The sequence below is a fragment of the Gemmatimonadaceae bacterium genome (genome assembly GCA_035606695.1).
Lineage (GTDB): Bacteria > Gemmatimonadota > Gemmatimonadetes > Gemmatimonadales > Gemmatimonadaceae > JAQBQB01.
This window is the reverse complement of record DATNEW010000029.1, coordinates 57,672-115,342: the sequence shown is the minus strand read 5'-3', so window position 1 is coordinate 115,342 and position 57,671 is coordinate 57,672. Positions and strand designations below refer to the sequence as shown.

The 57,671-nt window shown below is 65.2% G+C and carries 48 protein-coding genes (2 of these 48 cut by a window edge); 30 read left to right on the top strand and 18 right to left on the bottom strand.

Annotation, left to right across the window (positions count from 1 at the left end):
• Positions 1–63, top strand: the 3' end of a protein-coding gene (locus VN706_15720) for a SemiSWEET family transporter (protein HXT17090.1). 201 nt of this gene lie to the left of the window's left edge; 63 of the gene's 264 nt are visible here — the last part of the coding sequence; its start codon lies beyond the left edge, outside the window; the stop codon is at positions 61–63.
• A gap of 6 nt (positions 64–69) precedes the next feature.
• On the opposite strand, the gene VN706_15715 is transcribed toward VN706_15720, so the two are convergent.
• The gene (locus VN706_15715) at positions 70–1,005 is read right to left on the bottom strand and encodes an SDR family oxidoreductase (protein ID HXT17089.1); all 936 of its coding nucleotides are present in this window, start codon (positions 1,003–1,005) and stop codon (positions 70–72) included.
• 192 nt (positions 1,006–1,197) lie between these two features.
• On the opposite strand from VN706_15715, the gene VN706_15710 reads away from it, so the two are divergent.
• Entirely contained in the window at positions 1,198–1,779 is a 582-nt protein-coding gene (locus VN706_15710) for a hypothetical protein (protein ID HXT17088.1), read from the top strand.
• A gap of 22 nt (positions 1,780–1,801) precedes the next feature.
• On the opposite strand, the gene VN706_15705 is transcribed toward VN706_15710, so the two are convergent.
• A complete protein-coding gene (locus VN706_15705; GenBank protein HXT17087.1) occupies positions 1,802–4,501 on the bottom strand; it encodes a DUF5916 domain-containing protein in 2,700 nt (899 codons plus the stop codon).
• 109 nt (positions 4,502–4,610) lie between these two features.
• On the opposite strand from VN706_15705, the gene VN706_15700 reads away from it, so the two are divergent.
• The gene (locus VN706_15700; GenBank protein ID HXT17086.1) at positions 4,611–5,705 is read left to right on the top strand and encodes a hypothetical protein; all 1,095 of its coding nucleotides are present in this window, start codon (positions 4,611–4,613) and stop codon (positions 5,703–5,705) included.
• Between the two features lie 210 nt (positions 5,706–5,915).
• Complete coding sequence (locus tag VN706_15695; protein ID HXT17085.1) at positions 5,916–8,369, top strand: ABC transporter permease; 2,454 nt, start codon at positions 5,916–5,918, stop codon at positions 8,367–8,369.
• A 37-nt stretch (positions 8,370–8,406) separates the two neighbouring features.
• Here the strand turns inward: VN706_15695 and VN706_15690 are convergent, their stop codons facing one another.
• Positions 8,407–9,045, bottom strand: a complete 639-nt coding sequence (locus VN706_15690) for a hypothetical protein (protein ID HXT17084.1) — start codon at positions 9,043–9,045, stop codon at positions 8,407–8,409.
• Between the two features lie 119 nt (positions 9,046–9,164).
• Here VN706_15690 and VN706_15685 point away from each other — a divergent pair, with 119 nt between their 5' ends.
• The 3 genes from VN706_15685 (at position 9,165) to VN706_15675 (ending at position 11,661) form a co-directional block, all read left to right on the top strand.
• Positions 9,165–9,899: an FMN-binding protein gene (locus VN706_15685; GenBank protein HXT17083.1), complete on the top strand. Its 735-nt coding sequence runs from the start codon at positions 9,165–9,167 to the stop codon at positions 9,897–9,899.
• On the top strand, positions 9,896–10,717 hold the full coding sequence (locus tag VN706_15680) for an FAD:protein FMN transferase (GenBank protein ID HXT17082.1): 822 nt from the start codon (positions 9,896–9,898) through the stop codon (positions 10,715–10,717). The genes VN706_15685 and VN706_15680 overlap by 4 nt, the downstream gene beginning before the upstream one ends.
• A 119-nt stretch (positions 10,718–10,836) precedes the next feature.
• Entirely contained in the window at positions 10,837–11,661 is an 825-nt protein-coding gene (locus tag VN706_15675) for an RnfABCDGE type electron transport complex subunit D (protein HXT17081.1), read from the top strand.
• Here the strand turns inward: VN706_15675 and VN706_15670 are convergent.
• The gene (locus VN706_15670) at positions 11,609–12,754 is read right to left on the bottom strand and encodes an NAD-dependent epimerase/dehydratase family protein (GenBank protein ID HXT17080.1); all 1,146 of its coding nucleotides are present in this window, start codon (positions 12,752–12,754) and stop codon (positions 11,609–11,611) included. The genes VN706_15675 and VN706_15670 overlap by 53 nt on opposite strands.
• A 413-nt stretch (positions 12,755–13,167) precedes the next feature.
• Between VN706_15670 and VN706_15665 the strand changes: the two genes are divergently transcribed.
• From VN706_15665 to VN706_15625, 9 genes are all read left to right on the top strand, one after another.
• On the top strand, positions 13,168–14,079 hold the full coding sequence (locus VN706_15665) for a GntR family transcriptional regulator (protein ID HXT17079.1): 912 nt from the start codon (positions 13,168–13,170) through the stop codon (positions 14,077–14,079).
• A gap of 86 nt (positions 14,080–14,165) precedes the next feature.
• A complete protein-coding gene (locus VN706_15660; protein HXT17078.1) occupies positions 14,166–15,272 on the top strand; it encodes an HD domain-containing phosphohydrolase in 1,107 nt (368 codons plus the stop codon).
• Positions 15,269–17,917 carry an ATP-binding protein gene (locus tag VN706_15655; GenBank protein HXT17077.1) on the top strand — a complete coding sequence of 883 codons (2,649 nt, stop codon included), beginning with the start codon at positions 15,269–15,271 and terminating at the stop codon, positions 17,915–17,917. The genes VN706_15660 and VN706_15655 overlap by 4 nt, the downstream gene beginning before the upstream one ends.
• Before the next feature lie 60 nt (positions 17,918–17,977).
• Positions 17,978–19,522 carry a PilT/PilU family type 4a pilus ATPase gene (locus tag VN706_15650; protein ID HXT17076.1) on the top strand — a complete coding sequence of 515 codons (1,545 nt, stop codon included), beginning with the start codon at positions 17,978–17,980 and terminating at the stop codon, positions 19,520–19,522.
• A 66-nt stretch (positions 19,523–19,588) separates the two neighbouring features.
• Entirely contained in the window at positions 19,589–20,269 is a 681-nt protein-coding gene (locus tag VN706_15645; protein HXT17075.1) for an RraA family protein, read from the top strand.
• A complete protein-coding gene (locus VN706_15640; protein HXT17074.1) occupies positions 20,266–21,381 on the top strand; it encodes an alanine--glyoxylate aminotransferase family protein in 1,116 nt (371 codons plus the stop codon). Before VN706_15645 ends, VN706_15640 begins: the two co-directional genes overlap by 4 nt.
• 7 nt (positions 21,382–21,388) lie before the next feature.
• The gene (locus VN706_15635; protein HXT17073.1) at positions 21,389–22,630 is read left to right on the top strand and encodes a dicarboxylate/amino acid:cation symporter; all 1,242 of its coding nucleotides are present in this window, start codon (positions 21,389–21,391) and stop codon (positions 22,628–22,630) included.
• Positions 22,627–23,892, top strand: coding sequence for an aconitase/3-isopropylmalate dehydratase large subunit family protein (locus tag VN706_15630; protein ID HXT17072.1), 1,266 nt, complete (start codon positions 22,627–22,629; stop codon positions 23,890–23,892). Before VN706_15635 ends, VN706_15630 begins: the two co-directional genes overlap by 4 nt.
• On the top strand, positions 23,889–24,431 hold the full coding sequence (locus VN706_15625; protein HXT17071.1) for a 3-isopropylmalate dehydratase: 543 nt from the start codon (positions 23,889–23,891) through the stop codon (positions 24,429–24,431). Before VN706_15630 ends, VN706_15625 begins: the two co-directional genes overlap by 4 nt.
• Here VN706_15625 and VN706_15620 read toward each other — a convergent pair.
• Together VN706_15620 and VN706_15615 are read right to left on the bottom strand one after the other, a co-directional pair.
• Positions 24,400–24,897: a hypothetical protein gene (locus VN706_15620; GenBank protein HXT17070.1), complete on the bottom strand. Its 498-nt coding sequence runs from the start codon at positions 24,895–24,897 to the stop codon at positions 24,400–24,402. The two genes, VN706_15625 and VN706_15620, sit on opposite strands and share 32 nt — an antisense overlap.
• A 125-nt stretch (positions 24,898–25,022) precedes the next feature.
• The gene (locus VN706_15615; protein ID HXT17069.1) at positions 25,023–28,289 is read right to left on the bottom strand and encodes a hypothetical protein; all 3,267 of its coding nucleotides are present in this window, start codon (positions 28,287–28,289) and stop codon (positions 25,023–25,025) included.
• A 197-nt stretch (positions 28,290–28,486) separates the two neighbouring features.
• Between VN706_15615 and VN706_15610 the strand changes: the two genes are divergently transcribed.
• A complete protein-coding gene (locus VN706_15610) occupies positions 28,487–31,966 on the top strand; it encodes a glycosyltransferase (protein HXT17068.1) in 3,480 nt (1,159 codons plus the stop codon).
• 111 nt (positions 31,967–32,077) lie between these two features.
• On the opposite strand, the gene VN706_15605 is transcribed toward VN706_15610, so the two are convergent.
• Positions 32,078–32,545 (bottom strand): GxxExxY protein, encoded by a 468-nt coding sequence (locus VN706_15605; protein ID HXT17067.1) that lies wholly within the window; start codon positions 32,543–32,545, stop codon positions 32,078–32,080.
• A gap of 118 nt (positions 32,546–32,663) precedes the next feature.
• Here VN706_15605 and VN706_15600 point away from each other — a divergent pair, with 118 nt between their 5' ends.
• The 5 genes from VN706_15600 to VN706_15580 all read left to right on the top strand — a co-directional run bounded on the left by VN706_15600 (position 32,664) and on the right by VN706_15580 (position 39,673).
• Positions 32,664–34,442: a M28 family peptidase gene (locus tag VN706_15600; protein HXT17066.1), complete on the top strand. Its 1,779-nt coding sequence runs from the start codon at positions 32,664–32,666 to the stop codon at positions 34,440–34,442.
• A gap of 202 nt (positions 34,443–34,644) precedes the next feature.
• Positions 34,645–36,114, top strand: a complete 1,470-nt coding sequence (locus VN706_15595; protein ID HXT17065.1) for an MATE family efflux transporter — start codon at positions 34,645–34,647, stop codon at positions 36,112–36,114.
• Positions 36,115–36,152: 38 nt separating this feature from the next.
• The gene (locus VN706_15590) at positions 36,153–37,001 is read left to right on the top strand and encodes an NAD(P)-dependent oxidoreductase (GenBank protein HXT17064.1); all 849 of its coding nucleotides are present in this window, start codon (positions 36,153–36,155) and stop codon (positions 36,999–37,001) included.
• A gap of 3 nt (positions 37,002–37,004) precedes the next feature.
• Positions 37,005–37,682, top strand: a complete 678-nt coding sequence (locus VN706_15585; GenBank protein ID HXT17063.1) for a DUF305 domain-containing protein — start codon at positions 37,005–37,007, stop codon at positions 37,680–37,682.
• Positions 37,679–39,673 (top strand): hypothetical protein, encoded by a 1,995-nt coding sequence (locus tag VN706_15580; GenBank protein ID HXT17062.1) that lies wholly within the window; start codon positions 37,679–37,681, stop codon positions 39,671–39,673. The genes VN706_15585 and VN706_15580 overlap by 4 nt, the downstream gene beginning before the upstream one ends.
• Positions 39,674–39,723: 50 nt before the next feature.
• On the opposite strand, the gene VN706_15575 is transcribed toward VN706_15580, so the two are convergent.
• Complete coding sequence (locus VN706_15575; protein ID HXT17061.1) at positions 39,724–42,165, bottom strand: ABC transporter permease; 2,442 nt, start codon at positions 42,163–42,165, stop codon at positions 39,724–39,726.
• Between the two features lie 185 nt (positions 42,166–42,350).
• Positions 42,351–43,250 (bottom strand): hypothetical protein, encoded by a 900-nt coding sequence (locus VN706_15570; GenBank protein ID HXT17060.1) that lies wholly within the window; start codon positions 43,248–43,250, stop codon positions 42,351–42,353.
• Positions 43,251–43,305: 55 nt separating this feature from the next.
• Between VN706_15570 and VN706_15565 the strand changes: the two genes are divergently transcribed.
• The 3 genes from VN706_15565 (at position 43,306) to VN706_15555 (ending at position 44,601) form a co-directional block, all read left to right on the top strand.
• Positions 43,306–43,839, top strand: coding sequence for a PadR family transcriptional regulator (locus VN706_15565; protein ID HXT17059.1), 534 nt, complete (start codon positions 43,306–43,308; stop codon positions 43,837–43,839).
• A gap of 24 nt (positions 43,840–43,863) precedes the next feature.
• Entirely contained in the window at positions 43,864–44,286 is a 423-nt protein-coding gene (locus VN706_15560) for a hypothetical protein (GenBank protein HXT17058.1), read from the top strand.
• Between the two features lie 108 nt (positions 44,287–44,394).
• Positions 44,395–44,601 (top strand): hypothetical protein, encoded by a 207-nt coding sequence (locus tag VN706_15555; protein HXT17057.1) that lies wholly within the window; start codon positions 44,395–44,397, stop codon positions 44,599–44,601.
• Between the two features lie 19 nt (positions 44,602–44,620).
• Here VN706_15555 and VN706_15550 read toward each other — a convergent pair whose 3' ends face one another.
• From VN706_15550 to VN706_15525, 6 genes are all read right to left on the bottom strand, one after another.
• Positions 44,621–45,505: a patatin-like phospholipase family protein gene (locus VN706_15550; GenBank protein HXT17056.1), complete on the bottom strand. Its 885-nt coding sequence runs from the start codon at positions 45,503–45,505 to the stop codon at positions 44,621–44,623.
• Positions 45,506–45,539: 34 nt separating this feature from the next.
• Positions 45,540–46,199 carry a hypothetical protein gene (locus VN706_15545; protein ID HXT17055.1) on the bottom strand — a complete coding sequence of 220 codons (660 nt, stop codon included), beginning with the start codon at positions 46,197–46,199 and terminating at the stop codon, positions 45,540–45,542.
• A gap of 78 nt (positions 46,200–46,277) precedes the next feature.
• Complete coding sequence (locus VN706_15540; protein ID HXT17054.1) at positions 46,278–47,807, bottom strand: FtsX-like permease family protein; 1,530 nt, start codon at positions 47,805–47,807, stop codon at positions 46,278–46,280.
• On the bottom strand, positions 47,690–48,748 hold the full coding sequence (locus VN706_15535; protein HXT17053.1) for an ABC transporter permease: 1,059 nt from the start codon (positions 48,746–48,748) through the stop codon (positions 47,690–47,692). The genes VN706_15540 and VN706_15535 overlap by 118 nt, the downstream gene beginning before the upstream one ends.
• Positions 48,749–48,851: 103 nt before the next feature.
• Positions 48,852–49,196: a type II toxin-antitoxin system PemK/MazF family toxin gene (locus tag VN706_15530; protein HXT17052.1), complete on the bottom strand. Its 345-nt coding sequence runs from the start codon at positions 49,194–49,196 to the stop codon at positions 48,852–48,854.
• 1 nt (position 49,197) lies between these two features.
• Positions 49,198–49,461 carry a hypothetical protein gene (locus VN706_15525; protein HXT17051.1) on the bottom strand — a complete coding sequence of 88 codons (264 nt, stop codon included), beginning with the start codon at positions 49,459–49,461 and terminating at the stop codon, positions 49,198–49,200.
• Positions 49,462–49,760: 299 nt separating this feature from the next.
• Here VN706_15525 and VN706_15520 point away from each other — a divergent pair, with 299 nt between their 5' ends.
• The gene (locus VN706_15520; protein ID HXT17050.1) at positions 49,761–50,336 is read left to right on the top strand and encodes an alpha-ketoglutarate-dependent dioxygenase AlkB; all 576 of its coding nucleotides are present in this window, start codon (positions 49,761–49,763) and stop codon (positions 50,334–50,336) included.
• A 16-nt stretch (positions 50,337–50,352) separates the two neighbouring features.
• Here VN706_15520 and VN706_15515 read toward each other — a convergent pair whose 3' ends face one another.
• Positions 50,353–51,396 (bottom strand): YihY/virulence factor BrkB family protein, encoded by a 1,044-nt coding sequence (locus tag VN706_15515; GenBank protein ID HXT17049.1) that lies wholly within the window; start codon positions 51,394–51,396, stop codon positions 50,353–50,355.
• Positions 51,397–51,471: 75 nt separating this feature from the next.
• Here VN706_15515 and VN706_15510 point away from each other — a divergent pair, with 75 nt between their 5' ends.
• Both VN706_15510 and VN706_15505 read left to right on the top strand, forming a co-directional pair.
• Complete coding sequence (locus VN706_15510) at positions 51,472–52,536, top strand: tartrate dehydrogenase (GenBank protein HXT17048.1); 1,065 nt, start codon at positions 51,472–51,474, stop codon at positions 52,534–52,536.
• Positions 52,537–52,605: 69 nt separating this feature from the next.
• Positions 52,606–52,842: a hypothetical protein gene (locus VN706_15505; protein ID HXT17047.1), complete on the top strand. Its 237-nt coding sequence runs from the start codon at positions 52,606–52,608 to the stop codon at positions 52,840–52,842.
• A 241-nt stretch (positions 52,843–53,083) separates the two neighbouring features.
• On the opposite strand, the gene VN706_15500 is transcribed toward VN706_15505, so the two are convergent.
• Together VN706_15500 and VN706_15495 are read right to left on the bottom strand one after the other, a co-directional pair.
• A complete protein-coding gene (locus tag VN706_15500; protein ID HXT17046.1) occupies positions 53,084–53,680 on the bottom strand; it encodes a peptidylprolyl isomerase in 597 nt (198 codons plus the stop codon).
• A 26-nt stretch (positions 53,681–53,706) separates the two neighbouring features.
• Positions 53,707–54,939 carry an amidohydrolase family protein gene (locus VN706_15495; GenBank protein ID HXT17045.1) on the bottom strand — a complete coding sequence of 411 codons (1,233 nt, stop codon included), beginning with the start codon at positions 54,937–54,939 and terminating at the stop codon, positions 53,707–53,709.
• 273 nt (positions 54,940–55,212) lie between these two features.
• On the opposite strand from VN706_15495, the gene VN706_15490 reads away from it, so the two are divergent.
• Together VN706_15490 and VN706_15485 are read left to right on the top strand one after the other, a co-directional pair.
• The gene (locus VN706_15490; GenBank protein HXT17044.1) at positions 55,213–55,806 is read left to right on the top strand and encodes a YceI family protein; all 594 of its coding nucleotides are present in this window, start codon (positions 55,213–55,215) and stop codon (positions 55,804–55,806) included.
• Between the two features lie 153 nt (positions 55,807–55,959).
• Positions 55,960–57,671, top strand: partial view of a ShlB/FhaC/HecB family hemolysin secretion/activation protein gene (locus tag VN706_15485; GenBank protein HXT17043.1) — the 5' portion only. 661 nt of this gene lie beyond the right edge of the window; 1,712 of the gene's 2,373 nt are visible here — the first part of the coding sequence; it begins with the start codon at positions 55,960–55,962; its stop codon lies off the right edge, out of view.

The window sequence follows — 57,671 nt, the reverse complement described above, 5'->3', positions numbered from 1 at the left end:
ACGAACACCTGCGTGCTGCTGTTGACGCTCATCATCCTCGGCGCCAAGGTGCGGCACGGGTGACCCTGGCTACCGGCGCCCCGCCGCGAGCGCCGCGTCGAGCAGCTTCACCAGCGAGTCGCGCTCGATGCGAAAGCGCTGGCTGTCGTTGAGCTGCACGAGCTCCGTCAACAGCCGGCGGATGACGAGCTCCGATTGTCCAGCCGAGGGAACCACCAGGTAACGCGGGCGCGGCGCGTCCGAGTTCAAGGATTCGAGCACTGTTTGCGCGACGTCGTCGGGCGGCGGATCGCGATCGAATGAGCGCAAGCCGTTGATGGTGCCGCGCATCTGCGCCGCGAACGGAGAGGTCGCGAAGTTCGACGTGTCGACGCGGCTCGCCGCGCTGTGGCCGATATTCGTGCGATAGTTTCCCGGCTCGATCACACTCACACGAACGCCGAGTCGCGAGAGCTCGCCGGCGAGCGCGTCGCTGTACGCTTCGATGCCGTGCTTCGTCATGCTGTACAAGCCAATGGTGGGCTGCGCGACGATGCCGTTCAACGAGCCGATGTTGATCACGCGCCCCTTCGACTCGATCAAGAGCGGCGCGAACGCTTTCGTGATGCGGAAGGGCCCGAGGAGATTCACGTTCATGATGTCGCCGGCTTCCTTCTCGGTCGCTTCGACGAGCGGCGAGATCACGAGAATGCCGGCGTTGTTGACGACGCCATAGAGGCCCTTGCCCGATTGCCGAACCGTTTGCACGGCGGCGGCGATGTCGCTGGCGGACGTCACGTCGAGGCGCACCGCCTTGACGTTCGCGATCGCATCGAGGTCCGCGAGCTCCTGCGGCGTGCGGCCGCCGGCGAAGACGAAGAAACCGTTGGAGGCGAGGCGCTCGGTGATCGCGCGGCCGATGCCGCTGCTCGCGCCGGTGACCAGCACCGCCTTTGGCGCCGGTGCCTGCGCACCAGCGGTCGCACCCGCGAGACCAGCGAAAAGCACCAGTGAGTCAATGCGCATGATGATCGACAGCCTCGATGTGTAAGCGATGTAAGCGCCGTGCAAGGTCAGACGGGACGAACCGCGATCAATGAAGTAAGAGGCAGTGTAATCGACGCGCAACGGTTCGTGCCGCGTCAACCATTCCTCGCGACCGTGTGTCCAATTCGAGAACACTCATGACTCGTTCTCCACTCACCCGCGAGGATCCCGATGACGCGCGTTTCATCCCTGAGCATCGCGATCGGAATGTTGATCGCGCTCGGCTGCGGTGCCGACAACAGCGCCACCGGCGTGTCGAATGAGCGCTCGTCGTTCTCGGTGAGCACCACCGGTGACCGCCGCGACTCGATCGGCGGATTCACGTTCACTCAGTTCATGCCCGCCGGCTGGAGCGAAGTGTCGAACGGCGGCGCGACGCGATATGTCAGCGACGTGACGCTGCTCTCGCTCGCGTCCCTGGACTTGACCAAACCGACCGTTGGTCTCGGACTACTCGGCAGCGCGCGCGCGGAAACGTATCAGGTGCGTGTCGTCGGCACGTCCGTCGACGCGCGGCCACAGTTCTACGCGAGCTATTCCGTGCCCAACGCTGACGGGTCGAGGGTGGTGTACGCCGCGACCAGTGGAATCGTCGTCGTGACGAGCGTATCGAACGGCGTGATCAAGGGAACGTTCACGTTCCACGCCGGACAGTCGACGACGTGGCCGGCGAACATCGCGCCCGGGACGACCGTCTCGTCGGTGCCCGCAAGTCTCGACGCCAGCGGATCGTTCGTCGCGCGGGCGCCGTAGCCGACGCTCGCCTTGCACGCAACTACATGCCGAGCCAGTAGCTGATCTTCAACACGAAGATGTTGTCGGCGGGCGCGGCGAACAGCGCGCTGCGGTCGCGGCCGAATTCCAGGTCGCCGACCGGCGCCGTGCCGCTGCGCGTTTGCGTCCACACGAGATACGCCGTCGATCCCGGACGCCACTCCCAGCGTAGCACACCGGTGCCGCGCAACGAGCGGAAGTTGAAGTCGGGATTGTCCACGGTGAACGGCGCGGCCGGCCCTGCGCCGTCGGGATCGATGCGATAGCCCGTCACGTTGCCCGTATTGTCAAGCACCGGCGTGCTCGTGCCGGCATCGCGTCCGTAGACGATGCGCTGCTGCGCTCTTGGGCGCGCGAACTCCTCGAAGTTGGAATAGTGTCCGCTCGCGATGAGCGGCTGCGCGAACAGGTCGAGCGACAGCGACGGTGTGAAGGTCACACCCGCGCGGAGCGTCATCGAGAGCTGGCGCTGATCGAGCCGGGAGAACACGTAACGATTCCCAAAGAACGCGTGCGCCGTGGTGTCGGCAATCGACGTTACGAATTGCGTGGTCGTCACGGCCGTGTTGTATCCCGGGCCGGCTGTTATCTGCACGTTCGACGCAGGATTGAACGTGAAGCTCGGGCTCCAGTTGGTGCTGAACGCCCCGTCGTCGTCGCGCGTCACCGTCGTGTTGAAGTTGAGCACGACCGCGCGGCGCGTGTCGCTGCCGACTTCCAGCAGCGCAATGTTCGTCCCCGGAGTGACCACCGCCGGACCGCCGCGGAGCAACTTGTCGGCGATCGCCGCCGCATTGCGCTCGACGAGCGCGAGCACGTTCCAATAGCTGCTGAGCGTCGTCGAAAGGAGCGTGGTGAAGTCGCGCTGCGTGACGTCGCCCTCGTAATTCCAATACTGTTCTCCGCCGACCATCGCCGTGAGGTTCTGATACCAACGCGTCGGTGTCGTGTACTGCCGGCCAATCGTTCCGTTCAACCAGCGAAAGTCCGTGCGCTGCATGAAGCCGAGATCGTTGGTCTCATACCCGGGACTCATGGCCGCGGCGTTGAGATCGCCGGTCCAGTTGCCGCCATCCTTCGCGAATCGCGCGATGCTGCCGTAGCCGCCGAGCGAGGTCGCGAGCGGATCGTATGAGTCGGTGAACAACCCGTCGTGAACGACGCCGCGATCGGGCCGCTGGAGATATCGTGCCGACGAACGCTCGACTCGTGAGATGGCGTTCGAATCGCCGGCCACGCGCGACGCCGACACCGCGGCGTAAAAGTGAAAGGCGTGCTGCGCCCAGTACGCATCGACGTCGGCGCCGGCGGTCTGCGCGGACCGCGGAAGCAGTTGCGCGAGCCCGGTATTCTCGATGCGACGATCCACCGACGTCGCGATGCCGCCAACCACGAGATTGCCGCCGCGGAAGTCGCGCTTCACACGCCCGACAAAATCGTTCGTCGCTGGCTCGACGGGCAGCGAGGTCGTGCTGCCGTCGGCCAGCTGAACGTCGGCCGTGGCGCGCTGCGTCACGGCGTCGATCGCGGCCATCGTGAACCCACTCTTCGTGCGGCCCGTCAACTTCGCGGCGCCAAGAATGGTGGTGTTCTCGGGAACGTTGTCGAATTGGCCCGCGTCATCGGCGAGACTCGCACCCTCGGGCGCGCGGCCGATCCGGCGGCTGTAATACGGAAACAGGCCGAATCCGCAATTGATGTGACACCCGGGCTGGCCGAATGCGAAAATGTCGTTGCCTTCGACGAAGAACGGACGCTTCTCCTGAAAAAACGTCTCGACCGCCGACAGGTTGACGACCGCGGGATCGACTTCGACCTGGCCGAAGTCGGGATTCACGGTTGCCGCGAGCGTGAAGCTGCTGGTGAGCAGCAGCTTGAGATCGCCGCCGAAGCGCATGTCGTTCTGACGCGGATGAAAGAACGGACTGTGTGGATCGCCCGACGACAACCGTTCCGCGCGCGTCACCGCATACGGCAGAAACTCGGCGCGCTCCGGCGCGCGCCGAATGCGCAGCCCGGTGAGATCACCAAAGTATGATGCGCCGCCGGCTTCCTTCTGGCTCCAGTACGCCCAGAGATCGCGCTCCTGCGTGCGCTGCTCGATGCGCGTGACGTTCAAGCCCCAGGTCTGAATCGAGTCATGCGAGAAATGGAGCTGGCTGAATGGAATGCGCAGCTCGGCCGTCCACCCGAGTGAGTCGATCGTGGTCGCGGCTTCCCATACCGGATCCCAGGACCGGTCGACGTCGGTGGCATCGCCGCGCCAGCCAGCGGGGTTGATGTCGAACTCCACGGAATGCAGCCGATCGTGATACGTGTCGAAATCCACGCGCAGGATGTCGCTCTGCACGTCGTCGTCGCGGCGGGCGAGACGGCTGCTCACGCCGGCGCGGCCGCGCGAGTCGTACATGCGCGCGCCGACGTAGATGGCGTCGTCGTCGTACACGAAGCGCACTTCGGTGCGTTCGGTGGCGCGTTCGCCGTCGTTCGGCCTTTGTTGCGTGAAGACCCTCGCCACGGGAGCCGCGGCCCACGCCTCGTCATTGAGCTTGCCATCGAGGACGATGGGAGCCGCGGCGCGCACGGCGACCGCGGTGGGTCGCTGCCGGACCGCCGGCGCTCCTTGCGCGAGCGCCGTTGCGCCCACACCCACGATGAGCGCGCCGGTCGCGAGCGGGATCGGTGCGAAAAGTCTAATCACGTCGAGTAGTTAAGAAGTCTGAGCGCCGACGCCCGAGCGACGGGGAGCGCCGCTTGCGACGTGTCGTTCAACGAAGCCAACCGAACCGATCCTTCCGACCGAGTGAACGATGCCATCGCGCTTTATTTACGGCCGTAGTCTAACTCTTGTTTCCGCGCTCGTGTTCGCCGGCGCGTGCTCGCACAACGGCGGTCCGGCTGCCAACACGATGGCGGCGCCCGTCGATGTACCCGCCGACCTTCGGATGGTGGCAGGCGATTCAACCTGGGTACACCGCGGCCCCGGATACGAGCTCATCGCGCGCACACGCCGTGAGCTCGGCTACGTACAACCCACGATCGAACGCGAGGTCGCGAATTTCAGAAGCGTGTTTCCGGGTGACACGACAACGTTGATCGCGACGGTCCGCCCTGCTCCGGTGACCGGCCAGCCGTTCGTGTCGGCGCCGCCAACGCCGTCGACCTATCCGACCGCGGTCGATCTCGTTCTGCCGAATCCGTCAGCGAAACGCGACGAACGCGCCGGTCTCGGACCAATGCCTCCGACCGACATTCATCTCGCCGTCGCACGTGCATGGCTTGGGCTTCACGCCGCGCGCGTCACCGGCGTGCCAACTGGCGGCGCACCACGCAGCGGCGACGCCGACGATGCGCGCGTGCCTGCTTGGGCCGAGTCGATGATTCCCACGTTGGGTGTGGATTCGACATATGCGCGTTCGCTCGCGCTCGTGACGACGCACACCGAGGAGCTCATTCCGCTCACGCGCTACTTCGGCATGTCGTATCCGTACTTCCTGCCGAACGTCGCGAGCCGTGGAAATTCTCAAGGCGGTGACACGCGGGGCGGCGGCGGCGGACGTGGTGGCATGGGAGGCATGGGAGGCATGGGCGGCCGCGGTGGAATGGGTGGCCGCGGCGGGATGCGCGGTGGCGAGCGTGGTGGTGAGCGCGGAAGTGGTTCGGATTCACGCGGCGCCGGCATCTCACCGCGCGCACTGTTCGACGCGCAGTCGGCGGTGCTCGGGAAGTATCTGTTCCAGTCGCGCAACGGCGACGCGCTCATCGCATCGCTCGTCGATGCGCAGATCGCGGCGAAGCCGCTCGACGACGTGCTCGCCGCGCATGGAATGAAGAGCGTGTCCGATCTCGAGTCCGCGTGGCGCTTGTGGATTGCGCAACAGGCGGGGCCGGCGACAGGACGCTGACGCTCGAATGAACGACACGGGTCTTTCATCGCCCATCGCCCATCACCCATCGCGTGTCCGAATTCGGACGCATCGTCCCATGTCAGGACATCTCACGTCATCGCCGGGCCGGTGCAGATCAGCGTAAGTCCTTGAATCGATGAGCCTTCGCGCGAGACGCCAAGGGCACGCTTGTTCCTAAGCAGCGCCGCACTCCAACTCGGCCCGGCCATGCTCACGTTGATCGCGGACATCCGATACGCCGCGCGCAAGCTCCTCAGCGCTCCCGGCTTCACGACCATCGCCGTCCTCACGCTCACACTCGCGATCGGCGCATCGACCGCGCTGTTCAGCATCGTGAACAGCGTCGTCCTCAATGCTCTGCCCTACGCGCATCCCGAACGTTTGGTCGTTCTTGCCTCGACGTCGCCCACGGGCGCGCACATGCCCGCGTCGCCGCGAGACCTGATCGACTATCGCGACCAAAGCGGAATGTTCAGCGACGTCGCGGGGATCGACGCGGGAGAGAACGCAACGCTCACACGTCCCGGCTCACCGGCGATTCGCCTTGGCGAAGCGCGCGTTGGCGCGACGCTGTTCCGCGTACTCGGCGTGCAGCCCGCGTTCGGCCGATTCTTCGCCGCCGGCGAGGATTCCGCGAACGCCGCCAAAGTCGTCGTGCTCTCGAATCTCGCGTGGCATCGCTACTTCGGCGGCGACACGAGCATCGTCGGACAATCGGTGACGCTCGACGGCGAGCAGTATCGCGTCGTCGGCATCGCGAAGCACGGCTTGGACTATCCGCAGAGTCCCGACATCTGGGTTCCGCTCGTATGGCGCTCATTCGAGGTTGGCGACGCCGCCCGCGGGTATCATGCGACCGTCGGTGCCGCGCGACTCAGGGATGGTGTGACGATCGAGGCGGCGCAGGGCCGGCTCACGCAAATCGCGGCGCGCCTGGCCGAGGAGTTTCCATCGACGAATGCGAAGATCGGCGCGCTCGTGTCGCCGCTGCAACATCAGATCGTCGGCGACGTGAGCCGTGCGCTCTGGCCCATGCTCGGTGCGGTGCTCGTGGTGCTGCTGATTGCGTGCACCAACATCGCGAATCTCCTGCTGGTGCGCGCCACCGCGCGCGAGCCGGAAATCGCCGTGCGAACCGCGCTCGGCGCGGAGCGCACGCGCATCGTTCGGCAGCTCATCACGGAGAGCATGCTGCTGTGGATCGCCGGCGCCCTGTTCGGAACGCTGGTCGCGACGTGGCTGCTGAGCGCCGTGTCGGCGCTCGGACCTCGCGACCTGCCGAGGCTCGACGAGATCGCGATCGACGGCCGGGTGCTCGCGTTCGCGTTTGTAATTACCGTAATAACAGGCCTCGCATTCGGCCTCGTGCCCGCGATTCAGGCCGCGCGCACCGACGTCGCGCAGCTGATTCGCGCCTCGGGTCGCGTGCGTGGACGTCGCGGCGCCAACCGCGCACGCTCGGCATTCGTGCTCGCGGAAGTCGCGCTCGCGACGGTTCTGCTCGTCGGCGCCGCGCTCCTGATTCGCAGCTTCGAGCGCCTCGTGCACGTCGACCCGGGTTTCCGTTCGTCTCATCTCGTGGTTGCGGACGTTGCGCTCACGGGCGGCCGATATCGACACGACGCCGGCAACATCGCGTACGCGAACGACGTTCTGGCACGGCTAGCCGCCATCCCGGGCGTGCAACACGTTGCGGTTGCCGCCGACCGCCCGCTCGATCCCGATGGGCCGTTTGGTGCATCGACATCGTTCACCGTCGACGATGCACCCAAGCCCAAGCCCGGCACGGAGCCGGACTCGCGTCTGTTACCGGTGTCGCCGAGCTATTTCACGACGGTGGGCATGACGCTCGTGCGCGGACGGTTCTTCACCGATGCCGAGAATCGGCTCGACGCACCGCCGGTGGTCGTGATCGACGACGAGTTGGCGCGCCGCTACTTCCCGAATGAGAATCCCATCGGCAAGCATCTCACGTACGGCTTGTCGCACAGCACCACCGGTGAGCCTGGCGATACGATACGCATGCGCGGCGAGATCGTCGGCATCGTCAAGCACGCAGTCCATGAGAAGTTGGGCGAGAAAGCGCAGCCCTCGACGTATTTCCCGTATGTCACGGCGCCGTTCGGCGCCACGTTCGTGGTGCGCACCGAGCGTGATCCCGCGACCGTCGAAGCGGACATCGGCACCGCGCTGCGCGCGCAGGACCCGAACGTTTCTATCTATGAGCTGGGGACAATGGACGACGCGGTCTCGGTCTCGGTCGCGCAGCCGCGGTTCTATACGTTGCTGCTGGGCGCGTTCGCCGGTCTCGCGCTGTTGCTCGCCGCGCTCGGGGTGTTCGGCGTGATGTCGTTCATCGTCGGCCAGCGTACGCGCGAGTTCGGCATTCGCATCGCGCTCGGCGCCACCGTGGGCGACCTGGTTCACTCGGTTGTGCGCGAGGGATTGGGGCTGGCGCTGAGCGGCATCGCGGTCGGTGCCGTGATCTCGGCCGGGTTGACGCGCGTTATTAGAGACCTCTTATACGGCACCGGCGCGCTCGATCTCACGGCGTTCGTCGCGGCGTCGGCGGTTCTGGCCGCGGCGGCGGCGCTGGCGGCGTGGCTGCCGGCCAGACGCGCGGCGCGTGTCGACCCCATGCAGGCGATGCGCGCCGAGTGAGCCGGCGCGCATCGTAGGAGCGGTGCTGTGCCGGCGGCTATCGCACCTGGACCGGCTGCGTCGCCTTGACCGTCGCGGTGGAACCGGCCGGGATCGTCGCGGGTGTAGTACCGCTGCTCGTTCCCATGGAAATCACGGTGCCCGCCGCGGCGCCGAGCAGTCCGCCCGTAATGATCTTGCTCAATTCACCGCCGCTGAGCACGGCACCGAGGACTGCGCCCGCTGCCGCGCCCGTCACCGCGTTGCGCGTCGTGCTCGACGCGATGCTCCGCGGGTTGCTCACGGTGACGTCCGAGATCGCGCCCGTGAACGGATACGTGCGGCCGTTCAGGCTGATTCTGTCGAAGTTCAAGCGGATGACGTTCTGCTCGGTCGGCATCGACGCGACGTGCACGCCAGTCACGTGACCGTAGAGCGTCGCGCCGGCGGGCACGGCGATCGTGTTGTCGCTGGCATACACGGCGTTGACCACGGTCCCGCTGAAGCTGTCGCCTTCGTGACTCGCGGTCGAGATGGCTTGATCGAAGCGCACGGTCATCGTCGTGCCGACCGGCAAATAGTTGCGATTATCGGGCGTCACCGACGCGACGTCGCCGCCGGCGGTGGCTCGAGTTCCACTCGCGCACGCGCCGACGGCACAGAGCGTCGCGATGGCGAGAATCGTAGTGCGGATCATCGGGCCTCCTGAATTGACGATGATACTGACAACGCTCAGAGGAATCGCAAACCGTGCGCCCCCAATGGTCTCGATCGCGTGTTTTCCGGAACGCTTGCCTCACTTGACGCGTATCACGGATGGCCGTTCTTTCCCCGCCGATGACCAAGCCGAACAGACCCAGCAACGACAATTGGCTCAAGAGCAATCTCGCCGCGCTCGGATCCGCGGCGGTGATTGGCGTGTACGCGGCGGGATACGTGAAAACCGAGGCCGCCGCGGCGCGCGTTTCCGATGACGTTACGCCACGGCGGCCCGTCGCCCGCGCGCCGATCTCGCCGGTGCCGATCGCGAGCACGCCGACGCCAATTTCGACGCCAACGTCAACACCGCATTCTGATTCACCTCGTCATTTACCGCGCGCGAACGCTGCCGCAACGACGACGAAGCCCGCGAAACGCGATTCGATTGTTGTAGTGCCGGCAGCCGCTGCGGCAGCTTCGGTCGACACCGCCGCGCCGACAACGCCGCCGCCAATACAGCAACAACAGCAACAACAGCAACAGCAACAAGCACAACAACCTCAGCCAGCCGCCGATACCACCCACGTCGCCGGCTACAAGGACGGCGTCTTCTCCGGCTGGGGCACCTCGCGGCACGGCGACATCGAAGCAACCGTCGAGATCAAAGGCGGCAAAATCGTCCAGGCCATGATCACGCAGTGTCTCACGCGCTACTCGTGCTCGTGGATCTCGGCGCTGCCGCCGCAAGTGATCGAGCGCCAGAGCGCCGAAGTCGACTATGTCTCAGGGGCCACGCAGAGCACCAACGCGTTCTACGGTGCCGTGGTGCAGGCGCTCACCAAGGCGAAGTGACGAGCCTCGCGCAGACGACGACGGCGATGGGCACCGTCGTCACCATTCAGATCGTCGGACATGATGCATCACCCGCGGAAGAGCGCGAGCGCGCCGAGTATGTGCGCCGGGCGTTCGAGTGGTTCACGCGCGTGGAGCAGCGCTGCTCGCGATTCGATCCGACCTCCGAGCTCCGGCGCCTCTGCGACGGCGTCGGCCAGGTCGTCGAAGTCAGCGATATTCTGTTCGAGACGACCCGCTTCGCGCTTGCTCTCGCGAAAGAGACCGGCGGCGCGTTCGATCCCACGCTCGGCGCGTACGATTCCGTGATCCTCGACGCCGACGCGCGCACGCTCACCCTCGAGCGCCCCGTCACCATCGACCTCGGCGCGGTCGCGAAGGGATTCGCCGTCGACATGGCCGCGCGCGAGCTCGCGCCACTCGGTAATTTCGCGATCGACGCCGGCGGCGATCTGTATCTCGCCGGCACCAACATGGACGGCGCGCCATGGTCGGTGGGCATTCGGCATCCGCGCACGGAAGGCGAGCTGTTGACGACGATCGCCGTGACCGATACCGCCGTCTGCACCTCGGGCGACTACGAGCGCGGCCAGCACATTCTCGATGCGCGTCGCAACGCGCCCGCGCAAGGCATAGCAAGCGTCACCACCATCGCGCCGCTCGCCATGGTCGCCGATGCACTCGGCACCGCCGCCTTCGTCCTCGGCGTCGAGCGTGGCATCGAGCTGCTCGAGCGCCACGGCGTCGAAGGGTTGATCGTGACGACTGAGCTCGAGGAATTCCGCACGCGCGGGGGCCGGTATCTCACGGCGGCTTAGCGTGCGTTTCAAGACCTGTCGTCATCCCGAGCGAAGCGAGGGATCTACCCTGCTTGGTAGAGGGACGTCACTCTTCCGAGATGAAAGATTCCTCGCCGTCGGCTCGGAATGACAGGCGTTTGAATCGCGCACTCAGGCGATTCTTTCGCGCGCCCAAGGGACAGCTCATCATCCTGCTCGCGGTGCTCACGATCGTCGCGGCGATCGGTGAAGGCGTCCGACAAGTGACTCCCGTTCTCGTCGCGTCGGTTGCCGCCGCGATGATCGTCGACGCGCCGATCCTTCGGGTTCGCAGCGGCAAGTGGAAGTTTCCCGACGGCGCGCTGCTGACCGGTCTCTTCGTCGCCGGCATACTCAGCCCGCATGAGCCGTGGTACGTCGCCGCGATCACCGCCGTCGCCGCCGTGCTGAGCAAATGGGTCGCGCGCGTCGGACACGCGAACGTGTTCAATCCCGCGGCGCTCGGCCTCGTGGCGACGTTCTACATCTTTGATACCGGCCAGAGTTGGTGGGGCGCGCTGCCCGATCTCCCGATGATCGCCATCGTGCTGCTCTTCGCCACCGGCGTTTACGTCGCGCGACACGTCGGCAAGATACCGGCGGCGCTCACCTTCCTCGGCGTCTACTATGCGTTGTTCACACTCAGCGCGTTCGCCGGCGATCCGGCGCATGTGGCCGAGGTCTATCGTGCGCCCGAGCTGCACGCGGCGTTGTTCTTTGCGTTCTTCATGGTGACGGATCCGCCGACGTCGCCGCCGAAGGCGCGCGACCAAATCGTCTTCGGCGTCATCACGGCTGTCGTCGCGTACGGCGCGTTCGAGCTGATCGGCGCGGCCTACTATCTCCTTGCGGGATTGCTCGCCGCAAACGTGTGGGAGGCGTCGCGCAAAGTCAGCGTGAGGCGTGCCAGGCAGCGAGCACCGCACGCTCACGCTCCGGCGTGATACCGGCCACTTTGCGCATGCGCGCTTGTGCGTCGGCCGGCGCCGCGTTGAACCACGCAAGCGAATCCACCGCCGACGAGGCGAGCGGACGGAACGTGAGACCGGCCGCGATCGCGCGGCGATTGTCGGCGTTCGCCTGCGCGTAGTCGGGATCGCTGCGCGGAATCCACGTCGGCATGTCGCCCCACGCGCTCACTTTCTGCGCCGCGAGGAAGTCCGCCGGCACCCACGTGAAGCGCACGTCACGGTTGCCGTCGAAGGCACCGCGAATACCGTACAACTGCTCGGCCATCGTGAGCGGCGACGCGGGGCCGGCGGCGTTGAACGTGCCCGTGGTTCCATTCTCCGCCATGCGAATCGTCCACTCGGCGAGATCGCGCGCGTCGATGAACTGGATGTGATCCTGTCCGTCGCCCGGCGCGAGAATCTCGCCGCCCTGCGCGATGCGATACGGCCAGTAGGTGAAGCGAAACGAATCGTCGCCCGGTCCGACGATGAGCGTCGGCCGGATGATCGTCGTGCGATCGCCGTACCACTTCTTCGCCTCACGTTCGGATGCCGTCTTCATGCGGCCGTACATCGTCTCCATGTCCTTCATCATTTCCTGCTGTGTCACCGCGAGCGGATCGCCTTTGGTGTATTCTACGAGCGGTGATGATTCGTCGATCGCTTGTTGATTCGCGGTGTCGTAGACGGAGATCGTCGAGATGAAGATGTATTGCTTCGTGTGATCCTTCAGCACTTCGGCCGCGTCTTTCACCCAGAATGGCATCGTCGTCGGATTGTCGATGACGACGTCCCAGTCTTTCCCTTTGAGTGCGTCGGTCTGATGCAGGTTGCGATCGCCGATCAGCTCAGTCACGCCGCTCGGCAATCGGTCGTTGCGGCGGCCGCGATTGAACACCGTCACCTTGTGTCCGCGCGCGAGTGCGTAGCGCACTTGATTCGGGCCCGTGAGACCGGTGCCGCCGAGGATGAGAATGTTGAGCGACTTCGCGGCGGGCGTGATGGGCTGTGAAATGCGCTCCACCCGAAGCGCGAAGGCGCTGCCGGCAAGGGCGGCATGACGAAGGAAGTCGCGGCGATCGGTCATGGGCGGGAAGTTTGCGATGAGGTTGCGTCAAATTGTGCGCGGTGAGTGCGAGGCTGCCATGCCAACGGGGTCAATCAAGTGTAAGAATTCTCGGTAACGTGTCGTCCCGAGCGAGCCTCAGCTTTTCATGTCGTCCCGAGCGAGCGTCAGCCGGGTGCCCTCTGGGCGCATGAGAGATCCCCTTCATTACGGAGAGCGGCTTCGCGGAGAGCCGAGGACCTGCTTGTGGTACGGCGTTCGTAAGTGGGGATCCTGGTTTCGCTTCGCTCGCGACGATGACAGTCGGTCGGCTGATGCACCATTAGCCCACCCTTCGGTCACAGCCACATCCAGGTACGCTTGCACCGTATGTAACCCTGTATGTCGCGGCAGCGCGGCAGTTTTCACCCTTTACCACAGGAGTCACGGAGTACGTGCCGGAACGGGCCGCGAAGATCGCCGGAATTCTGAAAGAGCGGTTGCTGTGGGGCCTGCACCTTGGCATGGTGCGCCCGGGTGACCGCTTCGCGAGCGTGCGCGAGATCGCGGCGGAGTTTCAAGTCGACGTTCGCACGGCGCTTCGCGCCAGTCGCGTGCTCGAAGCTGATGAACTGATCGTGGCGCGCCGCCGCTCCGGCACGTATGTGGCCGGCGGACAAGCGCCGGTCGCCGTCGCAGTCGAGCGAAACGCCGTCGTGGACATCTTTGCCCTAGGACTGGAATGCGGCATTCCAGTCACCGAGCTACCGCGGCGGTTGGCGGAGAGTCTGCGGCGGCGGCGGCTTCGCCTGTTGTGCGTCGGCAACCATGAGTCGCAGACGCAGGCCCTGGCGGACATGGCGAGCCGTGATTTCGGCGTCGACGCCGTGCGCGTTGCGTGCGACGCGTGTGAGGAGAGCCGCCTCGAGGAGGCCGCGCGACATGCCGACGCGGCGATCACGACGGTGTTCGCCGCGACGCGCCTTGGGCGTCTCTTTCGCGCGCTTGGTCGGCCGGCGTTCGTCGCGACGACTGCACCCGTCGCGCACGACGTGCTCACCTATCGGGATGGGCCCGTCGTCGTGATCGTCGCCGATCGCACATGGGCCGAGCGCGCGAAGCTGGCCTTCCAGGGGACGGTGTTGAGCGGAGCGCGTGTGCTCGTCGCCGGCGAGGACGATCTGAGCGTCATTCCGCCGGAGGCACAGGTGGTCGTGGCGCCGGCCGCCGCCCCGCTCCTGGCGTCACAGTCCGTTGCAGGCCATGTCCGCGCGGTTCGCTACGCGCTGGCGGACGCCGACGCCCGCGAGCTCATCCGCATGATCGTGACCGCGAATGGTGACGTGAATCACAGCGCGGGGCAATGATGAATTTTGAATACCCACAGTCGAATACAAAGTTAATCGACTGTTGTATGGCGCGGCGCCGGATGGGCTGAGACACTCTATTCGCGATGACGCCGTCGCTCATTCACCCAGACCGATTGACGCCGCCGGACGGCCGACTCGCGGCCCACCGCGATCCGTGGCTCGCGCGGGAGCCGCGCATCCTCATCGCCGATGACGTCGCGGCAAATGTGCGACTGCTCCGCTCAATTCTCGTGCGCGCGGGCTACCGCGAATTTCACACGACGACCACCGGCAGCGATGTCGTTCCCGCATTCCTCGAATATCGGCCGGACATCGCGCTCCTCGACTTGCACATGCCGGGCGTCGACGGCATCGGCAACGTGCGGGACCTGCGTCGGCTTGCCGCGGCGGATCCGTACATGCCGATCATCGTCGTCACCGGTGACGCGTCGATGGACGCCCGGCATGCGAGTCTCGATGCCGGCGCATCGGATTTCGTCACGAAACCGTACGATTCGGCCGAAGTGGTGCTGCGCGTCCGTAACCATCTCGAGACACGGCGATTGCATCTCGTTCTTGCCGAGGAGAACCGAGTACTCGAGCAACGAGTCGAGGAACGCACCGCCGCACTGCTTGCCGCGCGCCTCGAGGTGTTGGAACGGCTCGCGATCGCAACCGAGATCCGCGACGATGACACCGGAGAACACACGCGGCGCGTGGGGCGCCTCGCCGCCGACCTGTCCAGGCATCTTGGCGAAGGCGAGGAGGCTGTCGATCTCATCGCGCGCGTCGCGCCGCTCCACGACATCGGCAAGATCGCCATTCCGGACCAGATTCTGAGGAAGCCAGGACCTCTCACGGCGGCCGAATTCGACGTGATGAAGACACACACGACGACAGGCGCGAGCATCCTGGGCGGTGGCGGACACGCGCTCATTCGGACAGCGGAGCAAATCGCTCTGACGCATCACGAGCGATGGGACGGCAGCGGGTATCCGCATGGGCTGCGCGAGCGCGAGATTCCCATGGAAGGACGCATCGTGGCCGTCGCCGACTTTTACGACGCGCTGACACACGACCGCGTGTATCGCCCCGCCGTCGAGCGAGACGCGGTGATCGACATGATTATCGAACGAGCGAAAACTCAGTTCGATCCCGACGTCGTCCGAGCGATCATCGAGCTGGCGGAACGCGCGCCCTTGGCGTCATGAACGAAGTCAGACCGTGGCAGAGGCTGACGCGGCGACTTCCGCTGATCGCCTTCGCGATGCTCTGTGCCGTCATCGCCGGCATGTCGTGGGCAGCCTACATCCAGATCCGCCGCGCGACGCTCGACGCCAACTACTCGCATCTCGAAAACGGCGCAAGCCAAATCGCGTCGATGCTGGACGCGCAATTGCGCCGCCTCCGGAATGATCTCGCGGGCTCCGCGAGGGACTCGAGCCTTCGCCCGCTCGTAATGGGGCGTAGTGCACAGCCTCGGGTCTCTCGCGTCTCTAGTACCTTGGCGGCGATCGGTGCTCGCGGGCCGCAAATCGCGGCGGTCAGTGTCTTGGACCGTACGGGGAAATTGCTGGCGACGACCGGCGTCGGGACGATGGAGCGCGTGGTGGCGGCCGGCGCATTTTCGGCACTTCGCGACAACGGTGTTTCGCCGCTCGCGGCCGTTCACGACACGTTGACCTATTCGATCGCGGCGCCCGTGATGAACGGTCGAGACACGCTCGGATTCCTCGTCGCCACGCGGCGGCTCAGCGACGGCTCGAGCAGCGAGGCGATCGGCAAGCTGCTGGGACCGGGAACGCGGTTGCTGGTTGGAAACGCGCGAGGCGACCTGTGGACCGACCTTGTGGCGACCACCGATGGACCTCCGCGCACAACGGTATCGGCGGGCCGCGGCGTCTTCATCGGACGCGACGCCCGTACGCGAATCGGTTCGGCGACTCGGCTAGCCGCCGCGCCCTGGGTGGTGTGGGTCGAGCGGTCGCGCGACGAGGCGCTGGCGCCAGCGCGTGGCTTCATCATCCAACTCGGATTGATCGCCTTGATCTCCGTGCTGGCCGGCAGTGTCGGCGTATGGCTCGTCGTGTACCGGACGATCCGGCCGCTGAGCGAGTTGCGGATGGCGGCCGGTGCGTTGGCCGCCGGCGGCATGGCAGCACCGGTGCGCGTTCGGCGCTCCGACGAAATCGGCGGTCTCGCGCGAACTTTCAATCGCATGGCGGAGGGCGTGCACGAAGCCGAACGGGCGCTTAAGGAACGCGCCGACGCCTTGGAGCGGCGCAACCAGGAATTACATGAGAGCGAGAGCCGGTATCGCCAGCTCGTCGAACAGGCACCAGACGCGGTGCTCGTCCATCGCGACGGCGAGATCGTATTCGCAAACGCGAGAGCGCTGCGCGTGCTCGGTGCAGCGGAGTCGGATGCCCTGGTTGGAAGGTCGGTATTCGATCTCGTCGATGACGCGGATCGCGCCGAAGCCGTCGCGCGCACGCAAGCGATTCGGGAGTCCGGCCAGCCGTCCAAGCCGACGGAGCTCCGTTTGCGCCGACTCGATGGAACGCCGATCGTAGCCGAGGTGAACGGCTCACCGGTGTTGTTCGACGGCATGCCGTGCGTGCAAACGCTGGCACGCGATATCTCGGAGCGCAAAGCGCTGGAAGCGCAGCTCCTCCAGTCGCAGAAGATGGACGCCGTGGGCCGGCTCGCCGGTGGCATCGCTCACGACTTCAACAATCTGTTAACCGTCATCAACACGTACGCTGAGTTCCTCCTGAACGAGATGCCCGCCGACAGCCCTCAACGCGAGGATGCAGAAGAGATCAAGCGCGCGGGCGCAAGCGCCGCACGTCTGACGCGCCAGATGCTGGCCTTCAGCCGGAAGCAGGTGCTCGCGCGCACGGTCCTCGATCTCAATGACGCGATCGGCGGAATGGCGGGAATGCTCGAGCGCGTCCTGGGCGATCAGATCGAAGTAGTGGCGGACCTGCGTCCGAACCTCGACACGATCCTCGCCGACGCGGGACAGCTCGAACAGGTGCTGCTCAACCTCGCAGTCAACGCGCGAGACGCGATGCCGAAGGGCGGCACGCTCAGGATTCAAACAGGTCAAGTCGTTCTCGACGACGGATTCGAGGCTCAAGGCCATCAGCGCCTGATACCCGCCGGCAACTACGTCATGCTGGCGGTGTCAGACACCGGAAGCGGAATGACCGACGAGGTCAAGAGCCACATCTTCGAGCCCTTTTACACGACGAAAGACGCGGGCAAGGGTACGGGACTCGGACTGGCGATGGTGTACGGCATCGTGAAGCAGTCGGACGGCTTCATCTGGGTGTACAGCGAGCCGGGGCGCGGCTCGAGCTTCAAGATCTACCTGCCGGCGTACGCCGCGGGAGGCCCGGCGTCGTTGCAGGGCACGGGGGAATTCCTGATTCCGTCGCAGGACTCTGCGACGATTCTCCTCGTCGAAGACGATGCCATGGTGCGCGCGGCGGTGCGGCGAATTCTCGAGCGTTCACCACACGTCATCGTGGAGGCTGAGGGCGCCTCGCAGGCGATCGCGCGTTTCCAGTCGGAGCGCGGGCGCGTGGATCTGCTGATTACGGACATGATGATGCCCGACATGACGGGCGCGGAACTGATTCGCGAGCTCCGTGAACGGAATCCGATCTTGCGGGCGATCATCATGTCCGGCTACTCGGAGGAGATCACGGCTCGGGAATGGCGCTTACCGCCGAACGCGTTGTTCATCGAAAAGCCGGTGTCGCCAAACCGCTTGTTGCGCGCAGTGGCGGACGTGCTTGCCGGCGATTTTACGGCAAATGGCGCGGCATTCGATTCGCCCGCCGCTTGACCGGCTGCGTCTGCGACCCACGAGGCCACTGCGTAGTAATTGACGCGCGTGGAGCGACGCGTGGCTGAGCAGCCGGCGGCGGTAGCGAAATACATACTGGTCGTTGATGATGAGCCGATGGTCTTGCGCGCCCATATGCGCGTGCTCGAGTCGGCCGCCTATATCTGTTTCGGCGCGCGCAACGCCGCGGACGCGATGTCCGTGCTCCGCCGCGAGTCGATCGATCTGGTCTTGAGTGACGTCCGAATGCCGGGTGATGACGGTATCATGCTGGCACGCGCGATCCGACGACACTTTCCCGATTTGCCGCTGGTGATGGTCACAGGAGTGGCAGACTTCTCGTCCGTGGCTGCAGCTCGCGATGCGGGAGCGCACGACTACCTCGTCAAACCGGTACCGCCGTCGGAGCTGATCTCGGCGGTGGCGAAGGCTCTTCGTCGCGAATCGCCATCCAGCCTCGTTGATCCAGCAGCGGTTACTGCGACGCCGCGCGCGCCGGCGATGCAAAGCGATGAGGCGGGAGCGCGCGCTGAACCGCACGTCGATCGTTTGTTGCGCGCCATGGTGCAAGCGGGTGCCTCCGATCTTCACCTATCGACGAGCGTTGCGCCACTCATCCGGAAGGACGGCGAGATGATGCGCCTGGACGCCGGGGGAGATCTACTCAGCGCTGAAGATGTCATTCAACTGCTCGCGCCGATTCTTCCGGGCAAAACACGACAGGAGTTCGAGGACGAGCGCGACGCGGATTTCGCGTATGAAATTCCCGGACTCTCGCGTTTCCGCGGCAACATCTTCATGGATCGGAAAGGGGTCGGCGCCGTCTTTCGGACCGTGCCGACGCGGATTATGACCGTAGAGGAACTCGGACTGTCCGATCAGATACTCGAGTTGTGCGCGTTGCGGAAAGGTTTGGTGCTGGTGACAGGAACGACCGGCTCAGGCAAGTCAACGACGCTCGCGGCGCTGATCAATTACATCAACATGACGCGGTCCGACCATATCGTCACCATCGAGGACCCGATCGAGTTCGTCCATGAGAATAAGCGCTGCCTTGTCAACCAGCGTGAGGTATACACGCATACCCGCTCGTTCCGCACTGCCCTTCGTTCGGCGCTCCGCGAAGATCCCGATATCGTTCTGATCGGTGAAATGCGAGATCTCGAGACGATCTCGATCGCCCTCGAAACCGCGGAAACGGGTCATCTCGTCTTTGGCACACTGCACACGACGACGGCCGCGTCGACGATCGATCGGATCATCGATCAATTCCCGGCCGAGCGACAACAACAAGTGCGGGTCATGCTCTCGGAGTCGCTGAAGGGCGTGATCGCCCAGACGCTTTGCCGCCGGCGTGTCGGTGGCCGGGTCTCCGCGCTCGAGATCATGCTCGTCAACACGGCGATATCAAATCTCATCCGTGAAGGAAAGACCTTTCAGATCGGATCATTGATCCAGGTAGGGAAGGCGGCCGGCAACATCTCGCTCAATGACGCGCTCCTTGCTCTGGTTCGCGACAACGTCGTGACGGCTGACGAGGCGCTGAGCAAGGCAGTGGATAAGGCGGCGTTTACAGCGCTGCTGGCGCGCGGGGTCAACCACTAGCAGGGGTGTTGCGAGCACGAGGTCCGAGGTGCTTCTTAAATGCCTCACCACGCCTCACTCCCCCCAATGCCACGCACCGGCAAGCTCGGCTTTCGCGTCCTCCCCGCCCCACCGCGCATCGACACTCGCGTCGTCGAGCGCTTTCGCGGCATGGCCAGCTCCAATCTCGCCGACGCGATGGGCCGCTTCAACTTCATGGATCCCGCCATTCGCTCTCGCAGCGGATTCGCGCTGTGCGGTCTCGCCGTCACCGTCAACGCGCGGCCAGCCGACAATCTCATGATTCACAAAGCGCTCGACGTGGCCGAGCCGGGCGACGTCGTCGTCGTGAACACGTGCGGCAACACGACGAGCGCAGTGTTCGGTGAGTTGATGTGCAACTCCGCCGCCGCGAAGAAACTCGGCGGCATCGTCGTCGACGGTGCCATCCGCGACGTGGACGGCATCACGAGCCTCGGCTTCCCCGCATTCAGTCGCACCGTGTGCGCGGGCGGTTGCGACAAGGACGGCCCTGGCGAAGTGAACGTTCCGATCTCGTGCGGCGGAACGGTCGTGATGCCGGGCGACATCATCGTCGGCGACGACGACGGCATCGCGGTCGTACCTCGTGACCATGCGGACGACGTGTTGGCGCAGGTCGCGACGCTGATGGATCGCGAGCGCAAGCGCATCGCCGAGATTCGCGCGGGCACGTGGTTCCGGCCCGACGTGGATGAGCTGTTGCGCGCGAAGGGTGTGATCGAGTGAGCGAGCTGCTGTTGATGACACCGGGCCCCACGCGCGTCCCCGACCGCGTGCTGCGCGCCGGCGCGCGGCCGATGATTCATCACCGCACACCGGAGTTCTCACGCGAGCTGCGCACCGTCGTCGAGCTGCTCCAGCCCATCTTCGGCACCACGACGCCTGTGCTGCCCGTGCACACCACCGGCCGCGGCGCGCTCGAAGCCGCGATCTGCAATCTCTTCTCGGCGGGCGACGAGATCGCGGTGTGCTGCAACGGCAAGTTCGGCGAGATGTGGGCCGGGTTCGCCGAATCGTATGGCGTGGTCGTGCATCGCATCGCGACCGAGTGGGAGCGAAGCGTAAATCCGTCGGACGTGAACGAGGTTCTCTCGGAGCATCCGCGCGTGCGCGCCGTTGCACTGGCATATGCCGACACCTCGACCGGCGTCGCGAACGATGTTGCCGGCGTCGCGCGAGTCGCCAACGCGCGCGGCGTCATGACGATGATCGACGGCGTGGCTTCGATCGGCGGCATGCCTTTCTCGTTCGATGAGTGGCACGTCGACGTCGCGGTCACCGCCTCGCAGAAGTGCCTGATGTCGAGCCCCGGTCTCTCGTTCGTCGCCATGAGCGACCGCGCCTGGCGCGCCAACGAATCCGCGCGCCTGCCCCGCAACTACTGGAGCTTTTCGGCCATTCGATCAGAGATCTCTAAAGCGAAGCCCGAGACGCCGGGGACGACGCCGGTGCATCTCGTGCTGCAGGTGGCCGAGTCGCTGAGAATGATTGACGAGGAAGGGTTCGAGAATGTGGTGCGGCGTCATCGTGAGATGGCGGAACGCACCCGGCACGGCATCGAGGAGCTTGGGCTGTCCCTGCAATGTCCAACGTTGACCGACCGCGCGACGACGATGACGGCGATCTCGCTCGCCAACGGGCCGGCGCCCGCCGACGTGCGCAATGGGCTCAAGGCGCGCGGGATTCTGACCGCCGCGGGACTTGGACCGTATCAGCCGGCGGGATTTCGCATCGGCCACATGGGCGACATTCGGCTGAACGACGTCGAGCGGACGCTGTCGGCGCTGAGCGAGGTGCTCGCCGAGTTGTCGGCCACGCAACCGGTCCCCGCGGAGTGAGCGTCGGATGAAACTTCAAACGCGTATCTTCATCGGCATGATAGGCGGGGCCGCACTCGGCGCCATCGCGAGGTTGTCTCCGGTCTTGCTCGATGGCGTCATGGCGCTCGAGCCCATCGGCACCGCGTTCATTCGGCTGATCACGATGGTCGTCGTGCCGCTCGTCATCGGCAGCTTGTTCACGGGCGTCGCGTCGCTCGGCGACTTGCGGCGCCTCGGACGCATCGGCGGCCGAACGCTCGCGTACTTCGTCGGAACGACCGTGCTCGCGGCGACGGTCGGTATCCTCATCGCGCACGCGGCACCGTTCGGTGCGCTCGCGGCGAAGAACGAGGGTATCGCGACCAACGCGTCGGTTCCGGGGGTCGGCGAGGTGCTGCTCGCGATGATTCCGCAGAATCCATTCGCCGCCGCCGTGCAAGGCGATCTGCTGCCGTTGATCGTCGCGGTGTGCATCTTCGCCGCGGCAGCAACGACCCTCGAGGATGAAAAGCGCCGTTCCGTGCTCGCGCTGTTCGAGCGCTTGAACGAGCTGTCGATGATCGTCATCGGGTGGATCATGAAGCTCGCGCCGCTCGCGGTGCTGGTGCTGATCGCGGTTACCGTTGCGACATCGGGCGCGGCCATGCTCGAGAATCTCGGACTGTTCGTGGTGACCGTGCTCATCGCGCTTGCGGTTCACACGGTACTCGTGCTCATGCCGCTGGTGCGCTTCGCCGCCAACATGAGCGAGTCGCGATTCATCCGCGGTGTTTCCGACGCGTTGATGCTCGCGTTCGCCACTGCGTCGTCGAGCGTGACGCTGCCGGTGAGCATGGCGGCGGCGACGAATCGGCTCGGCATCTCGAACGATGCGGTGGCGTTCGTGCTCCCCGCCGGCGCCACGCTCAACAAGAACGGCTCGGCGGTTTACAAGGCGGTGACGGCCGTGTTTCTGGCGTCGGTGTATGGATTGGCGCTCGGTCCGTCGCAGTGGTTCGCGATCGTCGCGGCGTCGACCGTCGCCGCGTTCGCCGGAGCCGGCGTGCCCGGCAGCTCGCTCGTGACGACGCTCATCGTGCTCAATGCCGTCGGATTGCGGGATCAGGCGGCGGCCGGTATCGCGCTCGTCGCGGCGGTGGATCGGCCGCTCGACATGTGCCGCACCGCGGTGAACACGCTGAGCAATCTCGTCGGCGCGGCGTGGGTTGGCCGCGCGGAGCACGCGACGGCGGAGGTGCCGTCGCCGGTGACGGAGACCGCGGGATGAGTGGCAAGACGATGGCCGAAAAAGTTCTGTCCGACAAATCCGGCCACGACGTTCGGGCGGGCGAGATGGTGGTGTGCGATGCGGATCGCGTGATCGGCACCGACGCCTCGGCGCCGATGGCCATTGCCTACTTCGAGAAGATGGGCGGCTCGTCGGTGCGGTATCCGGAGCGCGTCGTGTTCGCGCTCGATCACTACGATCCCACGACGAGCCCCGGCACGGCCAAGTATCACGATCTCGTGCACGCCTTCGCCGCGACGCACGGTCTCGACGTCTCGGAACGCGGCGAGGGGATCAGCCACCAACTCGCCGTCGAACGCGCCGTCGTCCGCCCGGGACAGCTCGTGCTCGGCGCCGACAGTCATACGGTGACGTGCGGCGCGTTGAATCTGTTCGCGACGGGCATCGGCTCATCCGATCTCGCGGCCGCGATGATCACCGGCCAGATCTGGCTCCGCGTTCCCGAGACGATTCGCATCGTCCTCAGCGGCGCGCGACGCGACGACGTCACCGTGAAGGACGTCGCGCTCGCCATCGTCGCGACGCTCGGCGCCGAAGGCGCGAACTATCAGGCGATCGAATATTCAGGCGACGCCGTCGCGTCGTTCGCGATCGAGGAGCGGCTCGTGTTGAGCAACCTGCTCGTCGAAAGCGGCGCCAAGGCGGCGATGTTCCCCGCTGACGACGTGCTCGCGAGCTATCTCGCCGAGCGTGGCGTGACGTCGTACGACGCGGTGAGCGCCGACGAGGATGCGACCTATTCGAGAACGCTCGAGATCGATCTTGCGTCGCTGGCGCCGGTCGTTGCGCTGCCGCATTCGCCCGCGAACGTCGCGACGTTGGCGGCCGCTGCCGGCACGCCGATCCAGATGGTCTTTCTTGGCACCTGCACGGGCGGTCGCGTGCGCGACTATCACGAAGCGTTGGAGGTGCTCGAGCGCGGCGGCGGGCGACTCGCCGACGGCGTCGAGCTGGTCGTGACGCCGGCGTCGCGCGACGTGGAGCGGCGGTTGACCGCCGATGGCACGCTGGCGCGGCTCACAGAGATCGGCGCGATCGTCACGGCGCCGGGGTGCGGGGCGTGCTGTGGCACGAGCGGCGTGATTCCGCGCGACGGCGTGAACGTGCTCTCGACCGCCAACCGGAACTTCAAGGCACGAATGGGCAACGCGACGGCGCAGATCTATCTCGCGTCGCCGGCGGCGTGCGCGGCGGCCGCGATCACCGGCGCGATCACCGATCCGCGGACGATCGGCACGTGACGCCGCTGCTCGAGGGCCGCGCCCGCCGGTTCGGCGACGACGTCAATACGGACTACATCATCTCGTCGGCGCGGAAGAAGGAGACGCTCGATGAGAGTTTGCTAAAAAAGTATCTGCTCGAGACGGTCGATCCGTCGTTTGCCGCGACGGTACAGCCGGGCGATTTGATCGTTGCCGGCCGCAACTTCGGCTGCGGGTCGGCCATGGAGGTCGCGGCGACGGTGATTCTCGCCGCGGGTATTCGCGCGGTGATCGCGGAAAGCTATTCGCGGACGTTCTATCGCAACGCGGTGAACAATGGGTTGATGCCGATCGAGTGCGACACGTCGAAGATCGCCGAGGGCGATGCGATCGTCGTCACGGCGTTCGGGCGGGGGGTGCGGGTGCTCGATCGCACGAGCGGTGACGCGGAGGCGGGGGCGATTCCGTCGGGGATCGCCGCGAAGATTCTCGAAGCGGGGGGGTTGGTGGGGTACCTCAGGAAGAACGGCTCTCTGTCATCGGGCGCTACGGCTCGAGCCCCTTCACGAATTTCATGAACGTCTCCCGCTCCGCCACCACCCGCCCTTCCGGCCCAAAGATCTGAATGAACAACGCGCCCTTCGACGTCTCGACGATCGACGCGATGAGCGCCTGACCGGCCCGCACCGAATCCGCTGACCCGGCGCCGATTCCGCGACGATACGTTCCGTGAAACTCGGCGTACGTGATCGGAAATGCGCCGGTCGAATCGCGCGAGATCTTCTCGAACGTCGGACCTACACCGCCATTGGTGAACGCATCGCGCCATCGCGCCACGTTCGCGTCGACGTTGCCGCCCATGCGCGCGCCGAAGAAGTAGACCACGACTTCCGCGCTCGGTCCCGCGCTCGACGCGGGCACGACATACTCGCCCAATCGACTGGACGACGACGGCGCACGCGTCGTCCAGGTCGAAGGGACTGTCGTGTGGTAGTCGAGGAACGTCGCGGATTGCGCATTCACACGCGCAGCAAGGACTGTCATCCCGAGCAACGCGAGGGATCTAACATCACGATCGAGGGGCAAGCCACTCTTACGCAGATGCCAGATTCCTCGCTTCGCTCGGAATGACAACGTCGCTCGGAATGACAACGTCGCTCGGAATGACGTCACTTGCCCGCCCGACTCTTCACGGCGTTCCAGCGCTTCATGACGGCCGCCGCATCCGCGCGCGCCTTCGCGACCGCCGCAATCTCACCCGCGGTCGGCGTGACGTCGGCGCCTTGCATCGCCATCGCGGCGTTGATCATCTCGCCGCTCACCGTCTCGAGCGACGGCAGCGAATCGACACCGCCCCGCCCACCGCGCCCCCCGCCGCCAAACCCGCCGCGGCCGCGACGACCCCCGTTCGCCGGCGCCGGCGCGAGTCGATCGATCTCCGCCTTGAGGGCCGGATCCGCACTCGACTGTTCGACCGACGACGCCAATGCGCGCGCCTGATTGAACGCCGCGTGCAGCGCGATCGCACCATCGTACATCTCTTTCGTGAGTGACGCGAGCTGCGCGAGACCGGCCGCCGGGGTCTTCACGCGCGGATCGAGCTTGAGCGTGAGCGGCTGCGTGTACGTCTTGCCGTCGACCGTCAGTCGAACGGTGTAATTGCCCGGCGGCGCCCACGGCGCGTACGGAACCGCGTACGTGCGATGAGGCACCGCGCCCGTCGCGGCGTCGTCTTCGCCGGCGTTCGGATCGGACGCGTTGGTCTGATCGTAGCGCAGATCCCACGCGAACCGATGGAAACCGGCGCGGGTGCCGAGGCGAATCGGAGGAGCGGGCCAGTAAAGTGGCAGCCCGCAGTCGGCGGCGTTCGGCTGCCGCTTGCACAACTCGTTGTACGCTTCGGGATCGAGCGCGGGATGCGGATCGCGAATCGGATCGGCGCTCGTGTAGTGGCGCACACGCTTTCCCTGCGCGTCGAGAATCTCGAGCGTCACCGGACCCGTGGCCGCCTTCGCGAGATGATAATCGATGATGCCGCCGGGCAGCGGGTTCTCGCCCGCCAGCAGCTCGGGCGGCCACGGTGTCGGATCGTTCGTCGCGAAGCGCACACGAACGGCCGTCGGCGGCTTGAACAGAAACGCGTTGGCCGCCGGCTCCGACTGCATCACGTCCGTGATCTGCCGGAACGACGAGATGTTGTCGAGCACCCAGAACCCGCGCCCGTGCGTGCCGGCCACGAGCACCGAGCACAGACAGATGCTGTCGTCCTTGATCTGAATGTCGCGCACGGAGATCGCGGGCATGTCGTACTTGATGGAATTCCAATGATCGCCATCATCGTTCGAGACATAGACCTGCGTTTCCGTCGCGGCAAACAAGAGTCCTTTCTTCTTAGGATCCTCGCGGATCGAATTCGCCACCGCGCCGGGCTCGAGGCCGGTGTCGATCTCCGTCCACGTCTTGCCGCCGTCGTGCGTGCGGAAGAAGTGCGGATTCATGTCGTCCAGGCGCATGGTGTTCACCGCGGCGTACGCGGTGGTGTTGTCGAAATGTCCCGCCTCGATGTTGAACACGCGCGCCCACGGCTTCACACTCGGCGGCGTGACATTGGCCCAATGAGCGCCGCCGTCCATCGTCACTTCGATCGTGCCGTCGTCACTGCCGGTCCAGATGATGTTCAGGCTGCGCGGCGAGGGCGACATCGCCGTGATCGAGCCCTGCGGGCCCGGCGTCACGGTGCTCGCGTACTTGCCCGCGGTCGGCGGAACGTCCCACGTCTGCCGCGTGAGATCGGGACTGATGCGCGTCCAACTGTGCGCGTGATCGGTGGACTTCCAGATGACGTTCGACGCGTAGAAGAGCGTCGTGTTGTCGACCGGCGACCACTGAATCGGCATCGTGCGCACGTTACGACCGTATGTGTTACCCTGCCGCTGCTCGGCGGTCGGACCGACCTGCGTCGTCTGCCCGGTGCGCCGATTGTAGAGCGATACGCCCTGGCGCGCGCTGCCGTACACCATGTCGGGATCGCGCGGATCGGGCGCGGCGATACCGTATTCCTGAATGTTGACCGGATGCCAGTCGTGGAACGTGATCTCGCCGTCCATCGACGTGCTGGCGACGCATGCCGAGCCGGAATCCTGCTGCCCGCCGCACACGTTGAACGGGAACGAGTTGTCGATCGTCACGTGATACATCGCCGCCGTTGGCTGCGTGTACCAGTTGCTCCACGACAGTCCGCGATTGGCCGAGACGACGCCGCCTTGATCGGAGACGATGAGAATGATGTTCGGGTTGGTTGGGCTCACCCAGATCTTCTGATAGTCGTCGCCGCCCGGTGCGCCGCGGAGCGCGCTCCACGTCTGACCGCCGTCCTCCGTGTGCCACGACACGGTGGACGCGCTGTACACCACGTTGTCGTTCGTCGGATCGACCGCGATCGTCGGCAGGTCGCCGCCGCCGATGCGCGCGAGCGGACGCGGATCGTTGCCGACTTTCGTCCAATGCGCGCCGCCGTCGGTCGACTTGTAGAAACCGACGACACCGGTCGTGTTGTTCGCGCCGCCGCCGCCTCTCCCGCCGCGGCCGCCGTTGTCCGGGACCGTGCCCGCCGCGGTTGCGTACAGCGTGTTGGGATGCGTCGCCGAGATCCCGAGGTTCGCCTGGATGATGTTCGGCAGGCCGTCGGTCAGCTGCGTCCAGTGATCGCCGCCATCCGTCGACTTGTAGATGCCGTTCCCCGCGCCGCCGAAGCCGCCGCCCTCGATGAAGCTCTGCTGCTGCTGCCACAGCGTCGCGTACACCGTGTTGGGATTCAACGGGTCGATGCGAACGTCGTTGCCGCTGGTATACTCGTCCTTATATAATACTTTCGTAAACGTCTGCCCGCCGTCGGTCGAGCGGAAAATGCCGCGCTCGGCATTCGGCCCGTACGGGTGGCCGAGCGCCGCGACGAAGATCCGGTCCGGATTCTTGGGATCGACGTCGATCATCGCGATCATCTGGCTCTCGCGCAGGCCGAGGTGCGTCCAGGTCTTGCCGCCGTCGGTGGACTTGTAGACGCCGTTGCCCGTCGCGAGGTCGGGCCGAATGATGCCCGCGCCCGTGCCGACATAAATGATGTTCGGATCGGACGGCGACACCGCGATGGCGCCGATCGAGCCGATGGACTGGCTGTCGAACAGCGGCACCCACGTCGACCCGTAGTCGGTCGACCGCCACACGCCGCCGTTGTCGAAGCCGATGTAGAACACGTTCGGCTGCGACGGCACACCCGCGAGCGCGCGAGCGCGACCGGCGCGCGTGGGTCCGATCTCGCGCCAATGCCACGTCAGCGACTCGTTGGGCCGCGACTGTTGTTGCTGTTGCGCGCTAAGATTGAATGTCCCGGCCGTGGCGGCCGCGACGAGGAACGAGCAGACGGCGAGAGTGCGCACGGAGAATGCCCAATGCTGAAGGTGAGGAGCTAAACTTCCGTGCAGCGGGCGCCAATCTCAAGAGCTAAATCGGTCATTCCGAGCGCCGGCTAAATCGGTCATTCCGAGCGCAGCGAGGAATCTGCTGTCATGGTAAGAGGGGCCAGTCACTCGATCGGGATGCCAGATTCCTCGCCTTCGCTGCGCTTCGGCTCGGAATGACTAGAAGCCCCGTCTTTCACGACCCGCACGGGCGGCGCGAGCGCATTCTTCGAACGGCCGCCCGCACCGGCGCGATCGTCAGCACCATCCTGGGCGTCGCCCTGGCGGCGAGCCTCATCATTCCGCCCCTCCTGCCGCGCCTGGCACTCGGCAGCGACGAACATCCGTCAGGCCTGACGCGCTTCGCGGGAAGCAAAGCGGCGCGCGAACGCATCGCCGCGCGTCGCCGACTGTTCGCCGCCCTCACGCACTCTCCCGCACCGCCGGCCATTCGCCGCAACCAATTGCCCGTGCGTGCGTCCGCCCCGCCGAAGCGCACGACACCCCCGGCGCAACGGATCACCGCCGGCTTCTATGTGAACTGGGACGACAACTCGTTCTCGTCGCTTCGGCTGCACGCGGCGCAGCTCGACTGGGTGATTTGCGAGTGGGGGTTCCTCTCACCGCACGGCGACTCGCTGCGCGCGCGAATCGACAAGCGCGTACTCTTTCTCATCGATAGCACGCTGCCGCGCAACCAGCGGCCCAGCGTGCACTTGATGCTCACGAACTTCGACTCGGCGCGCTCGAGCTTCGATCCGCGCATGCTCGAACGCTTCGTGACGTCGCCGGTGCATCGCGCCGCGGTCATCGCGCAGCTCATGGACAACGTCACACGATACGGACTCGGCGGCGTGACGGTGGATCTCGAGGACATTCCCGATCCGCTGCAGCCGTACGTGCTGCAATTCGTTCGCGATCTCGCCGCTCAGCTGCACGCGAAGGGGTTGGTGATCAGCCAGGCGCTGCCGCCGGAGACGACGCCTGCGGTTTTGCGACAATATGCCGCGATCGACGACCGCATCATCATGATGCTCTACGACGAACATTCCGGGCGTCAGGACAGCGGCCCCGTCGCGAGCCAGTCGTGGTACGACACGCAGGCGCGCCACATCGCGAGCATCATTCCGGCGAACAAGCTGATTCTCGCGGTCGGTGCGTACGGATATGACTGGAACGATGCGCAGCCCAATGCGGTCGGCGAAGAGCAGACGTTCCAGGACGTGATGCGAAACGTGCATCAGCACAACGCGACGATCGCGTTCGATTCGCTCGCGATGAACCCGTACGTGACGTGGACCGACGCCGATTCGACGGATCATGTCGTGTGGTTTCTGGACGGCGTCACGGCGTACAACGAGCTCATCGTCGGCCGAACGATCGGCGCTGCCGGTGCGGCCGTCTGGCGACTCGGCTCCGAGGATCCTTCGCTGTGGTCCGTACTGCGCCACGGCGGCGCGACGCCGGTCGCGGATTCGCTCGACAGCGTCCAGCCCGGATACGACGTGGATTTTCGCGGCACCGGTGAGCTGCTGCGCATCGAGACGTTTCCAACGCTTGGCCGGCGCACGTTGCGCATTCAGCAGAGCACGGGCCTCATCACGCGCGAGCGCATCGACGCGGTGCCGCTCCCCTACACCGTGCAGCGTTCGGGCGGCGTCGCGCATCGCATCGCGCTCACGTTCGACGATGGGCCGGATAGTCGCTGGACGCCGCAAATTCTCGACACGCTGCGGTCGCGTCACGCGCCAGCGACGTTCTTTCTCATCGGCAAGAACATCGAGACGAACATCGCGCTCACGCGGCGCATCGCGGCCGAAGGGCATGAGGTGGGGAATCATACCTTCACGCATCCGAATCTCGCGCTGACGTCGCCGCTCGTGACGCGACTCCAGCTCGATGCGACGGAGCGGATCATCGAAGCGGTGCTCGACCGACGGAGCGCATTCTTTCGTCCACCGTATTTCGGCGATGCCGAGCCGACGACCGCCGACGAATTGATTCCTGTCGGCATCGCGACGGAGCTCGGCTACGTCACCGCGGGTTTGCACGTCGATTCCGAAGACTGGACGCAGCCGCCGGCGCAGCAGATCATCGCCAACGTGCTCGACGGCAGACGGGCCGCGCTCGAATGCAGCGACTCGTTGCATCAGCACGCGACGATCACGCTCGAGCGCGGCTGCAGCGGCAGCGTCATTCTCATGCACGACGGCGGCGGCGATCGCGCGCAAACCGTCGCGGCATTGGGGTCGCTGATCGATTCACTTCGCGCCGAGGGCGACACGTTGGTGCTGCTGTCGTCGCTGGCGGGCATGTCGCACGAAGCGGCGATGCCGCCGCTTCCCAAGTCGAGCGCCGCCGCACGACTGAGCGAGCTCCTCGCATTCGGCACGTTCGGCGTCATCGAGTGGATTCTCTATTGGCTGTTCCTGATCGCCGTGGTGCTGGGCACGGCCCGACTGGTGATCATCGTTTTCCTCGCCGCGGTGCAGCGGATGCTCTCGCATCTCGCGCGTGATAACGAGGCGACCTATGCGCCGAGCGTGAGTGTGGTGGTACCGGCGTACAACGAAGAGAAAGTGATCGTGAAGACGATCGAGAGTTTGCTGCAGCAGGAGTACGCGGGGTCGCTCGAGGTCGTGGTGGTGGACGACGGATCGCCGGATTCGACGTACGATCAGGCGATGGAGGCGTACGGCAAGGAGCCGCGCGTCACCATTCATCGCAAGGCGAACGGCGGGAAAGCATCGGCGTTGAACTATGGAATCGCGCGCGCGCACGGCGAGATCATCGTCGGGCTCGACGCGGACACGGTGTTCTATCCCAACACGGTCGCGCGGTTGGTGCAGCCGCTGCGCGACGAGCGTGTCGGCGCCGTCGCCGGCAACGCGAAGGTGGGCAACCGCCTCAACATCGTGACGCGCTGGCAGGCATTGGAGTACGTGACGAGCCAGAATCTCGACCGGCGCGCGTTCTCCCTGCTCGATTGCATCACGGTGGTCCCGGGCGCCGTCGGTGCATGGCGGCGCGAGCTCGTCGACACGCTCGGCGGATTCAGCGACGACACGCTCGCGGAAGATCAGGACCTCACGTTGAACGTGCGGCGCGCGGGCTATAGCGTGGCATACGCCGACGATGCCATCGCGCTCACCGAGGCGCCGGACACACTTCGGGGATTAGCGAATCAACGATTTCGTTGGTCGTTCGGCACGCTGCAGTGCATGTGGAAGCATCGTCGCGTGTTCATGCGCCGGGAGCACGGAACGCTGGGCTGGGTGGCGATGCCGAACGTGTGGCTGTTTCAGTTGTTCTTTCCCGCCGTGTCGCCGATCGCGGATTTGATGTTCGTGTACAGTCTGTTCAGCGTGTGGCTCGTCCGGCAGCAGCACGGATCGACGTACGCGCTCGTCAATCTTCGACACGTGCTGATGTACTACGGTGTGTTTCTGCTGGTGGATTGGGTGGCGGCGGTGATTGCGTTCTGGATGGAACCCGACGAAGATCGGAAGCTGACGTGGCTGATTTTTCTGCAGCGGTTCGCGTATCGGCAGGTCATGTATATGGTGGTGGTGCGGTCGTTCAGGGCCGCGATCCGCGGGCATGTCGTGGGGTGGGGGAAGTTGGAGAGGAAGGCTACCGTTGAGCTAACTGCCTGACCACGGACAGCGGCGGACGACCGCGGAACGGCGCGGAGACGGCGTTAACTGGTAACTGCAGTACCACGGGAATGCGTGATTATTTTTTTGACGGCGCCGCGTAGAGTGTTGTCAGCCTACGACGCGCACAAAGCCCGAGTCGGAGCCGAAGTTCAAGATCATTCCGACGTGTAGCTTCGACGCGCGGAGATAGCCGATGGTTTGTGTTCGGGTGCGATCGTCGATCTTGGGAAGAACTTTGATCTCGACGATGACTTTGTTTTCGACTAGGACGTCGATACGCCCTTTCCCGACGACGACACCCCAAAAAATCATTTCGACGTAGGCTTCACGTTTCGCTTCGAGCCCGGCACGTCGTAGCACGACCGCCATCGCATTCGCGTAGACCGTTTCAGGCAGTCCGATCCCGAGCTCTCTCCGGACGACATAAAAGGCAGCAATGACCTGCCGAGTGATGTCGTGATGCTCGAGCCTGGTCTCGTCTCGCGCAGTTTCACGGTTTTCTGTGGCGTCGCAGTTGACGGCAGTTCCGCCGTCTCCGTGCCTGTCCGTGGCCGTTCCGCTTTTGTCCGTGGTCATGGCCCTGACGGTACACCCTTTCCACTACGCCCTCGGACCATTCCCACCCGCCCGCCATCCTTTCTCGCGCGTACCTCGGCTCGTACCTTCTCTCGCACCCCGAGCCTCCACACAGCACATGACAACGCTCCGCATCCTGACGATCGCAGGAACACTCGTCGCCAGTTCCGTGGTTCACGCGCAACAAGCGCCGCGCTTCCCCACGAACGATCCCGTCCTCGAGCGCATCTGGCGGCTCGGCATGGACAGCTCACACGTCGAATCGCTCTCCCAAGCGCTGTTCGACTCGATCGGCCCGAGGCTGACCGGCGGTCCCTCGATCCGCGCCGCGAGCGACTGGGCTATTAGAACTTACAAATCGTGGGGCATCGACGCGCAGCGTGAGCAATACGGAACGTGGCGTGGCTGGAGGCGCGGTCCCTCGCACATCGACCTCGTCTCGCCGCGCGTGCGCTCGCTCGAGGGAATGATGCTCGCGTGGAGTCCCGTCACCGCGGCGCCCGTGACGGCGGAGGCGATCGTGCTGCCGAAATTCCGTGACAGCACCGAATTCGTGAAGTGGCTCCCGCAAGCGAAAGGCAAGATCGTGCTGCTTTCGCCCGCGTGGCCAACGTGTCGGCCGAGCGAAGATTGGTATCGCTGGGCAACGCCGGCGTCGATGGCGCACATGGACACCCTCGTCGCGCAGATGCAGCGCGACTGGTCCGTGATGCAGGACGCGAGCGGACGCCCCGACAGCACCAAGCTCTATCGCGGCACGGGCTATTCGCTCGCGCTCGGCACCGGAACGCTGGGCATGCGCCTCGAGAAAGCCGGCGTCGCCGGAATGATCTCGTCGCGCACGAAGCTCAGCGCCTTCCCCGATCCATTCAACCCGAATGCGAACGTTGGCGGCCGAGGCGGTCGCGGGAATCAGACGCCTGGCCCAGCGAGCGCGCGCGGCGGCGGCGGCCCAGGTGCCGCGATGCGTCCCGGCCGCGGCACGACCCCGGAAGGCACCGGCGGCTGGGGCGTGATCGAAGTATTCGAGACCTATAACACCAGGGCGCCGGCCGTCACGCTCACCTGTGAAGATTATGGTCTGCTGTTCCGTCTGGCCGAGCATGGCCAGACGCCCAAGGTTCGGCTCGATCTCGACGCGACGCTCCTTGGCGAGCAGCCGGCGTTCAACACCGTCGCGCGGATCACGGGGTCCGAGAAGCCGAACGAGTACGTGATGCTCTCGGCGCACTTCGATTCGTGGGACGGCGCGAGCGGCGCGACGGACAACGGCACCGGGACGATGATGGCGATGGAGGCAATGAGGATTTTGTCATTAGCATATCCTCATCCAAGACGAACGATTCTCGCCGGTCACTGGGCGAGCGAAGAACAGGGCCTCAATGGCTCGACGGCGTTCGCGCAGGATCATCCCGAAGTGCTCAAGGGTCTCCAGGCGTTGTTCAATCAGGACAACGGCACGGGCCGCGTGCAGTCCATCACATCGTCCGGCTTGAGCGACATCGGCGCGCATCTCGAGTCGTGGTATGAGAAGCTGCCGAGCTTCTTCACCGATAGCATGAGCCCGAACGTGGTGTCGTGGGCGTTCAACGACGTGCCGACGGGCAATCCCGGCGGCACCGACGGCGCGGTGTTCGCCTGCTTCGGCACACCGTCGTTCGGCATGGGCGCGGTGGCGTGGAACTATGGCTCGTATACGTGGCACACGAATCGGGACAGCTACGACAAAATTGTCTTCGACGATCTGAAGCACAACGCGACGCTCGCGGCGATGATGGCGTATCTCGCGAGTGAGGATCCGAACTTCATCTCGCGGCAGAAGTCACCCGGGACGTGGCCGGCGAATTGGCCGGCGAACTGTGGGAATGCGCCAAGGAAGACGCGGCCGAGGTATTAGCGATGGGCGATGGGCGCTGGGCGAATGCAGGACTTCGCTTCTGCGCCGTTCGGGCTTGCGCCGTGCGGGCTTGCGCCGTTCGGGTTAGCGCTGTACGGGTTAGCGCCGTTCGGGTTAGCGCCGTTTGATTTAGCTGTAAGGTTTCTGCAGCCCCACCCGAGTCGATGGCGTATGTACGCGTCACCGCGTCATATTCCCCGGTGTGACGAGCGTCCCCGCCTCAACCGTTCCACCGGCCGTTGCGCCGGTTCCCGACAGCGCCGCCCCGGCCGCACCAGCCGCACCGCGCACCTCGTCGGCACGCCGCTACGATCGCACCATCATCGAAGGCCCGCTGACCTCGGCCGTCTGGAAGCTCGCCTGGCCGACGATGCTCGCCAACGTCATCGGCGGCATCCAGGGGATGATCGATCACATTCTCGTCGGCAACCTCGTCGGCTACACGGGCAATGCGGCGATCGGCGTGAGCTGGCAGATCTTCCTCGTCGTCATCGTCTTCATGTCGTCGCTGTTCACCGGCATGAGCGTGCTCGTTGCGCGCTATGTCGGCGCGGGCAACGAGGAGATGGCGGACAAAGCCGTCTATCAGGCGTTCATCACGGCCGCGTTCCTGTCGTTCGGTGTGCTCGCGCCGCTCGGCTACCTGTCCGCGCCGGTGCTGCTGCGGTTGATCAACGCCGCCCCCATCGTGCAGGCCGAGGCGTTGCCGTTCCTGCGGATCATGTTCGTGTGCTCCGGCGGGATGATGGTGTTCTTCCTGCTCGGCGGCGCGCTCCGCTCGGCGGGCGACGCCCGCACGCCGATGATCCTCGGCGTGACGATGACGCTGCTCAACATCGGCCTCAACATCATCTTCATTCGCGGTCTTGGACCCATTCACGCGTTCGGCACCACGGGCGCGGCGATCGGCACGTCCATCGCGTCCGGCACGATCGGCATTTTCTCGCTATTCAAGTTGTGGCATGGCGGCTGGGTCGTGCGTTTTCCGCGCGGCCAAGGCTGGGGACCGGACTGGGAAATCATCAAGTCGCTGTTTCGGTTCGGCCTTCCCACCGGATTCCAGGGGATCGCCATGAACGTCGGCGGCATGCTGCTCCTGGCGTTCATCGGTTCGCTCGAGCATGGTGCGGCGGCGCAGGCGGCGTACGCCATCGCGTACACGCAGCTCTTCTCGCTGATCACGTGGACGTCGCAAGGCTTGCTCGGTGCCACCGCGGCGGTAGCCGGACAGAATCTCGGCGCTCGCCAGGCGGATCGGGCGAACGCGGCGGTGCATACCGCGGCACGGTTCGGCCTCCTGGCGGCGGTCATCGTCGGCGCGGCGTTCTTGTTCATTCCGCGTGCACTGCTGGCCGTGTTCGGCATGCACGACCCAACGGTCGTCTCGATCGGCGTGCAGTTGCTGCGCGTGTTGAGCGTGTCCGGTCTGTTGATCAGCGTCGCGCTGACCTACACCGGCGGCCTGCAAGGCACCGGCGACACGAAAGCGCCGATGTACATCTCGATCGTCTCGCAGATCGTCGTGCCCCTCGGCATCTGCTTCGTCGTCAAATCGGTCAGCACCCTGCACCCGATCGACGTCTGGTCGGCCATTCTCGTCGGTCACGCGACGCGATGCGGGCTGAGCGTCTGGCGATTCCGTCAAGGGAAGTGGCGCACGATCAGGATCTGAGGGCTCGAGCGGTTTTGCAGCGCCCTTAGTTTTTCGTCATGGCTACCATCGCTTTCCTCGGAACGGGCCTGCTCGGCAGCGCCCTTGCTGAAGCGGCCGCGAAGCGCGGCGACAGCGTGACGGTTTGGAATCGCACCATCGAGAAGGCGCGCGCGCTCGAGCAATTCGGTATTCGCGTCGCGGAAACTCCCGCCGACGCCGTGCGCGGCGCGGAACGCGTCCACCTCGTCCTCAAGGACGATCCCGTCGTCGAAGACGTCGTCGGACAATTGCGATCCGGTCTGAGCCCCAACGCCATCATCGTCGATCACACGACGACCCAGCCGAAGGCGACCGCCGAGCGAGCAACGCGGTTGAACGGACAAGGCGTGAAGTATCTGCACTGTCCCGTCTTCATCGGACCGGCCGCGGCACGCCAGACGAAAGGGACGATTCTCGCCGCGGGCCCCAAGGCGCTGTTCGACGCCGTCGAAGCACCGCTCTCGAAGATGGCGGAGCGCGTGGAGTATTTTGGCGACCGACCAGATCTCGCCGCGGTATTCAAGCTGTGCGGCAACGCATTCATCGTCGGCATCAACTCGGTCGTTGCCGATGCCTTCGCCGTCGCGAAAGGCGCCGACGTCGACCCGGCGCGCGTGCTCGACATGGTCGAGTTCTTCAATCCCGCCGCGATCATCTCGGGTCGCGGCAGGAACATGATCGCCCGCAACTTCACGCCGACGTTCGAGCTGACGATGGCGCGCAAGGACGTGCGCCTCATGATCGAGACTGCCGGGAGCCAGCCACTGTCCGCGCTCCCCTGCATCGCCCAGCGAATGGATACGATGATCTGGGCTGGGCACGGTGCGGACGATCTTGCGGTTCTGGGGAAAGATTCCGTAAGCTAGGGGATGCACCGCCTCCTGCTCGCTACGCTCGTCGGCGTCGCGGCGTGCCGCACGGGTCTACCGGCTGCGGCGTCGACGCGTGAGGTAACCGCGCGGCCGGCGTCGAGCGTGATCACGACGCCCGACGCCGTCCTCAAAGCGCGCGCCGACAGTGCGCGGCTTCCCTACACCGCCGCCGACGTCCACTTCATGTCGTCGATGATCGGCCACCACGCGCAAGCGATCGTGATGTCGCGTCTGGCGCCGACCCACGGCGCAAGCTCCTCCGTGCTGACGCTCGCCTCGCGCATCATCAACGCGCAGCAGGATGAAATCCTGACGATGCAGCAGTGGCTGCGCGATCGAAATCAGCCGGTGCCGGCGGCGACCGGCGCGCCGATGACGATGATGATGGACGGCGTCGATCAGGAAATGCTCATGCCGGGCATGCTCACCGCCGCGCAGATGACGCAGCTGCGCGCCGCCGAGGGCCGGGACTTCGACAAGCTCTTTCTCACCGACATGATTCAACATCATCGCGGTGCGATTCAAATGGTCAAGGAGTTGTTCGCTGCGCCCGGTGCCGGGCAGGACGAGCTGGTATTCAAGTTCGCGTCCGACGTGAATGTCGATCAAACCACCGAGGTCTCGCGCATGCAGCAAATGCTCGCGGCCGTCACCCTTGGGTCGAGCCCTCTATGAGCATGGTCACCACCGCATTGAGATCATCGTACCGGCTGTCCCTGGCCGCCGTCGTCGCCATCGGGGCAGGCTGCACGCATGGCATGCCCGGCTCCTCGAGCGCGTCGATGCCGGGGCCGGTCCAGGCAGGCGCGCCCAGCGACAATCGCTCGCCCGGGGCACCAAATCCCGATCCGCGCGTGGGCCTCAAGTCCGGTTTGTGGAATGCAGGCCAGGCCGAGTGGAACATGCGGCTGCTCTCGAACACGCATCCGTCGGCGCAATTCAACAATACGAATTCCGATCTCGCGTTCGTCGGCCCGTACGCCATTCAGGGCAATTACAACGGCTTTCAGATCTGGGACATCTCGACGCCGACCGCCCCGCGGCTCGCCGAGGCGTACTTCTGTCCCGCGTCGCAGAGCGACGTGTCGGTGTATCGCAACTTGCTGTTCGTCTCGAGCGAAGCGACGTCGGGACGCCTCGACTGCCGGGGCGGCGGCCTCAGCGAACCGGTGAGCAATGAGCGCATTCGCGGCCTTCGCATCTTCGACATCACGGACTTGAGCCATCCGAAGTACGTCGGCAACGTGCAAACGTGCCGCGGCTCGCACACGCACACGCTGCTCGTCGATCCGCGCGATCGCGACAACGTCTACGTCTACATCTCGGGCTCCTCGGGTGTTCGCCCCGCGGCGGAATTGGCCGGCTGCTCCGCGGCCGCGCCCGCGTCCGATCCGAACTCCGCGCTCTTCCGGATCGAGGTCATTCAAGTTCCGCTGGCACATCCAGAGCAGGCGCACATCGTGAGCTCGCCACGGATCTTCAATAATCTCACGCCGCCCGCGCATCACGGTTTGTCCGAGCCCGACAGCGTCGAGGTTGCGGCCTCCCGCGCCCGCGGCCAGTACGACGTGGACGTCTTCGGCATGCGCTACATCCTTCCGCCGGCGATGACGAAGCCGCTCATCGACAGCATCGCCAGGTCGAATGGACATCGCGCGGCGACGCAGTCCGACAGCGCGGCATTGCGCGGCTCGATTCAGGAAATCGCGAACAAGCAGTTCGGGATCGACCCGAAGTCGGGGCCGACGCAGTGCCACGACATCACGGTGTATCCGGCGATCGGACTCGCCGGCGGGGCGTGCGAGGGCTACGGCATGCTCCTCGACATCCGCGACCCGGCGCACCCGTCGCGCATCGCCGCCGTCTCCGATTCAAACTTCTCATACTGGCACTCGGCGACGTTCAATAATGACGGCACGAAGGTCCTGTTCAGCGACGAGTGGGGCGGCGGCGGCCAGCCCAAGTGCCGCGCCGGCGATCCGCGCCAGTGGGGCGCGGACGCCCTGTTCACGATCGATGGCAATCGCCGCCTTCAGTTTCAGGGCTACTACAAGCTCCCGGCGATTCAGACCGCGGAGGAAAACTGTGTCGCCCATAACGGTTCTTTGATACCAATTCCCGGACGCGACGTCATGGTGCAGGCGTGGTATCAAGGCGGCGTCTCGGTGTTCGACTGGACCGATCCGCGCAATGCCCGCGAGATCGCGTTCTTCGATCGCGGCCCCATCGACTCGACGCGCATGATCGGCGGCGGAGAGTGGTCCGTCTATTGGTACAATGGCGTGCTGGTCGGCTCCGAGATCGCGCGCGGCCTGGACGTGTTCGAGTTGACGCCCAGCCCCTATCTGTCGCAAAACGAGATCGACGCGGCCAAGAGCGTGCATTTAGACTATTTGAATACCCAGGGCCAGCCGAAGTTCACCTGGCCGGCGACGTTCTCGCTCGCCCGCGCGTATCTCGATCAACTCGGTCGGTCGAACGGCTTGGCCGCGGCGCGTCTCGCGGCCGTGCGGCAGTCGCTGGCGGGCGCTGAAGGCGTGAGCGGCGCGGCGCGATCGACCGCCCTCTCCACGCTGGCGTCGCAGCTCGACGGCGACGCGGGTCACTCGTCCGACGCGCCGAAGGTGCGGCTCCTCGCGCAGGCGGTGAGGGACCTGGCGCGGTAGCACACGCAAAGCCGACGAGATCCTGACGGCGGACGCGGCGCGGCTCGCCTCTACTGCGACTGCAACGCGTTCGCCGGATTGAGCCGAGCCGCGCGCGCCGCCGGAACCGTCGTCGCGACAAACGTAATCGCGACGATGAGCAGCGTAGCGATCGTGAGAATCAATGGATCCGACGCCCGGATCGCGTACAGGCGGCTGGAAATGAGCTGGCCGGAGAAATACGCCAGCCCCACGCCGATCGCCGCGCCCGCGAGACCGAGCGTCACGCCCTGTTTCATGACCAGCACGAACACCGATCGCGGCGATGCGCCGAGCGCGAGGCGTGTCGCCATTTCCTCGCGGCGCAGCGAACCAGCATACGACACCACGCCGTAGATCCCGACCGCCGAGAGCACGACCGCGATGCCGCCGAAGACGAGCATCAGCGTCATGCCAAGCTCCTGCCGGCGAAGCGTGCCGCCGACGACGTCCGACGCAAGCTGAAAATCGAGCGCCATCGTCGGGTTGATCTTCCGCACCTCGGCGCGAATGGCGCGTTCCACTCCGCCGACGTCGGACTGCGACATGTTCACGACCGCGGTCGCGCGCTGAAACGGAAATTGAGCCAGCGCGAGATAGAATGCCGGCTCGGCCGGGTCGGCGAGTGACTTCTGCCTCACGTCGTCGATGACACCGACGATCGTCGCCTCGGCTTTCGGATCGGGCACCGGATAGCCGGCCGCGAATTGAACGCCGATCGGATCGCGCCCCTTCAGATACTTGTCGACGAACACCCGATTCACGATCGCGACGCGCTGCGTCGTCAGTATGTCGGCGTTCGTGAAATCACGGCCCTTGATGAGCGGAGTGCCCATCGCGGCAAAGAGCCCTGGGCTGGCCGCGCGGCCGCGCGCACCCGCCGGATTGGCCGGGTCGAATGGCTCCCCGTGAAACTGCAGGAGCAGCGAGCTCTCGAGCGCGCCACGCAACGGATACGCCGAGACGATCCCGACGCCCGCGACGCCGCCAACGCGCTGCACGGCGCTCTGAACATCGGCGTGCGCCTGGCTCACCGATTGAGGGGTTCGGTACTGCGGCCCGAGGAAAGAGACGTCGAAGAGCAGCCGGTGCTCCGGTACGAAGCCGGCCGCGGTATTCCGGAGATTAGAGAATCCTCGCACGAGCCAGCCGGCACCGGCGACGAGCATGATCGCCAACGCGACTTCCGCCACCGTCATCGCGGTGAGCCACCGTGTGGTGCCGCGCCCCGCGCTCGCCGAACGACTGCTGTCGTTCATGAGCGTTTTCATATCGCTGCGCATCAGCCGAATGGCCGGCGCCAGACCGATGATCCCCCCCGTGACGATGAGCGTCGCGAACGAGAAGAACAGGGCTCGCCCGTCGAACGACACGGCGTCGAGGCGCGGCAGCTTCGCGGCGCCGAGCGCGAGGAGCGCGCGAAGACCGAGTGCGCCGACCGCGACGCCGACGATCGTGCCCGCCGCGGCGAGGACGAGCGATTCAGTGAGCAGCTGGCGAACCAGCCGACTCCACCCCGCGCCGAGCGCGGCACGCACCGCCATCTCGCGCGCCCGCGCGGCACCGCGCGCCAGCAGCAGGTTGGCGACGTTCACGCAGGCGAGCAGCAACAGCAGTCCGGTCGCCGACATGACGATGACGAGGATCGGGCCAAGGTCGCCGACGATCGAGTCGACCAGCGGACGAGTGACATAGACGCGGTTGCGGTCCGACGCGGGAAAGTCGCGCGCGAGCCCGCCGATGATCGTCGCCATCTCGCCCTTCGCGCGCGCGATCGTCGTTCCGCGACGCAGCCGAATGAAACCTTCCTGGCCGTGGTTGGCGTCATTCGCCGGCGTCCGCTGCGCGATCCAGATGTCGGCGGCATGCGGCATGTCGAAGTCACGCGGCGCGACGCCGGAGATCGTCGAGCTGAATTCGGCGAAGTGAATCGGTTTGCCAACCACCGCGGGATCGCCCTTGTAGAGTTGCTTCCACAGCCGCGTAGAGATCACGATCGCGGGCGGCGGGCCCGGTTGCGGCGGCGCATTCTGCTGAACCTGAAATGCCGTGAAGTCGTCGTGCGTGAACCCCCCGACAGTCATCGGAAGTCCGAACAGCTCGAAGAACCCTTCGCTCACACCATAGACTGTCACGTGAGACGGCGTTCCATCGTCCGCCATCAGCGTGAGATCCCCCGACTGAAATCCTGCCGCGCGTTCGATCGAGAGCTTCGGATCGTTCAGCCGAAAGAGCTCCGCGCCGGAGAGCAGGCCTGTGGTGACCCGGCCGTCCGTGAGTGCGGTCCGCAGACTGTAGAGATCCTGCGGATTCGGATACGGCAGCGGCTTGAGGAGCACGGCGCTGAGCGTCGTGAAGACGGCCGTCGTGGCGCCGATGCCGAGGGCGAGCGTGACGATCGCGGCAAGCGGGAATCCAGGCGACCGGCGGAAGGAGCGGAGCGTAACGCGGATGTCCTGCAGAAGGGCTTCCATTCCGGGACTCCTGACTGCGGCACTGAGAGTGACTGAGAGTGACTGAGAGTGACTGAGAGTGATGGTCCGGCGTCAGCCTGTGCGGGAATGTTGATAGTACAACCGCGTGGCGCGCGCGCAACTGAATGGGGACGAACCTTCACTCTCCGAAGCGCGTGTTTCCGCGTCCGGGCTCAGCGCCACCCTCATCGCGCGTCGATCGCGATCGTTCGGAGAATGCGATACCGGATTGGCTCACCGCAGTCCGTGAGCGCTGCGCTCGAGCACTCGCGCTCGAGTACGTCCACCGGATTGTCGAGCGTCGCGCCGAGGATGCGTCCGTCTTCGAGGTCCACGCGCATCCGCACCTCGAACGTTTCCTTGCCGACCCGGCCGGCCACGCGGCCGTTGGGAAGCTTGGCGACTTCGATCCAGTTGTTCGGCGTGTCGACGACCGGCGCGTCCATCCACGGCGCCGGCATCTTGATGCGCGCGGATACCGGCGGCACGTGCCGAACGACGAGCGTCGCGACGCGCGATGCACTGTCGACGCGCTCGAGCGTGAAATCGAAGTCGACCGCGTCTTCGCCGCGAAGGATTTGCCGGCCGTCGCCCCACGATGGGTTGACCGGAATCACGACACGCGCGTGGTCGCCGGCCCGCGCGAGACTCGGCATGCGCCCCGCGAGCTGCAGATCGACGTAGAACGTGAGGAGATCGAGCATGGGCCCGACCAGGCGCGGATCGATGGTGCGCATGTCGGGAATGGATGGCGTGCCCGGCGCGAGCGTCACCACCTGTCTCGCGTTGCGCGCGCCTGGGGCGATCGGCGCCGCCTTGCCGTTGACGACGAGCGACGACCACGCGAGCTGCTCGACGAGATGCCCCGCTGAATCCCGGGCGACGCGGCCGCCGACGTCGGCGCCGTACCGCACCGAGTCCCGATGGCCGAAGTTCGACGCCTCCATGTGGTAGGCAATGGAGTCGCCGATCGTGTATGCGCGGGCGAGGAGCCCGCGGGGCGCGGGCTGCGCGGCTGCCGAGCTGGTGATGGCGAGTACCGCGGCGGTAACTGCAGCGGCGATGCGAATGATGCGACGGTGCATCGAAGGTTCAGTATGATGGTTGCAATAATACGCGTCGTATCATACGCTTCGTTCTATGGCTGTCAACACGACGCTCGACTTCGCCCTGTTGGGATTGCTGGCCGACGGACAGGCCTCCGGATACGCCTTGCGCCGCGTTTTTCAGACGACGCCGTTGGGACGCTACAGCGACAGCCCGGGGTCCATCTATCCGGCACTGCACCGCCTGGAGCGGCAGGGACTCGTCGCGGGCCGCACCGCGCGGGGCGGGCGCCGCCAGCGTGTGCTGCATCTGACCGCCGCCGGCCGGCGCGCGCTCACACAATGGGCGACCGCTCCGCTCACGCTCGCCGACTCCGAAGGCAAGGACAGCGAGCTTGCGCTTCGTCTCGCGTTGATGAGCAGCATCGCCCCGCGCCACCTCCGGCGTTTTCTCCGCGAATACGCCGAGGTGCTGGAGGAACGCGCGCGACTGTTTGGCGCCGCGGTGCGGGAGATGGCGCCAAAGCTGTCGGCGTCGAATCGACTGGCGGTGGACCTCGGCCTGTTCGAAATGAAATCACGCGCGCGGTGGTGTCGGGCGCGTCTTGCAAAGGCGGGTCGGAGATGATACCCGTGTCATAGTGGAGGCATCATGCGGAATGGGCTGCGACGTGTTCGCGGTGCGCTCGGAATCGGCTTCATCTGGGGAGCCGTATGGTCCGTCGTGGGCGGCGTTCCGCGTTGGGTCTTCGGCTTCAACGCCGACGTGCCGTTCCCCGTCGTCTTCGGTGTACTCGGCTTCATTGCCGGGGTCACGTTCTCCGGGCTCCTCGTGCTGACGGAGCGGCGGCGCAGATTTGATGAAATGTCGATTCGGCGTTTTGCGGTCTGGGGTATCGTGGGTGGCCTGTTGCTGTCGGCCGTGTTCGCCAGGGCCGCGTCGCTTGGCTGGGGAGACGTGCTCGCGCTGGCGCCGACGCTCGCCATTGCCTCCGCGCTGTGCGCAACTGGTTCGCTCGCCGTGGCCAGGCGTGCCGCTGGTGAGAGGCAGACATTGCCTGAAAGTGGCGAGTAAGTAGGCGCGCGGCGTGCGAACCTTGCGAGGTCACGACCCCGGCGTGACCTTAGCGCCGTGTTCCTCTCGGACACCTCGATGCCGATCCACCCATCAGGAGCAGCGTGAATGAATCAGCGAACTCGCAACATCATAGCCAACCTCTTGCTCGGCGTGGCCATTTTCATTCTCGGGGCGTTCCTGGCTCGACAGTTCATGGCGCCGCCGCGTCCGGCGTGGACGAAGGAGTACACGGGCCTCGCTCTGATCTCCGCGATCGCGTCGGGGCTCGTGCGCGGCCGGCGCTGGGTTCGCCCGTTTCAAAGAGCCGACTGACCGTCGTTTGGCTGCTTCGTTATTGCCAGAACGACGCGAGACGCTCGTTCACCACGCGTCGACCTTGGACGCGGCCGGCCCGTGCCGCCGGCGCCGAAATTTCCGGATTCATGACACCGCCGGCGGCGGCGAAGTCCGCCAGCGCGGCTTCATCGGGCCGTAAGAGTTCTATCAAGGCACCGTTGTCTCGCAGGATGTTCATCGTGTCCTCGAGTGCGACGGCGCTCATCGACGGGATTTCCGGCGGTCGCTCGAGCGCGAGGATCATCACTCGGTCGAACCCGGTCGCGAGATCCGCGTTGTCCGTCGAATAGAATCCGCCGTCGATATAATGATCGCCTTGAAACACCACGGGCGGCCAACCGAAGGACGCGGTGCTGGCGATTACCGCGTCCACCAGATCGATCCCGCTGTCGCGATCGAAAGCGCGCCGCTCTCCGGTTTCCGCGTTGACGGCGGCGATCAGCACTCGCTCGGGCCATGTCTCCATCGGAAGTTGCGCCGCGATGAGATCCCGCCGGCTCGCGCTGCTCTTGCCCGACGCTGCCGCTAACGCCAACGATCCGATTTTCCGCAGGAATTCAGTCGGGCTGTCTCCGGCCTGCTTCGCGCGCGCCACGGCGGCGCGGAGCTCTGCCCAGTCGAGCACGGGCGGCCGCTCGGCAGACGGCGGCCCAGGTTGAAGGCGTCGTTGAAACGCGTCTTCGTGCGCGACGCCGCTCGCAAGATGGAGCGCGACCCTCGAGCCGGATGATGTTCCCACGAACAGGTCGGCGTTTCTGACGTCGAGACCCGCGTCAGCCATCCCAGCGATGAGACCAATCTCCCACGCGCTCGCGGCGGGGCCACCACCGGCCAAGACGACGGCACGTCGCGTACGAATTAGTTGATCGGCAGCGGGCACATGATCTCGTGCGTCGCGAACAGAATGGGGCGATTCATCGCCGCGGTCTCCGAACGGGCGCGGTCCGCCAGAACTCTGGATCGGTGTGCACCCACTCCGCGGCGGGCATACTCCAGTTGGGCCGCAGCGCGAAGACGCGACCACCGTCGGCTCGAGCTGCCGCCGCCGCTTCGGCGCGCGTGCGAAACGCGCGAAGAATGTATCGCGTCGAATCGAGCGTGACCCAAACCGACCCGACGATGGGGCGACCGCCGCGCGTGACGCTTGCGACGATGAAGCGTGTGCCCGCGATCGACCACGCGGGCCCGCGACTGAGATCGGGCCGATAGACAGCAAAGCTTTGCACCGGCGTTCCGATCAGCGCGGCCTTTCGTTGCGCGATGCCGCCGAGCGCACGAGACAGCGCGCCGTCGGTCGCGTACACCTTGGCGACGCGCGCGGTATCCGCCTCGGAGGCGAACGTGTTGATCCACCACGCTTCGTGAACGCCATCCACACTCTCGAGGCCGATGTATGGATTCGGGCATCGAAGATCGGCGCAGATCTGCGCGCCGTCGTTCTCGATCGAGCGGTACGCGGAGTCGACGCCGCTCCGAATGGAGTCGCGGTAGACATACATGAAGCGAGGCGCCGAGTGCTGAGCGAGCAAGACCGGCGATAGGAGCGCGAGCAGGCCGAAGACAGTGCGGATCATGAGTGGGAAGAGAGAGTCAATTGCGTGTAGAACGTGCCTGCGAAATTTTCTGGGGTCACAAGAGGCTATGAAACCCGGCTATTCGGGTCGCATCGCGATAAGCGGATCTACGCGCGCTGCACGTCCGGCCGGTATCCACGCTGCGGCAACGCCGATTGCGATGAGCACCAAGCAGCTCGCGGCATACGTCGTCGCATCCGTCGGCGCAATCTGATAGAGGAGGCCCTGCAGAACTCGATTGCCCGCCACTGCGGCGATGAGTCCGACGATCATCCCGCCGCCAACCAGCACCATGGCATCGCGCACCACCAGCCGCACGATCTGGCCGCGCTGGGCGCCGAGCGCGAGACGAATTCCGAGCTCGCGCTGTCGCTCGCGCACCGCGTACGCGACGACGCCGTATATGCCGATCATCGCCAGTAGAAGCGCGCAACCGGCGAACCCCGCGACGACCCGCGCGGCGAGTCGAGCCGGTGCGGCGGATGCTTCGACGGCGTCCTGCATCGGGCGAAGGTTGAAGATCGGCAGCGACTTGTCGATGGCGGTGATCTGTGCACGGGCCGCCCTCATGACGGCGACGGGATCTCCGGCGGATTTGATCAGCACCGTCATATAAAAGATCGGTGATTGTTCAAACGCGAGATATACAGCGGGCTCGGGTTCACCGACGAGCCCCTCCGTCTTGGTGTCACCCACTACGCCGACGATCTCTCCCATGTTCTTCAGCCGCTTTCCGATGGGGTTCTCGCCGCGGAAGTATGCCTTCGCCGCACCGGCGCTGATCACCGCCACGAATCGGCCGTCGGCCTCGACGGCGGGATTGCACCAAACCTCTCCCGGTTTCGGAACGCATCGATCATCGTCCGTGAAATCCCGTCCGCGGAGGACGGGGATGCCGAGCAGCGCGAAATAGCCGGGCGTTGCATACTTCACTTCGACGACGTTTGGCCGGTCGCGCGGCGGCGGCGCTTGCCCTTCGATTGTGAGGGTTCCCCCATTGATTGCCCACGGGGTGAACGGCACACCGTGCCCAAGCGCGACACTCCGGACGCCGGGTAGTGACCGCAATCGCTGTACGACCTCGTCGCCGAACGCCTTCACGTCGGCCGGCATCATGTAGCGCGGGCCTTCCACGCCGGCGCACGTACTATCTGGACTCCACGCCGTCCCGCACTTCGGCAGTGCGATGTCGAACATGACGACATGGTCCGTTCGAAAGCCCGGATCGACGTGAACGAGGCGCGTGAAGCTGCGCGTCAGCAGGAGCGCACCGATGAGCAGGGGCACGACCAGCGCGAGCTGGAAGGCAACCATCGCGCGTCGCGCATGGGTCGACGCCTTGCGCGCGCTGGATGAGCGTCCGCTCGACTTGAGCGCCTCCACGATGTCCGTGCCCGCCGACTGCAACACCGGCGCGAGACCGAACGCCAAACCTGCCGCCAACGTGGTCGCGATCGCGAACGCGAGCACCGTCCAGCCGATCCTGACGTTCACGAGCAGCGGCACCGCCGCGCTCTGTTGCGCGACGATGATCCGCACGACACCCTCGGCGAGTGCCACCCCGAGTGCCGCGCCAAGCGATGCGAGCGTGAGACTCTCAATGAGCACCTGCGTCGCGATGTGTCGCGCGCCCGCCCCAACGCGAGACGGATTCCAATTTCGCCGGTGCGGCTGCTCGCGCGCACGAGCATGAGCGTTCCGATATTTGCGCATGCGATCAACATCAGCGCGGCGACCGCGCCGAAGAGCACGAGGATGAGCTGGCGAGAGTCGCCGATTTGATGATCGCGCAGCGGTTGAATGTCGAAGTCGAGCCCGGTCTCGGCCTCGGGATACGCCGCACGCAGCTGCGCGGCGACCACACGCGCTTTCCGTCGCGCCTCGTCGAAGCTCACGCCACGCTTCAGCAGCGCGACGGGTCCGCGAAACACGCGGTTGCCTCGGAGATTGGACCAGCGCGCATCCTCGAGTGCCGGTCGCCAGATGTCAGCATCGCTGGGAAAGTTGAACGACGGCGATGCAACGCCAACGATCGTGTAGCGCGTTCCATCGATCGACACAGCGCGCCCAACAATTCCCGGATCGCCACCGAACTCCCGCCGCCATACACCGCTACTCAACACCGTAACTTTCGGCGCGCCGCGCTCCGCATCCTCGCGCAGCAAGCCGCGACCGAGCGCCATACGCGTCCCGAACATCGCGAACCAGTTACCCGTGACCTCGGCCGCAGTGAGATGGACGGGACCGCCGTCGGCGACCAGTCCGACCTGACTGGTCATCCACGCGCCGACTTCCTCGAATGAGTCGTTGAGCGTTTTCCAATCGGCGAGATCCGGCGGCGACATCGCGTCGTATGGTCGCGTTCCGCGGTTCAGCGTCCACACGAGCCGATCGGCATTGGCGAACGGAAGTGGCGCGAGCAAGACACCGTCGACGATGCTGAACATCGCGGTCGTCGCGCCGATGCTGAGCGCGAGGGTGATTACGATAGCGGTCGCGAACGCGGGGCTGCGACGCAGTGAGCGGAGGGCGAGGGCTATCGGGCGCATGACGGTTGGGACACTCGATCAGGCGATGACCCTGAGCCTCCCTCTTTTCGAAGACGCGCAACTCCGCAGATTGCCTGTCAGTTCATCGTTCGTCATACGGCCGTTACGAGAACTCGAACATCTCCGCCAGCGTTCCGAACACCGCGGCCAGGGTCGCGCTCGTGAGGGTCCCGAGCCGTTTCCGCAGCCGCTCGCGATCTACCGTCCGCAACTGGTCGAGCGCAACCCGTCCCTCCTTGCCGCCGAATCTGCACGCCGGACGAAATGGATAGGCGTGCCCGCCGGTCGCCATCGGCGCCACCATGACGGTCCGCAGATGATGATTGAGCTCGTCCGGCGACACAATCAGACACGGCCGCGTCTTTCGGATTTCGCGTCCGCGCGTGGGATCCAACTCGACGAGATAGACCTCCCCGCGACTCGGGACCCGCGCAGGACGTGCTACCACGTCACCACTCCCACTCCTCTTGATCGAACGCGGGACTGGGTGTCGTCAGGAGCCCGTCCTCACCCCGGGCGTGGAGTTGCGCCGCGGCCTCTGCCCAGCCGGCTCGCACGCCCTTCGTCGCCGCAATGACGATGCGACCGTGTTCGGCGTGCAACTCGACTTCCCCGGCGAGACCCGCCTGTTCGAGGAGGGGCTTGGGGATTCGCACGCCATGGGAGTTGCCGATGGCGACAATGCGGGCGCGGATGGCAGCAGACCGGGGCATGGTACCTACAATGTAATTACTGCGGGCACCCCGGGCAAGAAGCCGGTTGGCCCTCTAGCGACAATTAGACTGCGGAGTTGACCAGCCTGAGTACGCAGCGGGCTGGTTTGGGCGACAGGCTTCAGCCAAGCTATTGCCGCTCGATAATCTCACACGTATAACGTCGCACCGCACCTCGTCGCCCACGCGTCAGACGGGACGATGCATCTCGGTGCAGCCGCGGCCTTCCACCCTGCGTCAACGCCATCCTCCTCACCCGCCCCATCCTCCGTGGCACACCGCATGAATGCCCTCCCTGCGTGTCCGAACAATTCACTTTCTTCTCCGAAGACCTCCGCTATCCCGAAGGCTTCCGCTACCAGCCGGAACTGATCTCGCGCGCGGACGAGGACATCCTCCTCGAGCAGCTGCACACCCTGCCCTTCCGCGACTTCGAGTTCCACGGCTTCACCGGCAAACGCCGCGTCGTGTCATTCGGCTGGAAGTACGACTACACCGAGCGGCAGCTCAACAAGGTCGAGGACATCGCGCCATTCCTCATCCCGCTCCGCGAACAAGCCGCCGCATTCGCCGGCGTGCAGCCCTCCGCGTTGCAGCACGCGCTCGTCACCGAGTATTCACCCGGCGCCGGCATCGGGTGGCATCGCGACAAAGCCGAATTCGGCATCGTCATCGGCGTCTCGCTCGTTTCCGCGTGCGCCTTCCGGCTGCGCCGCAAGCTCGCCGACGGCAAATGGGAGCGTTTCACCCTCACCGCCCAGCCACGCTCGGCATACCTCATGAGCGGGCCGTCGCGCACCGAGTGGGAACACAGCATTCCCGGCGTCGACGCGCTCCGCTACTCGATCACCTTCCGCAACCTGCGCGAGGATTGAGGAAACTCTAAATACTTCAGGGACGCGGGTTCTTGTCGCGGCGGCGCATCATCCAATACAGCGCCGGCAGCCCGATGATCCAGTCGCCGATCCCGCCACTGCCTTTGCTCGGCGCATCGGCTGCCTTCGCATTGCCGGACGTCGCGACCGCGCGCTCCTTCGCCATCACCGGCACGGCGCCTTCGCTGCCGATACGCACCTCGCGCTCGACGATGCGCACGGCACCCTTCTTCGGCTCGACACCAGCCCCACGCTCCGTCGCCCACGCCTGCGTGAACTCGGCGCCGAAGAGCACGATCATTCCGGCGTAGTAGAGCCACACGATCAGGATCGCGAGCGCGCTCGCCGCGCCGAAGCTGCTGCCCGGATTGCTGTGGCCGAGGTAGAGGCCGATCACGAACTTGCCGACGACGAACAGCACGGCGGTGAAGAAGCCGCCGTGCCACACGTCTCTCCAATCCACTCTCGCGTCGGGCAGCACCTTGAAGAGCGCGGCGAACAGCGCGGTAAGCACGCCGAGCGACACGATCAGATCGATCGCGAAGGCGACCGCCTCGAGACCGCCGAAGAGTGCCGAGAACGATGCGATCAGCGCCGACAACGCGAGTGACGCCGCAACGAGAAAGCCCAACCCCAGCACCATGCCGATCGAGAACAGGCGCTTCATGAGGAAATTCTTAATGCCGCCCTGCTTGGGATCCGGCTCGACGTTCCATGCTTTGTTGAGCGCGTCCTGCAGCGAGAGAAACGCGCCCGTGGCACCGAGCAACAGTCCGACGATGCCGAGGATGGTCGCGACGGTGCCGCCGCCCATGCTGTTCATGCCATGCGAGATCATCCCGTGGATCTGCTGTGCCGCATCGGGGCCGACCATTCCGGAGAACTGACCCTCGAGCGACTTCTGCACCTTGTCCGGCCCCCACACCTTGCCCGCGATCGTCACGAGCAGAATCAGCAGCGGCGGCAGCGCAAAGATCGTCGAGTAGGAGAGCGCGGCCGCGCGCGTTCCGCACTCGTCTTCGTTGAACCCATTCCACGCCGCTTTGAGTATGTTCAGCACGCTCGAGCTCGTCCTCAATTGTTTTCGTACCAACAAGGCAGGCCACGTGCCGATCATTCGCGAATTCGACAATTCATGAGCCGCGCGCATCGCATCGCCGTCATTCCCGGCGACGGGATCGGCAATGAGGTCGTGCCGGCCGGACAACAGGTGCTCGAAGCCGCGGCGCGACGATTCGACTTCTCACTCGAGTGGCAGCACTTCGATTGGAGCTGCGAGCGATATGCGCGCACGGGCGCGATGATGCCCCTGGACGGACTCGACCAGCTCCGTTCGTTCGACGCCATCTTCCTCGGCGCCGTCGGATATCCAGGCGTGCCGGATCACGTGTCGCTGTGGGGTTTGCTGCTGCCCATTCGCCGCGGCTTTCAGCAATACGTCAATCTTCGCCCCGTGCGGTTGCTGCGCGGCATTCAATCGCCGTTGCGCGATCGCGCGCCGGGGAGCCTCGACTTCGTCGTCGTTCGCGAGAATACGGAAGGTGAGTATTCTGATATCGGTGGCATCGAGCACGAGGGGACGCCCGATGAGCTCGTCACGCAGACGGCGACGTTCACGCGGCGCGGCTGCGATCGCGTCATGCGCTACGCCTTCGAGCTTGCGCGCACCCGCGGGCGTCACGTGACGTCGGCGACCAAGTCGAACGGGCTGCGACACTCGATGCCGTACTGGGACAACCGATTCACGGCGATCGCCGCCGAGTATCCTGATGTGCGCGCGGACCAATATCACGTCGACATTCTGAGCGCGCACTTCGTTCGGCATCCCGATTGGTTCGACGTCGTCGTCGCGAGCAATCTCTTCGGCGACATCCTGTCGGACCTGGGCCCGGCGATCGCCGGTTCGATCGGGATTGCGCCGAGTGCGAATCTGAATCCGGAGCGGGAGTATCCGTCGATGTTCGAGCCGGTCCACGGATCGGCGCCGGACATCGCGGGTAGAGGCATCGCGAATCCGATCGGACAGATCTGGTCGGGCGCGATGATGCTCGAGCATTTGGGCGAGCGCGCCGCGGCCGCGTCGGTGGTGCGGGCGATCGAGACGGTCCTCGCCGATCCCGGTGCTCCGCGCACGGCGGACATCGGCGGCACCGCGGGTACCACGGATGTCGCGCAGGCGATCTCAGCGGAGGTTCGCTGACGATGCAGGCGTAAAGCTTGCGCCAGAGATCGTCCGACGAGTTGGCATCTCTGGAGAGAGGAGTGGACGATGGCGGACAATCGAGAGCACGAAGGCTTCAACGACGAACAGGGCACGCGACGCGCGATCGAGCCGACGGGGAGTCAGGCCAGCGAGATCGCGGGACAAGGGCGGATGAAGGCACAACCGCCGGCGGGGACGACACCGTCGCACGAGCGGGCGAGCTTCAGTGATCCGGTGTCCGAGAACACGGATCCGACGGCGCCGGATAGTCCGGAGAATACGTTCCGGCAAAGCGATCGATAGGAACACGAGCTACCACGGACAAACGTCGGACGTTCACGGACCGGCACGGAGACGGCGTTTGAACGGCGTTTGAACGGCGTTTGCAGTTGAGTGCTTTTCTTAGAACACCCTCGGGAGGCTTCGATTCGCGAAGCCTCCCGAGGGTGTTGTAAAAAAAAGGTCCTGAACGGCCGTTAACCGCAGTTGACGCCGTCTCCGTGCCGATCCGCGTATTTCCGAAGTTTGTCCGTGGTATGCTCGTTCAGGGCGCCCCCACTTTCGCCGTCTTGATATAGTCCAGCTTCGGAAACAGCCTGCTGAGATACGAATTCCCCATGGTCATGATGAAGTGCTGTTCCGGATCTTCGCCGTACGCACTGTACAGCGAATCCACCACGTCCATGCCTTCGACGACTTTCCCGAACGGTGCGAAGCCCATCTTATCGAGCCGAGCGTTGTCCGCCAGATTAATGAAGAGCTGATGCGTCCGTGTCCGCGGGCCTTCCGTGGCGAACGTGATCGTGCCGCGCGCATTCGACTGGCGCACCGAGTCGTCCGGTAGCCGCTTGTCGTCCCACGCATCGTTCTTCTTCGGCTCTCCGTTCAGGCCGAACTGCACGACGAAACCGGGCACGACACGAAAGAACCGATTGTCGTCGTAGAAGCCGTCGTTCACGAGACGATAGAATCGCTCGACCCCGATCGGCGCCCACGCCTTGATCGCCTGCACCACGAACTTTCCGCGGCTCGTCTCGAACACGACGCGGAACGAGTCGGGGGCGGGAGTGGCGGTGCTGTCGGCCTTGGCGGCGGTCTTCTCTCCGGCGGTCCCACACGCCACGGCAGCGACGGCCAGCATCACTCCAACGATCAGTCGCCGCGCCCTCACTTCGGCCACCCGCCCTGTGGAATCCCCTTCGTGACCCGCAGCGCATTCTCGAAATACACCTTCTTTAATACTGAATCTGGAAGATCAATTCCATAAAGTTTCCAGAAGGCGTGATAGGGCCGATAGTAGTCGAAGTAGTCGTCTCGCGTCTCGAACACACGCCAATAGTACGGATACTCTTCCGGCTGGAAGGAGTCCTTGCCGAACAGGATGCGGTCCTGATACTTGACGAAGAAGTCGTGGGCGGCGCGCGGCTGGCGGCCGATGTCGTACAACACCGCACCGACCTCCGTCACCACGTTCGGCATCTCGTCCATCATCTTCGCGAGCTTCGGCAGATCGTTCGCCGACCAGCCCATGTGCGCCGCGACGAACGTGACGTTCTTGTGCTTGCGGAACAGGTTGTCCCGCTCCGTCATCAGCTCCTCGAAGCTCGGGAAGCGATCCTGCGGATACCGGCGGTCGCTGAACAACGACAGCTCGAGCCACCGCTCGTTCGTGAAATCGATCGGCTTGAAGAACTCCTGCGGATCCGCGGTGTGAATGAACACCGGAAGATGCAACCGCGCGCATTCGTCCCAGATCGGATCGAGCTCCGGATCATCGATCCGCAATCGCGATCCGTCGGGCTTTCGAATACTCAAACCGAAGCTCTTCGAGACTTCGCCGACCCCGACCGCGCCCGAGGCAACGTCCGAGTCGAGCTGCGCCACCGCGCGCTGCGCCCAGCCCGGACCGACATTCCGAAAGTCGATGCCCGCCAGCACGCGTACGCGGTCGCGCATCTTGTCCGACGCCTTGATCGCGTTCAGCGCCCGCTTGAGCCGCGCACCAGAGAGATTGTCCGCCGAAACCATGATGCGCACGTTCAGCTGATCCAACGCGCGGCCGAGTGAGTCGAGGCCCTCCGCGGAATCGATCAGGCCGCCCGGATGCCCGTGATAATCGATGGCCGGATACTTGGCCTTGGGCTTCATGTGCGCATCCGTCACCAACGTCGACTTCGGGCGGTAGTCCAGAATGCTCGGCGGCGGAAACTCGGGCGCGGCGCAGCGGCGGGGACGAATCTCCGTCATGCCGGCGGGACAATCCTCGCCGTCTTGAATCGCGACGCCGCCCATCCCACGGCCGCCGCCACGTCCGGTCGGCTGCTGCGCGGTGAGAGCACCGGCGAAGAGAACAGCGGCGCCGAGGGAGCAAAGTGCGCCGACGAAGTGCGTGCTACGCATGGATGTTCCGGGAGGAAGGTGTGGGGAAAATCTGTCACGCGAGAGAACCCTTGTCATCCCGAGCGACCCTGAGCGCACCGATTGTCATCCCGAGCGACCCTGACCCTGACCCTGATCCTGACCCTGAGCGTAGCGAAGGGGAAGGGAAAGGGGAGTCGAGGGGCCCCCCGTCCCGGCGGAGAAGCGCCATGCAGCGCTCCGCTGAGAAGGGGGTCCCTCGACCGCGGCGCCTCCGCGCCGGTGGCGCGCCGCCGCGCGCCCGAGTAACGTCGAATGATGAAACACATCCTCCTCATTCTCGCGAGCGCCACGGCGCTCCGGGCCGTTGGTGCCCAGGCCGGCGTGCAGACCTGGACGATCGATCCGAATCACAGCGCCGCCCAGTTCGCGGTGAAGCACATGATGGTTTCGACGGTCCGCGGTCAGTTCGAGAAGATCAACGGCACCATTCAGTACGACGGTCGCGATCTGAAAACCATGAAGGTGAACGTCACAATCGACGCTGCCACGGTCAACACGCACATTGAAAATCGAGACAAGGATTTGCGCAGCGCGAACTTTTTCGACGTCGAGAAGTATCCGACGATCACGTTCGTCTCCACCCGCGCGCAGCCGGTAGACGCCGAGCACTTCAAGTTGACCGGCGATCTCACGATGCACGGCGTCACGAAACCGGTGACGCTGGACGTCGAAGGGCCGTCGGCGCCGGTCAAGCAGGGACCAATGCTGCGCACCGGTGCGAGCGCGACGACGAAGATCAATCGCCACGACTTCAACTTGAATTACAGCAAGATGGTCGAGGCGACGCCGATCGTCGGCGATGAGATCACGATCACGATCGATCTCGAGGCGACGAGGAAGCAGTAGCGGGCGTATGGGCGTATGCGCGCATGGGCGCATGGGCGTCGGGGCGTCGGGGCGTCGGGGCGTCGGGGCGTGAATGCTTGGAACATTCTGACTACGCCGCCGTTCTATACGTCTAGACGAACGTAGACCCGCCCACGCCCCGACTCTCGATCGATGTTGATGCTCCTCGGCGCCGTCATGGCGTTGCATGTGTTTCAGGGTGGTCAAGCGCCGCGACGCGAACGGCCCACCATCGTTCGTGACAGCGCGAGTACCGACACCGTCAAGAGCAGACGGCCCGCGAAGCGGCTGCCCGTGACGGCCGAGCTGCTGCGCACCGCATTTCGCGACGCCGGCGCGCGAGACATGCTAACTCGCGCGCGCAAGACGCGACTCGCCGAGGACTCGTCGCTCGTCAGCTACGTCGCGAAGGCGCGGCAGCGCACCACGTTCACGCTAGGGATCGGCTCGATCGGTCCGCAGCGGACCATGTACCGTTCCGAAGCGGTGTCCGAGGTGTCGTGGCGGGCGGGAGTCGGCGCGCAGGTGAAGCTCACCGGTGCTCGCGTCGGCATGCCCATGGGTAACAGGGACGATGAGCGCGACGACCTGAAAGAGAATCTGGCCAGCTCCGACCTGACTCCCATTCCCTACTATCCGGGCCAGGAGGCACTCTGGATCGCGGGCGGACGAGTTCGCGCCGACGTGAACGATGAGGATTTAGTGAATCCGCTCGCGAATGGCGCCGAAGCGTACTACACGTATGCGAGCGGGGACTCGATGAGCTGGCGGCTGCCGGCCGGCCAGCGCGTGCGCCTGCGCGAGATCAAGGTGCGGCCGCGCAAACCGGAGTGGAATCTCGTCGTGGGGTCGCTGTGGTTCGACGTCGAGAGTGGAAATCTCGTGCGTGCCGCGTTCCGTCTCGCGACCCCGCTCGATCTCTGGATTCCAATGAAGGAGGCCGCGAAGGAGGACAGTTCATCGTCCAAGGTCGGCATGATGATCGCCAAGGCGATCGTGTCGCCGCTGCAAGCCAAGCTGACCGGCGTCACGATCGAGTACGGATTGTTCGAGAACAAGTACTGGCTTCCGCGGGTGCGTTCGTTCGAGGGCACGGCACAGATCATGTTCGTGAAGCCGGCGATCATGTTGGAACAGAGCTTCACGTACGCGAGTGTCAACGGACCGGTGAACTTCACGGCGATCGCCGCCAATGAGCCGGACGAGTTTCCCGTGCGCGCTCCCGATTCGCTCTCGCGGGCCGACGCGCGCAAGTGGCGCGACTCGGTGAGAACCGCACTCTCGAAGCGCCGCACCGCCTTTGACGATTCGCTCAAGAAAGTGTCGTGCGACTCGACGGGGTATCGGACGCTCGCGCGTGAACGCAGAGCCAGCGGACAGATGGTGGCTGTGACCTATCCGTGCGACATCGAGAAGCTCATTGCGTCGCCCGATTTCGACCGCCCGATCTTCGACGCGAACGACGACGTGTGGGGCAAAGCCGATCGCGACGCGCTGCTCAATGCGTCGCTGCCGTTCGGGGCGCAAGCGCTGATGCGATTCAGCGAGCTGCCCCGCCCTGATTTCCGCTACGGTCTTTCAATGTCGCGTTACAACCGCATCGAAGGATTCTCGACCGGCATCGGCATCGATCAACAACTCGGTGGCGGGTACAGCGCAGGCTTGGTCGGGCGTCTCGGCACCGCCGATCGCGAGCCGAACATCGAGCTTTCCCTGTCACGCACGAACCTCGTTCACACCGCGACGCTCACCGGCTACAATCGCCTCGTCTCGGCGAACGATTGGGGCGATCCGTTGAGCTTCGGTTCGTCGTTGTCGGCATTCCTGTTCGGGCGCGACGAAGGCTTCTATTATCGCGCGAGCGG

What these genes read in the sequence shown, in the direction of transcription:
- VN706_15500 (HXT17046.1), bottom strand. Translation starts at nt 53,680, where the DNA reads ATGCTGGCCGTCGCTGCCGTGGCGTGTGGGACCGCCGGAGAGAAGACC.
- VN706_15670 (HXT17080.1), bottom strand. Translation starts at nt 12,754, where the DNA reads ATGACCGATCGCCGCGACTTCCTTCGTCATGCCGCCCTTGCCGGCAGC.
- VN706_15630 (HXT17072.1), top strand. Translation starts at nt 22,627, where the DNA reads ATGAGTGGCAAGACGATGGCCGAAAAAGTTCTGTCCGACAAATCCGGC.
- VN706_15655 (HXT17077.1), top strand. Translation starts at nt 15,269, where the DNA reads ATGAACGAAGTCAGACCGTGGCAGAGGCTGACGCGGCGACTTCCGCTG.
- VN706_15575 (HXT17061.1), bottom strand. Translation starts at nt 42,165, where the DNA reads ATGGAAGCCCTTCTGCAGGACATCCGCGTTACGCTCCGCTCCTTCCGC.
- VN706_15660 (HXT17078.1), top strand. Translation starts at nt 14,166, where the DNA reads ATGACGCCGTCGCTCATTCACCCAGACCGATTGACGCCGCCGGACGGC.
- VN706_15535 (HXT17053.1), bottom strand. Translation starts at nt 48,748, where the DNA reads ATGCGCCCGATAGCCCTCGCCCTCCGCTCACTGCGTCGCAGCCCCGCG.
- VN706_15510 (HXT17048.1), top strand. Translation starts at nt 51,472, where the DNA reads ATGAGCCGCGCGCATCGCATCGCCGTCATTCCCGGCGACGGGATCGGC.
- VN706_15635 (HXT17073.1), top strand. Translation starts at nt 21,389, where the DNA reads ATGAAACTTCAAACGCGTATCTTCATCGGCATGATAGGCGGGGCCGCA.
- VN706_15545 (HXT17055.1), bottom strand. Translation starts at nt 46,199, where the DNA reads ATGATCCGCACTGTCTTCGGCCTGCTCGCGCTCCTATCGCCGGTCTTG.
- VN706_15710 (HXT17088.1), top strand. Translation starts at nt 1,198, where the DNA reads ATGACGCGCGTTTCATCCCTGAGCATCGCGATCGGAATGTTGATCGCG.
- VN706_15555 (HXT17057.1), top strand. Translation starts at nt 44,395, where the DNA reads ATGAATCAGCGAACTCGCAACATCATAGCCAACCTCTTGCTCGGCGTG.
- VN706_15690 (HXT17084.1), bottom strand. Translation starts at nt 9,045, where the DNA reads ATGATCCGCACTACGATTCTCGCCATCGCGACGCTCTGTGCCGTCGGC.
- VN706_15700 (HXT17086.1), top strand. Translation starts at nt 4,611, where the DNA reads ATGCCATCGCGCTTTATTTACGGCCGTAGTCTAACTCTTGTTTCCGCG.
- VN706_15600 (HXT17066.1), top strand. Translation starts at nt 32,664, where the DNA reads ATGACAACGCTCCGCATCCTGACGATCGCAGGAACACTCGTCGCCAGT.
- VN706_15685 (HXT17083.1), top strand. Translation starts at nt 9,165, where the DNA reads ATGGCCGTTCTTTCCCCGCCGATGACCAAGCCGAACAGACCCAGCAAC.
- VN706_15580 (HXT17062.1), top strand. Translation starts at nt 37,679, where the DNA reads ATGAGCATGGTCACCACCGCATTGAGATCATCGTACCGGCTGTCCCTG.
- VN706_15695 (HXT17085.1), top strand. Translation starts at nt 5,916, where the DNA reads ATGCTCACGTTGATCGCGGACATCCGATACGCCGCGCGCAAGCTCCTC.
- VN706_15605 (HXT17067.1), bottom strand. Translation starts at nt 32,545, where the DNA reads ATGACCACGGACAAAAGCGGAACGGCCACGGACAGGCACGGAGACGGC.
- VN706_15525 (HXT17051.1), bottom strand. Translation starts at nt 49,461, where the DNA reads ATGCCCCGGTCTGCTGCCATCCGCGCCCGCATTGTCGCCATCGGCAAC.
- VN706_15560 (HXT17058.1), top strand. Translation starts at nt 43,864, where the DNA reads ATGCGGAATGGGCTGCGACGTGTTCGCGGTGCGCTCGGAATCGGCTTC.
- VN706_15715 (HXT17089.1), bottom strand. Translation starts at nt 1,005, where the DNA reads ATGCGCATTGACTCACTGGTGCTTTTCGCTGGTCTCGCGGGTGCGACC.
- VN706_15610 (HXT17068.1), top strand. Translation starts at nt 28,487, where the DNA reads ATGACTAGAAGCCCCGTCTTTCACGACCCGCACGGGCGGCGCGAGCGC.
- VN706_15495 (HXT17045.1), bottom strand. Translation starts at nt 54,939, where the DNA reads ATGCGTAGCACGCACTTCGTCGGCGCACTTTGCTCCCTCGGCGCCGCT.
- VN706_15590 (HXT17064.1), top strand. Translation starts at nt 36,153, where the DNA reads ATGGCTACCATCGCTTTCCTCGGAACGGGCCTGCTCGGCAGCGCCCTT.
- VN706_15505 (HXT17047.1), top strand. Translation starts at nt 52,606, where the DNA reads ATGGCGGACAATCGAGAGCACGAAGGCTTCAACGACGAACAGGGCACG.
- VN706_15490 (HXT17044.1), top strand. Translation starts at nt 55,213, where the DNA reads ATGATGAAACACATCCTCCTCATTCTCGCGAGCGCCACGGCGCTCCGG.
- VN706_15620 (HXT17070.1), bottom strand. Translation starts at nt 24,897, where the DNA reads ATGACAGTCCTTGCTGCGCGTGTGAATGCGCAATCCGCGACGTTCCTC.
- VN706_15565 (HXT17059.1), top strand. Translation starts at nt 43,306, where the DNA reads ATGGCTGTCAACACGACGCTCGACTTCGCCCTGTTGGGATTGCTGGCC.
- VN706_15585 (HXT17063.1), top strand. Translation starts at nt 37,005, where the DNA reads ATGCACCGCCTCCTGCTCGCTACGCTCGTCGGCGTCGCGGCGTGCCGC.
- VN706_15570 (HXT17060.1), bottom strand. Translation starts at nt 43,250, where the DNA reads ATGCACCGTCGCATCATTCGCATCGCCGCTGCAGTTACCGCCGCGGTA.
- VN706_15645 (HXT17075.1), top strand. Translation starts at nt 19,589, where the DNA reads ATGCCACGCACCGGCAAGCTCGGCTTTCGCGTCCTCCCCGCCCCACCG.